Annotated in this window: 50 protein-coding genes and 3 pseudogenes (1 of these 53 only partly in view); 20 read left to right on the top strand and 33 right to left on the bottom strand. The window is 72.4% G+C overall.

Annotated elements, in window-relative coordinates; translation table 11 throughout:
- Window positions 1-477 precede the first annotated feature (477 nt).
- The 5 genes from ACZ597_RS30985 to ACZ597_RS30965 form a co-directional block, all read right to left on the bottom strand.
- Complete coding sequence (locus ACZ597_RS30985) at window positions 478-897, bottom strand: hypothetical protein (RefSeq protein WP_471337149.1); 420 nt, start codon at window positions 895-897, stop codon at window positions 478-480.
- A gap of 430 nt (window positions 898-1,327) precedes the next feature.
- On the bottom strand, window positions 1,328-2,419 hold the full coding sequence (locus ACZ597_RS30980) for a polyprenyl synthetase family protein (RefSeq protein WP_471337146.1): 1,092 nt from the start codon (window positions 2,417-2,419) through the stop codon (window positions 1,328-1,330).
- Between the two features lie 331 nt (window positions 2,420-2,750).
- Window positions 2,751-3,164: a hypothetical protein gene (locus ACZ597_RS30975; protein ID WP_471337143.1), complete on the bottom strand. Its 414-nt coding sequence runs from the start codon at window positions 3,162-3,164 to the stop codon at window positions 2,751-2,753.
- 326 nt (window positions 3,165-3,490) lie between these two features.
- Complete coding sequence (locus ACZ597_RS30970) at window positions 3,491-4,606, bottom strand: AI-2E family transporter (protein ID WP_471337140.1); 1,116 nt, start codon at window positions 4,604-4,606, stop codon at window positions 3,491-3,493.
- A 92-nt stretch (window positions 4,607-4,698) separates the two neighbouring features.
- Window positions 4,699-4,845, bottom strand: coding sequence for a WCX domain-containing protein (locus tag ACZ597_RS30965; RefSeq protein WP_471337273.1), 147 nt, complete (start codon window positions 4,843-4,845; stop codon window positions 4,699-4,701).
- A gap of 90 nt (window positions 4,846-4,935) precedes the next feature.
- On the opposite strand from ACZ597_RS30965, the gene ACZ597_RS30960 reads away from it, so the two are divergent.
- Window positions 4,936-5,781 (top strand): NAD(P)H-binding protein, encoded by an 846-nt coding sequence (locus ACZ597_RS30960; protein WP_471337137.1) that lies wholly within the window; start codon window positions 4,936-4,938, stop codon window positions 5,779-5,781.
- Between the two features lie 13 nt (window positions 5,782-5,794).
- Here ACZ597_RS30960 and ACZ597_RS30955 read toward each other — a convergent pair whose 3' ends face one another.
- The 5 genes and pseudogenes from ACZ597_RS30955 to ACZ597_RS30935 all read right to left on the bottom strand — a co-directional run bounded on the left by ACZ597_RS30955 (window position 5,795) and on the right by ACZ597_RS30935 (window position 10,758).
- A complete protein-coding gene (locus tag ACZ597_RS30955; RefSeq protein WP_471337135.1) occupies window positions 5,795-7,081 on the bottom strand; it encodes an MFS transporter in 1,287 nt (428 codons plus the stop codon).
- Between the two features lie 328 nt (window positions 7,082-7,409).
- Window positions 7,410-8,077 (bottom strand): annotated as a pseudogene (locus ACZ597_RS30950) (response regulator transcription factor).
- Window positions 8,074-9,285 (bottom strand): sensor histidine kinase, encoded by a 1,212-nt coding sequence (locus tag ACZ597_RS30945; protein ID WP_471337132.1) that lies wholly within the window; start codon window positions 9,283-9,285, stop codon window positions 8,074-8,076. The pseudogene ACZ597_RS30950 and the gene ACZ597_RS30945 overlap by 4 nt, the downstream one beginning before the upstream one ends.
- Window positions 9,286-9,287: 2 nt before the next feature.
- Entirely contained in the window at window positions 9,288-9,818 is a 531-nt protein-coding gene (locus ACZ597_RS30940; protein ID WP_471337130.1) for a hypothetical protein, read from the bottom strand.
- A gap of 361 nt (window positions 9,819-10,179) precedes the next feature.
- Complete coding sequence (locus ACZ597_RS30935) at window positions 10,180-10,758, bottom strand: maleylpyruvate isomerase N-terminal domain-containing protein (RefSeq protein ID WP_471337127.1); 579 nt, start codon at window positions 10,756-10,758, stop codon at window positions 10,180-10,182.
- 326 nt (window positions 10,759-11,084) lie between these two features.
- On the opposite strand from ACZ597_RS30935, the gene ACZ597_RS30930 reads away from it, so the two are divergent.
- On the top strand, window positions 11,085-11,600 hold the full coding sequence (locus tag ACZ597_RS30930; protein WP_471337124.1) for an RICIN domain-containing protein: 516 nt from the start codon (window positions 11,085-11,087) through the stop codon (window positions 11,598-11,600).
- Between the two features lie 170 nt (window positions 11,601-11,770).
- Here ACZ597_RS30930 and ACZ597_RS30925 read toward each other — a convergent pair whose 3' ends face one another.
- From ACZ597_RS30925 to ACZ597_RS30905, 5 genes are all read right to left on the bottom strand, one after another.
- Window positions 11,771-12,517, bottom strand: a complete 747-nt coding sequence (locus ACZ597_RS30925; RefSeq protein WP_471337121.1) for an SAM-dependent methyltransferase — start codon at window positions 12,515-12,517, stop codon at window positions 11,771-11,773.
- The gene (locus ACZ597_RS30920) at window positions 12,514-13,749 is read right to left on the bottom strand and encodes a glycosyltransferase (protein ID WP_471337116.1); all 1,236 of its coding nucleotides are present in this window, start codon (window positions 13,747-13,749) and stop codon (window positions 12,514-12,516) included. Before ACZ597_RS30920 ends, ACZ597_RS30925 begins: the two co-directional genes overlap by 4 nt.
- Before the next feature lie 73 nt (window positions 13,750-13,822).
- Window positions 13,823-14,824, bottom strand: coding sequence for a GNAT family N-acetyltransferase (locus ACZ597_RS30915; protein ID WP_471337113.1), 1,002 nt, complete (start codon window positions 14,822-14,824; stop codon window positions 13,823-13,825).
- A 163-nt stretch (window positions 14,825-14,987) separates the two neighbouring features.
- The gene (locus ACZ597_RS30910; protein WP_471337111.1) at window positions 14,988-15,632 is read right to left on the bottom strand and encodes a hemerythrin domain-containing protein; all 645 of its coding nucleotides are present in this window, start codon (window positions 15,630-15,632) and stop codon (window positions 14,988-14,990) included.
- Window positions 15,625-15,834: a hypothetical protein gene (locus ACZ597_RS30905; RefSeq protein WP_471337108.1), complete on the bottom strand. Its 210-nt coding sequence runs from the start codon at window positions 15,832-15,834 to the stop codon at window positions 15,625-15,627. The genes ACZ597_RS30910 and ACZ597_RS30905 overlap by 8 nt, the downstream gene beginning before the upstream one ends.
- 60 nt (window positions 15,835-15,894) lie before the next feature.
- Between ACZ597_RS30905 and ACZ597_RS30900 the strand changes: the two genes are divergently transcribed.
- Entirely contained in the window at window positions 15,895-16,782 is an 888-nt protein-coding gene (locus ACZ597_RS30900; RefSeq protein ID WP_471337105.1) for a LysR family transcriptional regulator, read from the top strand.
- Window positions 16,783-16,887: 105 nt separating this feature from the next.
- On the opposite strand, the gene ACZ597_RS30895 is transcribed toward ACZ597_RS30900, so the two are convergent.
- Window positions 16,888-17,421: an excalibur calcium-binding domain-containing protein gene (locus ACZ597_RS30895; RefSeq protein WP_471337269.1), complete on the bottom strand. Its 534-nt coding sequence runs from the start codon at window positions 17,419-17,421 to the stop codon at window positions 16,888-16,890.
- Window positions 17,422-17,849: 428 nt separating this feature from the next.
- Here ACZ597_RS30895 and ACZ597_RS30890 point away from each other — a divergent pair, with 428 nt between their 5' ends.
- The 4 genes and pseudogenes from ACZ597_RS30890 to ACZ597_RS30875 form a co-directional block, all read left to right on the top strand.
- Window positions 17,850-18,113, top strand: a complete 264-nt coding sequence (locus tag ACZ597_RS30890; protein WP_471337103.1) for a hypothetical protein — start codon at window positions 17,850-17,852, stop codon at window positions 18,111-18,113.
- Window positions 18,114-18,244: 131 nt separating this feature from the next.
- The gene (locus ACZ597_RS30885; protein WP_471337100.1) at window positions 18,245-18,700 is read left to right on the top strand and encodes a hypothetical protein; all 456 of its coding nucleotides are present in this window, start codon (window positions 18,245-18,247) and stop codon (window positions 18,698-18,700) included.
- Between the two features lie 407 nt (window positions 18,701-19,107).
- Complete coding sequence (locus ACZ597_RS30880; RefSeq protein WP_471337097.1) at window positions 19,108-20,979, top strand: hypothetical protein; 1,872 nt, start codon at window positions 19,108-19,110, stop codon at window positions 20,977-20,979.
- A 109-nt stretch (window positions 20,980-21,088) separates the two neighbouring features.
- Window positions 21,089-21,289: pseudogene (locus tag ACZ597_RS30875) on the top strand (hypothetical protein); the annotation flags it as partial.
- Between the two features lie 127 nt (window positions 21,290-21,416).
- Here ACZ597_RS30875 and rph read toward each other — a convergent pair.
- Window positions 21,417-24,080 (bottom strand): rifamycin-inactivating phosphotransferase, encoded by a 2,664-nt coding sequence (rph, locus tag ACZ597_RS30870; protein ID WP_471337094.1) that lies wholly within the window; start codon window positions 24,078-24,080, stop codon window positions 21,417-21,419.
- A 575-nt stretch (window positions 24,081-24,655) separates the two neighbouring features.
- Between rph and ACZ597_RS30865 the strand changes: the two genes are divergently transcribed.
- The gene (locus ACZ597_RS30865) at window positions 24,656-25,894 is read left to right on the top strand and encodes a GNAT family N-acetyltransferase (protein WP_471337091.1); all 1,239 of its coding nucleotides are present in this window, start codon (window positions 24,656-24,658) and stop codon (window positions 25,892-25,894) included.
- A gap of 129 nt (window positions 25,895-26,023) precedes the next feature.
- Here the strand turns inward: ACZ597_RS30865 and ACZ597_RS30860 are convergent, their stop codons facing one another.
- Window positions 26,024-26,719, bottom strand: a complete 696-nt coding sequence (locus tag ACZ597_RS30860; RefSeq protein WP_471337088.1) for a hypothetical protein — start codon at window positions 26,717-26,719, stop codon at window positions 26,024-26,026.
- Between the two features lie 444 nt (window positions 26,720-27,163).
- A complete protein-coding gene (gene zwf / locus ACZ597_RS30855; protein WP_471337085.1) occupies window positions 27,164-28,657 on the bottom strand; it encodes a glucose-6-phosphate dehydrogenase in 1,494 nt (497 codons plus the stop codon).
- 637 nt (window positions 28,658-29,294) lie between these two features.
- Between zwf and ACZ597_RS30850 the strand changes: the two genes are divergently transcribed.
- Both ACZ597_RS30850 and ACZ597_RS30845 read left to right on the top strand, forming a co-directional pair.
- Window positions 29,295-31,865, top strand: a complete 2,571-nt coding sequence (locus tag ACZ597_RS30850; RefSeq protein ID WP_471337082.1) for a molybdopterin-dependent oxidoreductase — start codon at window positions 29,295-29,297, stop codon at window positions 31,863-31,865.
- Window positions 31,862-32,821 (top strand): FAD binding domain-containing protein, encoded by a 960-nt coding sequence (locus tag ACZ597_RS30845; protein ID WP_471337079.1) that lies wholly within the window; start codon window positions 31,862-31,864, stop codon window positions 32,819-32,821. Before ACZ597_RS30850 ends, ACZ597_RS30845 begins: the two co-directional genes overlap by 4 nt.
- 78 nt (window positions 32,822-32,899) lie before the next feature.
- On the opposite strand, the gene ACZ597_RS30840 is transcribed toward ACZ597_RS30845, so the two are convergent.
- Complete coding sequence (locus ACZ597_RS30840; protein ID WP_471337076.1) at window positions 32,900-33,847, bottom strand: helix-turn-helix transcriptional regulator; 948 nt, start codon at window positions 33,845-33,847, stop codon at window positions 32,900-32,902.
- Between the two features lie 98 nt (window positions 33,848-33,945).
- Between ACZ597_RS30840 and ACZ597_RS30835 the strand changes: the two genes are divergently transcribed.
- A complete protein-coding gene (locus ACZ597_RS30835) occupies window positions 33,946-34,611 on the top strand; it encodes a TIGR03086 family metal-binding protein (RefSeq protein WP_471337073.1) in 666 nt (221 codons plus the stop codon).
- A gap of 121 nt (window positions 34,612-34,732) precedes the next feature.
- On the opposite strand, the gene ACZ597_RS30830 is transcribed toward ACZ597_RS30835, so the two are convergent.
- Together ACZ597_RS30830 and ACZ597_RS30825 are read right to left on the bottom strand one after the other, a co-directional pair.
- Window positions 34,733-35,305, bottom strand: a complete 573-nt coding sequence (locus tag ACZ597_RS30830) for a snapalysin family zinc-dependent metalloprotease (protein WP_471337070.1) — start codon at window positions 35,303-35,305, stop codon at window positions 34,733-34,735.
- Window positions 35,306-35,634: 329 nt separating this feature from the next.
- On the bottom strand, window positions 35,635-37,056 hold the full coding sequence (locus tag ACZ597_RS30825) for a hypothetical protein (protein WP_471337067.1): 1,422 nt from the start codon (window positions 37,054-37,056) through the stop codon (window positions 35,635-35,637).
- 349 nt (window positions 37,057-37,405) lie between these two features.
- On the opposite strand from ACZ597_RS30825, the gene ACZ597_RS30820 reads away from it, so the two are divergent.
- Window positions 37,406-37,939, top strand: coding sequence for a CbrC family protein (locus ACZ597_RS30820; protein WP_471337265.1), 534 nt, complete (start codon window positions 37,406-37,408; stop codon window positions 37,937-37,939).
- A 739-nt stretch (window positions 37,940-38,678) separates the two neighbouring features.
- On the opposite strand, the gene ACZ597_RS30815 is transcribed toward ACZ597_RS30820, so the two are convergent.
- The 4 genes from ACZ597_RS30815 to ACZ597_RS30800 all read right to left on the bottom strand — a co-directional run bounded on the left by ACZ597_RS30815 (window position 38,679) and on the right by ACZ597_RS30800 (window position 40,917).
- Window positions 38,679-39,143 carry a hypothetical protein gene (locus ACZ597_RS30815; RefSeq protein ID WP_471337064.1) on the bottom strand — a complete coding sequence of 155 codons (465 nt, stop codon included), beginning with the start codon at window positions 39,141-39,143 and terminating at the stop codon, window positions 38,679-38,681.
- Between the two features lie 38 nt (window positions 39,144-39,181).
- On the bottom strand, window positions 39,182-40,150 hold the full coding sequence (locus ACZ597_RS30810; protein ID WP_471337061.1) for an ATP-grasp domain-containing protein: 969 nt from the start codon (window positions 40,148-40,150) through the stop codon (window positions 39,182-39,184).
- Complete coding sequence (locus ACZ597_RS30805) at window positions 40,147-40,401, bottom strand: hypothetical protein (RefSeq protein ID WP_471337058.1); 255 nt, start codon at window positions 40,399-40,401, stop codon at window positions 40,147-40,149. Before ACZ597_RS30805 ends, ACZ597_RS30810 begins: the two co-directional genes overlap by 4 nt.
- Before the next feature lie 234 nt (window positions 40,402-40,635).
- Complete coding sequence (locus ACZ597_RS30800; RefSeq protein ID WP_471337055.1) at window positions 40,636-40,917, bottom strand: hypothetical protein; 282 nt, start codon at window positions 40,915-40,917, stop codon at window positions 40,636-40,638.
- A gap of 265 nt (window positions 40,918-41,182) precedes the next feature.
- Between ACZ597_RS30800 and ACZ597_RS30795 the strand changes: the two are divergent.
- The 3 genes and pseudogenes from ACZ597_RS30795 to ACZ597_RS30785 all read left to right on the top strand — a co-directional run.
- A pseudogene (locus ACZ597_RS30795) lies at window positions 41,183-42,498 on the top strand (FAD-dependent monooxygenase); the annotation flags it as partial.
- A gap of 313 nt (window positions 42,499-42,811) precedes the next feature.
- Entirely contained in the window at window positions 42,812-43,417 is a 606-nt protein-coding gene (locus ACZ597_RS30790) for a hypothetical protein (protein ID WP_471337052.1), read from the top strand.
- A gap of 156 nt (window positions 43,418-43,573) precedes the next feature.
- Window positions 43,574-44,848 (top strand): pyroglutamyl peptidase, encoded by a 1,275-nt coding sequence (locus ACZ597_RS30785; RefSeq protein WP_471337049.1) that lies wholly within the window; start codon window positions 43,574-43,576, stop codon window positions 44,846-44,848.
- Between the two features lie 187 nt (window positions 44,849-45,035).
- On the opposite strand, the gene ACZ597_RS30780 is transcribed toward ACZ597_RS30785, so the two are convergent.
- On the bottom strand, window positions 45,036-45,677 hold the full coding sequence (locus ACZ597_RS30780) for a hypothetical protein (protein WP_471337046.1): 642 nt from the start codon (window positions 45,675-45,677) through the stop codon (window positions 45,036-45,038).
- A 290-nt stretch (window positions 45,678-45,967) separates the two neighbouring features.
- Here ACZ597_RS30780 and ACZ597_RS30775 point away from each other — a divergent pair, with 290 nt between their 5' ends.
- Complete coding sequence (locus ACZ597_RS30775) at window positions 45,968-46,258, top strand: hypothetical protein (protein WP_471337043.1); 291 nt, start codon at window positions 45,968-45,970, stop codon at window positions 46,256-46,258.
- A 66-nt stretch (window positions 46,259-46,324) separates the two neighbouring features.
- On the opposite strand, the gene ACZ597_RS30770 is transcribed toward ACZ597_RS30775, so the two are convergent.
- Both ACZ597_RS30770 and ACZ597_RS30765 read right to left on the bottom strand, forming a co-directional pair.
- Window positions 46,325-47,125, bottom strand: coding sequence for an ATP-grasp domain-containing protein (locus ACZ597_RS30770; protein WP_471337040.1), 801 nt, complete (start codon window positions 47,123-47,125; stop codon window positions 46,325-46,327).
- A 79-nt stretch (window positions 47,126-47,204) separates the two neighbouring features.
- Window positions 47,205-47,849: a glyoxalase gene (locus ACZ597_RS30765; protein ID WP_471337037.1), complete on the bottom strand. Its 645-nt coding sequence runs from the start codon at window positions 47,847-47,849 to the stop codon at window positions 47,205-47,207.
- A 551-nt stretch (window positions 47,850-48,400) separates the two neighbouring features.
- Here ACZ597_RS30765 and ACZ597_RS30760 point away from each other — a divergent pair.
- The 3 genes from ACZ597_RS30760 to ACZ597_RS30750 all read left to right on the top strand — a co-directional run bounded on the left by ACZ597_RS30760 (window position 48,401) and on the right by ACZ597_RS30750 (window position 50,756).
- Window positions 48,401-49,474 (top strand): DUF4034 domain-containing protein, encoded by a 1,074-nt coding sequence (locus ACZ597_RS30760; protein ID WP_471337034.1) that lies wholly within the window; start codon window positions 48,401-48,403, stop codon window positions 49,472-49,474.
- Window positions 49,475-49,587: 113 nt separating this feature from the next.
- Window positions 49,588-50,634: an LLM class flavin-dependent oxidoreductase gene (locus tag ACZ597_RS30755; RefSeq protein ID WP_471337031.1), complete on the top strand. Its 1,047-nt coding sequence runs from the start codon at window positions 49,588-49,590 to the stop codon at window positions 50,632-50,634.
- Window positions 50,634-50,756: a hypothetical protein gene (locus ACZ597_RS30750; protein WP_471337029.1), complete on the top strand. Its 123-nt coding sequence runs from the start codon at window positions 50,634-50,636 to the stop codon at window positions 50,754-50,756. Before ACZ597_RS30755 ends, ACZ597_RS30750 begins: the two co-directional genes overlap by 1 nt.
- 38 nt (window positions 50,757-50,794) lie before the next feature.
- Here the strand turns inward: ACZ597_RS30750 and ACZ597_RS30745 are convergent, their stop codons facing one another.
- Window positions 50,795-51,073, bottom strand: a complete 279-nt coding sequence (locus ACZ597_RS30745) for a hypothetical protein (protein ID WP_471337026.1) — start codon at window positions 51,071-51,073, stop codon at window positions 50,795-50,797.
- 380 nt (window positions 51,074-51,453) lie between these two features.
- Between ACZ597_RS30745 and ACZ597_RS30740 the strand changes: the two genes are divergently transcribed.
- Complete coding sequence (locus ACZ597_RS30740) at window positions 51,454-54,006, top strand: discoidin domain-containing protein (RefSeq protein WP_471337023.1); 2,553 nt, start codon at window positions 51,454-51,456, stop codon at window positions 54,004-54,006.
- Between the two features lie 92 nt (window positions 54,007-54,098).
- On the opposite strand, the gene ACZ597_RS30735 is transcribed toward ACZ597_RS30740, so the two are convergent.
- From ACZ597_RS30735 to ACZ597_RS30725, 3 genes are all read right to left on the bottom strand, one after another.
- Window positions 54,099-54,398 carry a hypothetical protein gene (locus ACZ597_RS30735; RefSeq protein ID WP_471337020.1) on the bottom strand — a complete coding sequence of 100 codons (300 nt, stop codon included), beginning with the start codon at window positions 54,396-54,398 and terminating at the stop codon, window positions 54,099-54,101.
- Between the two features lie 332 nt (window positions 54,399-54,730).
- Window positions 54,731-55,684 carry a class A beta-lactamase gene (gene bla, locus ACZ597_RS30730; protein WP_471337017.1) on the bottom strand — a complete coding sequence of 318 codons (954 nt, stop codon included), beginning with the start codon at window positions 55,682-55,684 and terminating at the stop codon, window positions 54,731-54,733.
- Window positions 55,685-55,819: 135 nt separating this feature from the next.
- On the bottom strand, window positions 55,820-56,917 hold the 3' portion of the coding sequence (locus ACZ597_RS30725) for a methyltransferase (protein WP_471337015.1). Its footprint extends 657 nt past the window's final position; only the last 1,098 of its 1,755 coding nucleotides appear in the window; its start codon lies off the right edge, out of view — the gene reads right to left on this strand; the stop codon is at window positions 55,820-55,822.

The following is a 56,917-nucleotide window of genomic DNA, read 5'->3' as shown; positions in this document are numbered from 1 at the left end:
GGGGCTCAGTGAGCCCGCCGACCCGACCGCCGCTGTCAGAGGCCCGTTGGACAATCCGTTACGTGAACCTGCACCAGAGCAGTGAGACCTGCAGAGACAGGAGCGGTGCGCTCTGAAGGATCATGAGGAGGACGTATGGAAGACCAACGGGCTGCGGATGATCCCACCCTGCGCCCTGATGAGCTGGCGGCCGGACTCACGGATCGGGAGATGAGCTCGGCGGCGGGTGCGGGCCAGAGCTGGATGAGGTGCTGTTCCAGGGGATGCTCGTCGTCGGTGTGGTGTCGTGGACGTCGAAGACGCAGGCGTCACCGTCCGGGAGTTCCGGGGCTCGCTCATCGGCCCCGTCGGGCCCGCGTACGGTCCGGGATGCCGCGTGCCCTGTTCCGAAGTCGGTGCTCATCGTGGCCTGTTCGTTGGAGGCCCCCGCGATGCCGGTTGTTTCGAGCGATACGGCGACGAGCGGGAGCGGCCCCTCTACTTCGGGCAGATGAACGTCTTCACCGCGGCGTTGATGGCGACCGCTTCGGCCTGGGTGATCTCGTGCTGGCTGGTGGTGAACCGCTGTCGCGCAGAGGCGTTGGGGTCCTTGCCGGTCAAGCTGCTGCACTGATTCACGCCGTTGTCGACGGCCTTCTTCTCTTCGGTGACGAGCGAGGGGTGGACGGCCTTCAGAGCGGCCAGGTAGCCGGCGCGGGCCGAACCCTGGGGATCCTCGGGTAGCCCGGCGGCCTTCCGCCCGGAGCTGGGGCTGGGGCTCGTGCCGGGCGCCGTGGCGGAGGGGGAAGAAACCGGGCTGGTGTCCGGCTTGGGCTTGCTGGTCTCGGTGCTGGAGCAGCCGGTGAGTGCGAGGAGCCCGGCGGTGGCCAGGACGGCGATGGCGTGGTGTGTGCGCATCGGGCCATGCTCGCGGTACTGCTGATGCTGTGTGGGCGTTGTGATGGGTCCGTGACCCGCGACAACCCCGCCAGCGTGCGGGACTTCGGTGTCCGGACACGCCGGGGATGCGCCACGAGCGTGGCACGGTGGCCGCGCTTCCAACCGATCGCGCAACGGGTGGGAGGTGCTGGTCCCCCTCCAGGGCCGCTCACGCCAAGCCCGGTGGGACGGGCTGTTGTCGCCGAACGGCCGTGCACGGCGCATTCCCCGGGGACCGGCCCGGCACGGCGACGGTGTCCCTGCGCGAAGTGGCGGGTCCCGCACGACGGAGCGGCCGTCGCACTGCCCACCCCGTGCCCGCCGGCAGCCCCAGCGGTACCGGCTCGACGACCACCCGTGCCGTCCGTCAGCAGTATGCGGGCGGAGGGGCGCGGGGAGGGAGGGGCGGTCACCGGTCGCGGGTGACGCTCCAGCCCGGCATGTGCTCGAAGAATGCCACGGCCTCCGGCCGCCAGCGCTCCCGCCATGTGGCGGCCTGGGCCTCTGCCCGGCGGGCGTGTTCGTCGGCGTCGGCCCTCAGCTGCCGGTCGACCCCGTGCGCTCGCGCGATGCGGCGTATGCGGTCGAGGGTTTCGTCGTCGCAGCCCGGATCGCCCGAGGCTTGGTCCAGCAGCTTGCGCTCGGCGTCGTCGCAGACGGCAAGAAGAGCCCGCAGGGCGTAGCTGCGGCGACCCGAACGGATGTCGGAACCGACCGGTTTGCCGAGGGCTGCCGGATCGCCGAACAGGTCGAGCCAGTCGTCGTGGATCTGGTTGGCGATCCCCAATGCGGTCGCGTAGCGCCGCAGTTCAGCGTCGTACGGGGCGTGGTCGGTGCCTGCGGCGAGCAGGCCCATGCGCAGCGGGGCGAGCACGGAGTAGCGGGTGGACTTGAATTCGGTGACCGCGTGCAGGAACTCGATGTCGGGGACGGGGTGGAAGTCGCGTTCCAGATCGATCATCTGCCCGGTCATCGTGGCGGCTCCCGTGTCGGCGTGTACGGCGGCCATGGCCAGGGCGCGGTCGGCGGGCAGGCCGCTGGTGAGCAGCACCCGCAGGGACAGGAAGGCCGCGAGGTCGCCGGCGAGGAGGGCCAGCGCGAGGGCGGTGTCGGGCTGGTCGGGGAACTCGTGGCGGTAGGCGTAGTAGGTGGAGGGGCCACCGCGGCGTACGGGCGCGTCGTCGATGATGTCGTCGTGGATCAGGCCGTGGGTCTGCAGCAGCTCGATGCTGATGGCCGCTTCGTCCAGCCCTGGTACGCCCTCGTCCGCCACCAGCGCGGCGGCCTCGTGCAGGAGGACCACGCGGAGCCGTTTGCCGCCGCGCAGCGACATGTCGCGCACCAAGTCGAGTGCGCGGGCGGGGAAGGCGCCGTGCGGCGGGGTCTCGAACATGCCGCCCGCGGGGTCGGTCAGGGAATCGAAGTAGGCGGCGAAGCGGGCTTCGAAACGGCGCTGGTGGCGGGACGCGCGCTGCAGGGCGGCGGAGAGGGCTTCATTCACCAGCCCAGGTTTGCACGCCGGTGTCGGTCAGGGTCGACCGGCCGCCGGTTCAGGCGGTGGGGATCGCGTCGCGCGCTTGGACAGTGGGGTGGCCTGCCTCGTCGACGAGGCAGGATCGGTGCGGGCGGCCGGCGCATGCTCGCCGACTTCGGCATCGCCGCTCCCGAGACGGGCACGGGGCTCACCTCGACCGGCGTCGTCCTCGGCGCCGCGCCGTACATGCCCCGGAACGGACCGCCGCCAAGCCCGGCAGGGTGAGCCGCGACGTGTTCGACCGGGCGCCGGCCCTGCTCGAACGCAGCACGGAGCAGGGGCGGCCCGCACCGGCCGGTCAGTCCGGGGCACCCAGGGTGGCGAAGAAGGCGCGCACGTCCGTGACGAACGCTTCGGGCTGCTCCAGCGCGAGGAAGTCGCCCCCGCGCTCCAGCTCGCTCCAGTGGGTGATGTTGTGGTCCTCGGCGGGGTCGCCGGAGGGGAAGGTGACCAGGCCGTTGACGTGGATCCCGATGGTCGGGTCGGGTGCCCGGCGCCCCATCTCCGTGGCGATCCAGGCCCCGCCGCCGGTGCCCCGCGGGCCGTGGGCGTCGTAGCCGAGCCGCCCCATCGGTTCGAGGAGCGGGGGTGCCGCGGACAAGCCGGTGGCGGCCCGGAAGGTCATCTCCCGCTGCGGTCCGGTGGTGGTCCTCCCCGGGTGGAGGGCGAAGGCCGGGATGCCCTCTCCGCGCCCGGGGGCGTCGAAGCGCACGGCGAAGAGGGAGCTGTCTGACGGCGAGCCGGCTCTCGCAGCCGGGCCCGACGCGGCGCTCCGGGGTGGCCATGAGCAGGTCGGGCCTGGTGAGAGACTCCCTCATCCTGGTCGTGGCGCTGCTCCCGCTGTGGAGGTCCGCGAGGTGCATGGGGACGACGTCGCGGCCGTCGACGACGGGCACGGCGGCGACGTCCTGGAGTCGGCGTCGTTGTCGGCGTGCGCCGGGACAACGAGGCCGACGGTGGCCAGGACCAGCGTGGCAGCGGTGATGGCCTTCTCCCCGCCCGGTCAACGATCCCACCCGCCGGAGCGGCGGAGCGGTCCTATGAGGGGGCGGGGGTGGTGGGCAGCTCTTCGGCGGCCGCCGGATCGTGCGGAGGTTCGCCGAGCTGGTCGCGCAGGTAGTTCCAGACGACGGCGACGAGGGCGGCGGCCGGTACGGCCAGCAGGCTGCCCACGACGCCGGCCAGGCTGCCGCCCAGCGTGACAGCCAGCAGGACGACCGCCGCGTGCAGACCCAGACCGCGGCTCTGGATCATGGGCTGGAACACGTTGCCCTCCAGCTGCTGCACCACGACGATGATCGCCAGCACGATCAGCGCGTCCGTCAGGCCGTTCGACACCAGCGCGATGAGCACCGCCACCAGACCGGCGAACAGGGCGCCCACGATCGGCACGAACGCGGAGACGAAGGTCAGGACCGCCAGCGGCAGCACCAGGGGTACGCCGACGATCCACAGGCCCAGGCCGATGAACACGGCGTCCAGCAGGCCGACGAAGGCCTGGGACCGGACGAACGATCCCAGCGTCTGCCAGCCGCGCCCGGCCACCTCCGGAACGTCGGTGGCGAGCCGGCCGGGGAGCTGGCGGGTGAGCCACGGCAGGAAGCGGGGGCCGTCCTTGAGGAAGAAGAACATCAGGAAGACCGCCAGCACGGCGGTGACCAGGCCGTTGAAGACGGTGCTCACTCCCGTGGCGACGGTGGAGACCGCGCTGCCGACGCTGTTCTGGAGCCGGGCCACCGCGGCGTCGAAGGCGCCGGTGATCTGGTCGTTGCCGATGTTCAGCGGCGGGCCGGCAGCCCACTCGCGCAGCCGTTGGATGCCCTCGGCCACCCCGTCGACCAGTTCCCCCGACTGCGAGGCCACGGGAACCGCGATGAGCGCCACGATGCCGCCGGCCACCAGGAGGAAGAGCACGGTCACCACGGAGGCGGCCAGAGCGGGCGGCCATCCCCGCCGACGCAGGAAGGCGGCCAGGGGCCAGGTCAGGGTGGTGAGGAGCAGGGCCACGATGAGCGGCCAGATGACCGACCACATCCGGCCCAGAACCCACAGCACGGCCGCCGCCATGACCAGGACCACCAGCAACTCGGCGGACACCCGTGCCGAACGCCGGAGGGCGGCAGCGGCTTTCGTGGAGCTCAATGTGACAGACATGGGCTCACCCTATTCACACGGCGTTCGGCCATGGGCACCGCCGTTGACGGCCGGTAGCCCCGGCACGGAGCCCGCGGCGCCGTGAGCCGCCCTCAGCCCGGGTCGGGGTCCCCCGCGTACCGGGCGGCCGTGGCGCGTTCCCCGGCGCACAGGGCGGCACGCAGCTCCGGCGGGTCGAGGACCTCCACGTCGGGGCCGAGGGCGAGGAAGGCCTCCAGGGCCTGCTCGTCGAACTCGATGGGCCTGCGGAGGCTCCGAGGACTGGGTCCGTTGTTACCGGGGCCGGGCGGACGGGGAATAGCGCGGGCCCCGGAGGGGCTTGCCTGATCATGAACGAGATCCTCGTGACGGGCGCGACCGGCAACGTGGGCCGGCAGGTCGTCCTCCGGCTCTTGGCCGCAAACGCCTCCGTACGCGCACTGGTCCGCCGTCCGGAGCGGTCCGGGCTGCCCGAGGGGGCCCGGGCCTCGGCCGGAGACCTGTCGAGACCTGACACGCTGAAGGCGGCACTGGCCGGCAGCGAGGCCGTGTTCCTGATCTGGCCGTTCCTGACGACCGAGGGGGCCCCTGCCGTACTGGAGGCGATCGCCCCGCACGTCCGTCGCATCGTCTACCTCTCGTCGTCGGGCGTGGACGACGGCAGCGAACTCCAGAGCGACCCGATCAACCAGCTCCACGCCGACATGGAGCGCCTGATCGAGGGGTCGGGCCGGGAGTGGATCTTCCTCCGGTCGGGCACGCTCGCCTCCAACGCCCTGGGATGGGCCGGGCAGATCCGCACCGAGGGCGTCGTCCGCGGACCGGACATCGCCGCGACGGCCGTCGTGCACGAGGGCGACGTCGCGGCCGTGGCGGTGCGCGCGCTGACGGACGCCGGCCACGCGGGCGAGAAGCACGTCCTGACCGGCCCTCAGGTCCTCGGCAGGGCCGAGCAGGTGGAGGAGATCGGGGCGGCGATCGGCCGGCGGACGCGTTTCGAAGCCGTGCCGGTGGAGGTCGCCCGTCGGCAGATGCTCGCCGACGGCAGGCCGGCCGCCCTGGTCGAAGCGCTGCTGGCCACCGCCGGAACGCGACCGCGCTCGGACGTGATCACCTCCACCGTGGAAGCGGTCACCGGCGTGCCGGCCCGCACGTTCCGCTCGTGGGCACGGGAACACGCGGCCGGATTCCGCTAGAGGTCTCCGGCCGTCAGCGGTCGAGGGGCCCGTGGGCGCTCTCCGGCAGCCGCAGGTACACCACCGAGGAGCACAGGCACAGCACGGCGACGTACCAGGGGAACACCTCCGGCCTGCCCAGTTCTTGCAGCAGCGTGCCGATGTACGGGGCCGTGCCGCCGAAGAGCGCGACCGTCAGCGAGTACGGGAAGCCGATGCCGGCCGCCCGTACACGGGCCGGGAAGACCTCCGCGTTCACGGCCGCCGAGACCGAGGTGAAGCCGGTGAGCAGCACCATTCCGGCGCACTGGACGAGCAGCAGGGAGAGGAACGAGCCGTCCAGGGAGCGCAGCAGCGGTACGACGAGCAGGGCGAATCCGAGCCCGAAGAACAGCAGGGACGGCTTGCGGCCGAAGCGGTCGGACAGCAGGCCGCCGACCGGCTGGAGGAGGGCGAAGAACGCCAGGGACAGCGTCCCGGCGAGCAACGCGTCACGCTTGCCGATGCCGGTTTCGAGCTCGGCGTACGTCGGCAGGTACGAGGTCCACGTGTAGTACGCGAGGGTGCCGCCGGCCGTGATGCCGGCGATGAGCAGCGAGGCGCGGGGGTGGTGCCGGAGCGCGTCGAAGAGCCCGGGGCGGGCGGCCGCGGCGGGCTCGGCGGCGAGGGTCTCCTCGGCGCCGCGCCGGATCCAGAACCCCGCGAGGCTGAGGACGGCGCCGAGCAGGAAGGGCACGCGCCAGCCCCAGCCGTTCATGGCGTCCTCGGGGAGCAGGGCCACGAGCAGGGCGGCCAGGCCGGAGGCGGCGAGCTGGCCGATGGAGGTGGAGACGTACTGGAACGACGAGAAGAGGCCGCGGCGGCCGGGTCCGGCGGACTCCACGAGGAAGGTGGTCGACGCGGCGAACTCGCCGCCGACAGAGAGGCCTTGGAGCAGCCGCGCGGTGACGAGGACGACCGGGGAGAGCACGCCGACGGCCGCGTACGTGGGGGTGAGGCCGACCAGCAGACTGCTGCCGCCCATGAGGAGGACGGTGACGGTCAGCGCGGTGCGCCGACCCCGCCGGTCGGCGACCGCGCCCATCAGGAGCCCGCCGACCGGGCGCATGAAGAAGCCGACGGCGAAGACGGCGAAGGCGGAGAGCAGCGGGACGAGGGAGTTGCCCGCGGTGGGCGGGAAGACCTGTCGTGCGATGTGGGTGGCGAGGAAGGTGTACGCGTACCAGTCGTACCACTCCACGGCGTTGCCGACGGAGGCGGCCAGCAGCTGGCGTAAGGGGTGGCGGGGCGGGGCGGGGGTGTGCGTGGCAATTTCTGTCATGATCACGCTCTGCCCGCCGGGAGCCGCCCTTAGGCCGTGTCCTTCGGATCAGGCCGGATCGGCCTGCCGGGTCCGCGGCGGTCCCGGGACAGCCACCCCCGCACGCGCCTCCTCACCCCCCCCCGTGGCGAGGCGGATCACCCAGGCCCCCGTCCACACCGCGGAGCCCGGGCTGTTGCGGACGGTGACGACGCAGTTCTTTCCTGTCGAGGCGTTCCACGTCAGGTAGACCTTGCACAGCGAGTTGAGTAGAGGTAGGTGTATCCGGTCGCGAAGTCCAGGGTGTCGACCTTGGTCCCGGACGGACATCACCGGCTCCTGGGTGGGATCAGGCCAGGCCCGAGGCGATGGCGCTGCGGACGGCGTCCGCACGGTCGCGGATCCCGGCCTTGGCGAACAGGTTGTTGATGTGCGTCTTGACGGTGGCCTCGCTGATGAAGAGCTGTTCGGCGATGCCGCGGTTGGGCAGGCCCTGGCCGATCAGCGCGAGGACCTCGCGTTCGCGGGGGGGGTGAGGTCCTCGGGGAGGGGCCGGCCGGGCGGGGGAACCTTGGTCCTGACGGTGGCGAGGAGCCGGTCCTGGACCTCCCGGTCGAGTACGGACTGGCCGGCGGCCGCGGCCCGGATCGCGCGGGTGATGTCCTGGCGCCCGGCGTTCTTGGTCAGGTAGCCGCGGGCTCCCGCGCCGAGCGCGCCGAGGATGGAGTCGTCGTCGGCGAAGGTGGTCAGGACGACCACCGCGACCTCAGGGTGTTCTCCGGCCAGCCGGCGGGTCGTCTCGATGCCGTCCATGGCGGGCATCCTGAGGTCCATCAGCACCACGTCCACCGGCCCGGCGGCGACGGCCGCCAGCACCTCGGTGCCGTTCGCCGCGGCCGCGACGACCTCGATGCCCTCGGCCAGGGCGAGTACCGCGGCGAGGGGTTCGCGGACGGCGGCCTGGTCGTCGGCGACGACCACCCTCAACGGCTGCTGCTCTGCCACGGGTCCGGTCATTGCGGGATCACTGCCTCCACTTGCCAGTCGCCCTGGTGCGGGCCTTCGGTGACCGGGCCCGCGGTGAGCGTTCCCCCCAGCAGGGCGACGCGTTCGCGCATGCCGATCAGTCCCATCCCGCTGCCCGCGCCCGGGTCCGCCGGCCGGGTGCCGGGGCGGTTGCGGAGCCGGAGCACGGTCGACTCCGGGGCGAAATCCAGCTCCGCCCCGACGGCTCCCCCCGGAGCGTGCCGGGCCGCGTTGGTCAGGGCCTCCTGGGCGATCCTCAGCAGGTTCTGGACCGCCTGGGCGGGCACCTCGCGCACCGTCCCGGTGACGGTGAGGGCGTCGTGGTGGCCCGAGGACGCGAGCATCGAGGCGAGGGTCTCCCGCAGCGGCAGCACGTCCTCGCGCAGGGCGTGCACGGTCCACTGCGCCTGCTTCAGGCTCTCCTTGACCAGGCCGTGGGCCTTGGCGTTGGCCTCCCGGACCTTCTCCAGGTCCCCCGTGTCGATCAGCGCGTCCGCCAGCTCCAGCTGCATGTTGATCCCGGCGAGGGAATGGGCCAGGACGTCGTGCACGTCCCGGGCGATCCGGCCCCGTTCCGCCAGCACGGCGGTGCGCGCCTCGGCCCGAGCGGCGCGTCCGGCCGACTCGGCCGCCTCGATCGCCGCCTGGACGGCCTGCCGCTGGGTGCGGTTGACGATGCCGACCAGGACCGGGGCGCCGGTGGTGAGGCCGAACACCCACGGCAGCAGCTCGTGTCCCGGCCCGAGGCGCAGGTACAGCACGGCACCGCAGAGCAGGCTGCAGAGCGCGGCCAGGACGAGGGCGGGCCTGGTCTCCAGCCGGTATCCGATGTGGCCGGCGAGGAAGAAGGCGAAGAGGTAGCCCGTGCCGCTGCTGCTGAGGCCGATCAGGGCGGCCGCGGCGACGACGCCGAGCGTGAGCCAGGCGAGGGCCAGGCGCGGCGGGACCTTGTGCTCGGGCAGCCGGCGGGCCAGCAGCGCGGCGGAGTTGACCACGAACAGGACGGCCACCGCCAGGCCCCGGCCGCTCAGCCCCATGGGCCGGACCGTCAGGATTCCCACGACGACGACCGCGAGGGACACCACCCACTGCACGCGCGGGTCGTGCCCGGGGACGGGGCGCGCCCCCGCACCCCGGTCGGTGTCGTCGCCGGGGTGCGGGGCGCTCTGTTCTGCGGGCACAGGCCGAAGATACGGCACGGTCAGACCGTGGTGCCGAGCACGGGCACGGTACGGGCCGCCGCCGTCCGCACCGTCCGGCTGCGTACGTAGATCGTGGCCACCCGGGTGACGACCTCGGTGAGCGCCATCAGCACGAAGGCCGTGACCCACGCCTGCCGGCTGGTGATGTGGTGCGCGAGGCTGAACCGGGTGACGTCGTCGGCGCCGCCGCCGTGCTCCACCCACGTCTGGAATCCCATCCGGGCCCCCATGCCCGCTATCCAGAGGACCGCGGACACGGCACCCGCCTTGATCAGGAGGTCTCCGTCGAGGGCGCGGATCCGGGTGTAGGCGCCCCCGGCGATGCCCAGCGCGGCGCCCACTGCCGTCAGGGCCCCGATCAGGACGAGGTCGTTCCCGGCGGTGGGGACGGAGTCCAGGTACGAGTACGCCACGAAGGCCACGATCGCCAGCGGGAGCAGGAAGGTCTTGTGGTCGAGACGGCCTTCCCGCAGTTGCCGGAAGACGATCAGGACGAGGGCGATGTCAGTGATCCACTCGGTTGCTGTCATGCCCTCCAGACTGCTGCGACACCGGTCTCCGCACCTGGACCCGGAGGTGGAGAAGGGGGTGGAGATCCGGCTGCGCGGAATGCGGCAGGGGTCCTTGTGCCTGTGCGGAGCGGACCCGGAGCAGGTTTCTCGGATCCGGCCGTGGGTCCGGTGCCGCCGGCAGTGGCCGTACCCACTCCGCGCTGAGTGCCCGGGGCGGCGGCCCCCGTCGTCGCTCCGCCCGCCCAGGGCCGGATGCGGTGGATCACCCGCACCTCCCCGGCACCACCACAACGGGCCCATCTCCGCCGCGCCTTCACCGTCCTCCCCAGCGACACGCCGGGCTCGGGCTCGGTTCCCCTTCCGTGCCCGTCTGGCCCGATCAGCCAGGTACCGCTGCCTGCCAGGTCCATGACGTGCGGCGGGGGCGGCCGTCGAGCTCGCCCCTGCCGGTGCACCAGAGGAGGACTCGGTCCGGGTCGCCGGGCGGCGCGTCGGGGAAGAGGCGGCCGAGCACCGCCGCGCACAGCGACTCCGCGGGCCGCCACGGCACCCCGAGCCCCGTGGTGATGTCATGGGTGTGGAGCAGGATCTCGGCAACGCCCATCGCCGCGAAGCCCTCCGGGTCGCACGGCCCCCAATGCCAGGCCCGCGCCCCGGGGTCGGCCGAGGCCAGGGCACTGCTGAGCAGTCCTCCGCAGGCCATGACCACCTGGAGTACCTCGCGCGGGGAGGCATCGGGGTGGACGGTCAGGTCGAAGGGGAGGTAGGCATCCGCGGGGCGCGCCGCCACTTGCCCGGCGTAGGCCAGCAGGTCGTGAGCGACGTGTGCGGCCGTTGTCCGGCAGCTCCATTCCAGCGAACCCGCCGGCACCGTCCAGTCATCCGCTTCGTGCGGGCTCAGCACCCGGACCATCTCGGCCACGGCCGCCTCGACATCCCGGTTGTCCGCGTAGCGCATCCCGCCATGCTAATCCTGCGGCCATCCGGGCTGCGAGCCGACCGGCAGCCGGTGCGAACCGCACGCCCGCACGACAGTCCGCGCGCCATACGCCGAGGCCGCGCTGCCGACCATCCGCCGGCGGACATCTCGGCGGTGGCAGGCGTGGCACTGACCGAGCCCGGCCACCACGGGCGCACGAGTTCGGATGCCGGGCGGGACCGGCTACGGCCGTTCCTGCCGTCGGCAACGACCGAGGCATGAGACGCCTTGGTGACAGCAGCAAGATCAAGTATGGTCAGCCTCGATTTCGCGGGCCGTGACCCGCCGTATAGGGGGATTTCTTCGTGCGCCTGAACATCATCAAGTCCGTCCGCCGTACCGTGGGCGCAGCCGTCGGCGCCCTGCTCATCTCGGTCGCCCTGCCGGCCTCCCCCGCCGCCGCCGTGGACCTGTCCAAGTGGGACCTGCTGCTCAACCTCAACAGCAGGCTGTGCCTGGAGGTGAGCGGGTGGTCCACGGCCAACGGCGCCTCAGTCAACCAGTGGGACTGCCATGGCGGGGCCAACCAGCAATGGTTCGGAGCCCCCCACGGAAACGCCAGGCTCATCTACAACGCCCAAAGCGGCAAGTGCCTTGAGGTCAAGGGCTGGTCCACCGCCAACGGTGCGGCCATCGACCAGTGGGACTGCCACGGCGGCGCCAACCAGCTGTGGCAGCTGCGCGCCACGAGCGACTACACGGTGGCCCTGGTCAACGTGAACAGCGGCAAATGCCTGGAGATCGGCGGCTGGCGCGTCGACAACGGCGCCCCGGCCACCCAGTGGGACTGCCACTGGGGCGAAAACCAGCGTTGGTACTAGTCCGGCCGGCGCGCCTCGGGGAACTGCTCCGTTCCCCGGGGCTCACGCGCCGTCTTGCTCACCAGTGTCCATGCGCTGGGCACGAGGGACGGCCACCGCTCGAAGACCCTGCCCACCGCCCACGCAGGCGGGAGCGGCAAGAGGCCGAAGCGGTGGCGTGGCCGTGATGATCACGCTCTAGACGAAGGGGTCTGGCGCAGGACCAGGCAGAGGAAGCCGAAGCTGTCCCGGTACCCGTGCAGCCACCGCGAACGCTGGGTGTCGGCCGTCTCCAGAGCGTGGGTGGCGGCCGGATCGGCCGGGTTGTCCAGGGCCCATGCCGCCAGCGAGCCCCAGCAGGCCCACTCGTAGGCGTCCAGCTCGCCGCGGGTGCTGACGTGGCCGTGGACCGGGGTCCATCCGTCGGCGACGACGCGGTCCACCGTGGTCGCCAGGTCGTCGAGGTCGCCGAACATCTCGACGGCCGCCGGTGAAGGGGTGCGGTCCCAGAACGGCTCGCCGATCAGGACGCGGCCGCCGGGGGCCAGGTGCTCGCGGGCCGCCGCGAGGGTGGGCAGCAGTCCGCCGAAGGCGTGCGTGGCGCCGATGCTGATCACCAGGTCGAACGGCTGTGTGGAGACGAAGTCGGCGGCTTCGTGGTGGTGGAGGACCAGGCGCTCGCCGACCCCGCGTTCGCTCGCGGCCCGGCGGGCCCGCTTCAGGGCGACTTCGGAGACGTCGACGCCCTCGGCGTACAGGTGCGGGTGCGCCGCGAGGGCGCGCAGCAGCCATTCCGCCGTGCCGCAGCCGAGGTCGAGCACGCGCTCGTTGCCCCGCGGGAGGGCGCGTTCGAGCAGGGCGTTGACCGAGTCGTCGTCGAGCGGGGACTTGACCGGGTGGTCGGCGTGCGCGATGCCGGAGATCTGTTCGCGGTTCACCGACGCGGCTCGCTCGTGCCGAGGAGCAGCTTCGCGGCCACTGACGTCCCGTCGGTGCGGATCTCGCTGGCGACGGCCTTCGCACGGGCCGCGGTCTCGGGGTCGAGTGCCGTCCTGAGTGCGGCCGACAGGGACTCGGACGTCGGGACCGGGCCGTCGTGAGCCGCTCCGATGCCCAGTTCGGCCACCCGGCCGGCCCAGTACGGCTGGTCCGCGAACTGGGGTACCACCACCTGGGGCGTGCCCGCCCGGGCTGCTGTCGTCGTGGTGCCGGCGCCGCCGTGGTGCACGACCGCGGCCACCCGGGGGAACAGGGCGTGATGGTTGGCCTCGCCGATGGCGAAGCAGTCGTCCTGGTCGCCGGTCAGGGCCAGGTCGGCCCAGCCGCTCCCGAGGAGTACCCGGCGGCCTTGCGCGCGGACTGCGTCGACGGCCGCCCTGGCGATGCCTTCGGGGTCGCGCATGGGGATGCTGCCGAATCCGACGTATACCGGGGGTGTGCCGGCCTCCAGGAACGCGTTCAGATCGGAGGGGAGCGGACGCTCGCCCTGCGGCCGGAACCACGTGCCGGTCTGTACCACGTCGAGGTCCGCGGGCTCCGGCCATGGGCTCAGGACCGGGTCCGAGGCAAGCCACGGCCGGTCGGTGAGGACGTAGTCGCGGGCGTTGTCGACCGGGGGCAGGCCGATCGACGCCCGGTGGCCGTTGATCCCCTGGCCGAACACTTCGTTCATGTGCTCGGTGTTCAGGTCCCACAGCGCCCGGTTGCCGGTCACCTCCGGCGGGACGGAGCGGCCCGGCCACACCAGTGGCGGGTGGTGCGGCGACGGCAGGTACGTCGGGAAACAGGCCACGAACACGTAGGGGATGCCCAGCTTCTCGGCCACGGTCCGCGCGGCCGCCGCGGCCGGTATCAAGCCGGTCGCCACGATCAGGTCATGGCCCTCGGCCGCCGGGGCGAGCGCGTCGTAGGTCGTGGCGACCATCTCGGCCGCACGCTGGGGCAGGCTCGACGGGGGCTGCGGGGAAGCGCCGGGCACCGCCCCCTTCACCATCGGGCGCAGGGGCGGGCCGATGGGCGTCAGGGGGACGCCGGCTTCGTCCAGCAGCTCCGTGAAGTCGGGAGGTGCGCACATCCGCACTTCCGCGCCCTGTGCCCGCAACTGCACCGCGAGGCCGATCATCGGTTCGACGTCCCCGCGCGACCCGTACGTCATCAACAACACGCGCATGGTCGTATCTCTCGTTTCTTGGATTCCGCCATGGGCGGCGGCTTCGGTGGGGAGGTGAGCACGGGTACGGAGGTCAGCTCGCGTGCAGGTCGAGCTGGAACTCGCGCGTGCGCCGGTAGGAGCGGAATCCCAGGGCGTGGTTGACCGCGAGCATGTGGACGTTCTCCTCGGCGCAGTCCGTCTCGATCTCGACGACGCCGGGGTGTTCGGCGAGGAGTCGGCGCACCATGGCTGACTTGACCCACAGGCCGAGGCCGTGGCCGCGGTGGGCGGGCACGACGGCGGTGTCGTACTGCTGCGCCCGGGGCGGCAGGCCCTGCGGGAGGAGGATCTCGGTGTATCCGGCCATGGTGCCGTCGTCGTGGACGGCGGCGAGGGTCAGCAGGGTGTCGCCGCGGTCGGCGACCACCTCGGCCATGGTCCGTACGCGGTCGGCGTCCCACTCCTCGGTGCCGTAGTCCATGTCTCCGACGGGCATGTCGTTCATCGCGTTCTTGGCTGCGGCGAAGGCGGCCGCGAGGTCGTCGGGAACCGTGCCGGTCCAGCCCGTCAGCCGGTAGCCGGGGTGCACGGCATCGGCGGTGCGGCGTACGGCGTCCTCCTCCAGCTCTTCCAGGCGCAGCAGGAGGTGGTCGAGAGCCAGCACCTGGCGGAACTTCCGCTGCTCGCAGAAGGCCTGCCCCGGGCTGTCGGCCGCCGTTTCGACGATCAGGCTGCGCCGGTTCTCGGCGCGGCAGGCCGCCACGACCGCCGACAGCAGGAGGGACCCGGCACCCAGGCGCCGGTGCGCGGGATCGACGTGGAGTTCCAGCTCGGCCAGGTGATCGCGCCCCGGGGAGGTGAACAGCCGCAGGCCCGCGACTCCGACCGGATCGCCGTCCGGCCCGGTGGCCAGCCAGGTCAGCCGGTGGCTGTTCCGGGTGGGATTGGTGAGCTGGGCGTGGATCTGCTCGGGGCCGGGCGTCGGTACGTCCGGCAGGTCGTGGGCCATGGAGGCGGCGACGACCTGGTACCAGGCGAAGGCGTCGCCGGCCGAGATGTCGTGGAGCGGGGTGAGGCGGATGTGCTCGGGCAAGGCGATGTCTCCAAGGGTCTTCTGCGGGAACGTAAGTCCGGGATTCCGGACGGTGCGTACATGCCGTACGCACGACTGCGGGGGCTGTGGCCACCCTGACGGGGTGGCGTCGGGCCCTGCGACACCGGCCGACGCGACGCTCTGCGGGGCGCGGTCACCGGTGTCAGTGCGTGGGGGCGCTGCCGGGACTCCAGCGGTCCAGGGTCGTGTAGGCCGGGGCCCACTCGGCGGTGTAGGCGGCGCGAACGGATGGCGGCAGGGCAGCGAGCAGTTTCTCCACCGTCGGCTCGTCGGCGCCGTCCAGGAGCCACGGCAGCAAGAGCGGCGTGTCCGGGCCGAGCAACTGGGCTTGGACCCGGACGAAGTGGCTCCCCCGCTCGGCTGTCAGCACCCGCCCGATCAGCGGCAGGGCCGCGTCCTCCTCGTGCTTGAGGTGCCCGGCCAGGCCGGTGACCAGCGCGTCGGCCAGAACGCCCAACCGCAGCTGGTCGGCCTCGGGGTCGGCGAGCGCCGCGTCGATGGCCTTGATCAGCGAGTCGATGGCGGCGTGCTCGGCCTCCATCGCCTCCAGAAGGACCAGGTCCTTCGGGCGGCCGCGGAGACGGCTGCGCAGCGCGGGCCACAGCACTTCGTCCTCGGCCCTGTGGTGGGCGCGGAGAGCCTTCTTGAACAGTGCCCATCCGGCAGTCGCCGGTAACTGCCGGGCGTCACGGTCCGTGCCGGTGGTCATCCGGTCCAGATGGGCCAGCTCCCGGCGCAGGGCGTCGTGCATCGCGTACGTCGCCGTGAGGTCGATGTCATCACTCATGGCCGGCGGCGCCTCCAGCTCGTTGCGGCGGTTCAAGGACCCCTGTGGCGCGGCAGGTGAACATGTCGGTCACGCCGATCGACAGGATCAGCGCGGACGGCCGCTCCCACAGTCCGTCAGGGACGCCGCGCGCCACCGCGTCAGGTGGGGCAACAGGTGATCGCATGCCCTCAACCTTCGTGCCGGCCGCAATCGTGATCAAGGTACCTTCCGCGCGGTTCGTTAACCACCGGGTTATCGACTGAGAGGGGATGGGGAGCCGGTGGAGCTGCGGGACATCGAGATCTTCCTGGTACTGGCGGAGGAGCTGCACTTCGGACGGACGGCTCATCGGCTGCACGTCTCCCAGGCGCGTGTCAGCCAGGCCATCAAGAAGCAGGAACGGCGCATCGGCGCCGAGCTGTTCACCCGCACCAGCCGCACCGTGTCCCTGACGGAGGTCGGCCGGCAGCTCCGAGACGATCTGCAGCCGGTCTATACGGGCCTGCACGAATCGTTGGAGCGCGCCCGGCTGGCCGCCCGCGGCATCACGGCACAGCTCCGGGTCAGCATGATGCCCTTCAACGTCGTTGATCTGCACCCCTACTGGAAGGCGTTCCGCGCACGCTACCCGCAATGGGGACTTCAGATCCGTCCGGCGCCCTTCAGCGATCTGTTCGGTCGGCTCCGCGCCGGTGACATGGACGTCGTCGTCGCCTGGCTGCCGGTGGAAGAGCCGGACTTTACCGTCGGGCCGACCCTGTGCACCGACTCACGGGTTCTTGCCGTGTCCGCCGACCACGGGCTCGCAGGACGGGCCTCCGTGCCGCTGGAGATGTTCGCCGACTTCCCTCACGCCACCGCTCCCCACATGCCGGACTACTGGGAGGACAGCTACCTGCCCTTCCACACCCCGAGAGGCCGGACGATCGAGCGCACCCAGCTCGTGACCAACGCCGATGAACTGATCAACCTGGTCGGAACGGGCGAGATCATCCACGGCTTCCCCAGCCACGTCACCGAGTACTGGGGCATGCCGAACGTCCGATGGCTTCCCATCCCCGACCTGTCGGCCATGTCCTTCGCCCTGGTCTGGCGGACCGGAGCCGAGAACGACCTCATCCGCGCCCTGGCCGACACGGTCCAAGACCTCGGCGTGTTCCACTTCTGACGCGGCCTGCGGCGCGAGGAACGGCCGGCGACGAGCCCTGACCGAGGGCTCGGCCCCGCTGCGCGGGGCCGCCCCCCGTCCAGGCGTCCGGGCAGCGGCAGACCCTCACTCGCAGGCGACACCATCGCCATCGCGGTCCAGGTGGCGGCCGTAGCCAGGATCTCCGCGCCGGATCGGAGCAGCCCCGGCCTCCCGCACAGCGGTGCAGTTCCGGTAAGAGACAGCGACACCGTTTTCCTGGCCGGAACCGCCGCCGGAGGAAGAAGAGCCTGCGGGGGCATCGTCGAACTCCTGGACGCTGTTGTTCACGCCCGCCGGCGGGCGCGGTGGTGGCTGGGGCAGACGCGGCCGGGCGGCAGGAGGCACCGTCCCGGAGGGGGTGGAAGGGGAAGCGGCTGCCGGTGGGGGTGGCGTCGGCGAAGCCGTCACGGTCGCCGACGGGGACGCCGCCGCCGGGGCCGTGGGGGGTGGGGCCGTGGCTGTGGCCGTGACCGTGGCAGTCGTCGTGACGACCGGCGTCGGGCGTGGCTTGGCGTCCTCAGGCGCTCGCGCGTCGGGGTCAGCCGCGACCAGGACCACGAACCAGATGGAAGCCAGGACCACGGTGAGGGTTTTGCCCGTCTTTCCCCAGCGGGCCATGAACGCCAGTGCGGCCCCGAGCGGAGGGACGACCAGCGTGGCGACGATGACGGCCGGGACGGCCAGCACGGGATGCCAGCGGCCCGCCGCGGGCGGCGAAGGGGGAACGGGACCAGGATGTGAATACACGGATTCTCCAGACGGAACGAGACGGCAGGCCCGACCCCGCGCATACGGCATGCCCCGGGGGCCGGCCGGGCAGATTCGGCCCCCGGAGACGGCCGCACAGCCCGGGCACTGCCGCCGGCACCCCACACCACGGCCGGCAGCGGCGTCAGACACGAACACAGGAGACCAACGCCCCGACCAGGCATGTGGTCACCGCTGCCGGCAGACCAGTTGCCGGCCCCAGGTCGAGCGAGGGGCGGAAGGCGGCGTGGGGGGCGGCCCACCGCGTCCCCGTGCGCCGGGGCGAGGACGGGAACCCGGTGACCGCGTACGTCGAGGTCGGCGAGAAGCCCCATCCGCGCAAGCTCGTCGTGGACGTAGCCGCGTTCGCCCCGACGCCGGTCGAGTTCCGGCTCGGCGCCTACGGCGAACCGGTCACCGCGGAACCCTCGCAGACCGTCCGTCCTGCAGCCATCGAGGCCCTGGCGGAGAAGAACCTCGCGGCCGGCCTGCCCGGCAGCCAGCTTCCGGCGTTTCGGTCAGCGTCGGGTCCTGGGCTTGTTCCTGTTGGCGGACAGGTTTGAGTCCGGGGGCACCGCGATTCCGGCCATTCCCGGGAGGGCTTCTTTGGGATCTTGCCGGTGCAGCGGAACCGAAGATCGTCTAGCCGCGTCATTGAACATGTTCAAGTGCATTTGACCAGGAGGTTCCATCCATGTCCGGACGACGCCAGCGCATCGCGATATGGCTCGCGGCCACCGTCGCAGCAGCCGGACTGGGGGGTGGCGGCTGGTACGTGTCCCAGGTGGTATCAGCCGTCACGGGCAGTCTGAGGGTGTCCTGCGACGAGGCTGCCCGTTTCCTCCGGGCCGCCCGACTGCCCGACGGGACGCACGACCGACGCTGCACCACGGGCCAGTGGCTGAGCATTTCGTACGAGTTGGACTTCCGCGCGCCCCGGGACGCCACCGAAGCGTGGCTGCGGGCCTCCTATCCGGGCCTTGAGCTTCGCCCGGGTTGCGCAAACGCCGACGTCTGCGCCGCCCTGCAGCCGACCCCCGTACCGTTCACGGACGAGGACGGCCACCGGCTCACGGACTCGGTGTGGGTCGAACTCGACTACGAGGACGGAGGCATCGCGCACGCTCGGATGTCCGGAGCGACCATCTGACAGCGGGCTGCGGCCCTGATCGCGGTGAAGCCGATGCAGGCGTCGAGGACGGCGAAGCCGGGACGCCCCGGACTCCCCCGCTGTCAGGACGGCCAGTCCGTCGACATCCTCCGGGGCGCCGCAGATCCGTGAGGTCGCCTCGATGCCGTCGGTGCCGGGCCAGGACCGCGGCCGCGGCCGCGGCGACGGTGACGGTGAGCACCGCGGCGAGAACCGGTACCGCGCGCCGCGCGGGCGTGGTGAGGGCGACCGTGCAGGTGGCAGACCGCATGCAGGGGCCAGGACCCCTCGCAGCCGACGCGGGCAGAAGGAGGGAGCACGGACAACATGCAGATCTGCACATGCCCGGCTTCCCCAGAGCATCCGCACACCGACCTGATCCAATGAGCTGGTCTAGGATCCGCGGCATGGACGAACGGGGGGCCGGGGCGGTGGCCTGGCACGTGCTGGAAGAGGTGCCGGCGGGCGGGGAGGAGATGCCGGGTCTGCTGCGCGGGCTGGTGACTCTCGGGCAACGCCGGGAGTCGTGGCTGCGGTTGGAGGACAGACTCGGCTGGAGGACGGACACCCCGCTCTTCGCCCACGCCGTCGCGCACCTCCTCGTCCTGCTCCCGCAGCTCGACGAGCGTCGGCTGGTGCAGGTTCTCGACTTCCTGGCGCGGCGCGGCCATGGCGCCTGCCGCAGCTCCGTCGGTGTGCACCGCAGGGCGTACGAGCTGTTCACGAACGCCTGGCCCCACGTGGTGCCCCTGATCCCGCATCGGGCGGAGGGCGTGCGGACCGGTGCGGCCTGGGTCCTGCGCTCGATCCGCTGCAAGGAGACGGCCGCGGTCGACGCCCTGCGGCAGCGGGCCGCCGTGGAGGACGATCCGACAGCGCTCGTGTCCCAGCTACTGGCGGTCGGGGAGCTGTCGGAGGACCGGGAGTGGTTCCTGCCCTGGCTGGACCACGGGCATCCGCTGGTCGCCCTGGCTGCCGCGCGGGGCGTGCTGGCATCCGGTGGCGCGGACACTGCGGACGGCGCCGCGGGCCGGGCGGTCGCCCGCGGGCTGGCGGCCGCCGGAAAGGAGCGCCTCCCTGACGTACCGTGGTGGCCCCTCGGCTACCAGCCGGTGCAACGCTTCGCGGAGCTGTCGGCGCCTCACCCGTCCGAATCCGCGGCACTGATCGAAGCGGTGGCCGGCCACCGGCACGCGGAGCTCCGCCGCGCGTCCGTGCTCGCCGCGGGCGCGCGGCTGGGGTACTGGCGCGGCGGGGCGCCGGAACTCTGGGCGGCGGTCGCAGCCGGACTCGACGACGAGCCGGCCGTGGCCTCCGTATCGGCCAAGGTCCTCGCTGACGGTGGCGCGGCGGCGGCCCCGTACGCGGACCTGCTGGTCCGCCACGTCGAGCGGTCCGGGGGCGTCGCATGCGCGGGCGATGCCGACCTGGTGTTGCGGGCCTTGGTCGGCATGGGCGACGACCGGGCCGCCGGCTGGTACGCCGCACGCCTCGGAAGCCACTGGCTCGATGTCGCCCCGCTGCCCGCTCGTTGGGCCCCGCAGCTGCTGCCGGTCTTCCGCCGACGGCTCGCCGGCGGCGGGCAGGGCCACGCGGTCCCCAGGATCCTGCGCACCCTCGCCGAGTGGGGTCCGGTGGCGGCGCCGGCGGTGCCCGAGCTGGTCGGGCTGCTGGACACCCCCGTGGCCCGTGCGGCGGCCGAGGCGTTGGGGGCGATCGGCCCGGCCGCCGCGACCGGGCAGGCGGCCGGTCCGCTCGCCGCACTCGTCACCGCCGGTCCCGGGCCGGGTCGGCACCCGTGGCACGGCGGTGCGCAGACGGCTGCCTGGGCGTACTGGCGCGTCACGGGAGACCCGGAACCCGCCCTGCGGGTGTGCGGGGCAGCGGTCCGGGCCGGTCTCGGACAACCAGTGCTGCGCCATCTGGCCGGTCTGGGCCCGCGGGCGGCCCGGCATGCCGACGCGGTACGGCCGTTGCTGACGTGCCCCGGACAGTGGAGCCGGGTCGGCGCCGCCGAGGCCTGGTGGCGGATCACAGGCGACGCGCCACCGGCCGTGGAGGCCTTGCTGCCGGAGCTGGAACCGCTGGTCCGGCATTCGGTGACCCCACTGGTGCTGCGGACCGTGCGGGTTCTGGGCGCGATCGGCCGTCCGGCGGCGGCAGCCCTGCCCGTACTCCACGACGTCGCCTCCTCGCCCCGCCGCTACGGCGGCATCCCGGCGGACGAGGAACTGCTCCTTGCCGTCCGGGAGGCGCTGACCGCCATCGAGGCGAACTAGTCGTGGGCGACCCGGCTTCCGGGGGATGGCCGGACGCCGGCGGGATTCCCGAGCGTGAGCGGTGTCGGGGCTGGCCGTGCCAGTCCTCTCGCTCCTCTTCCTGGTCGCGATGCTGCCGACGCCTACGACCGCGAACGCGGCCTCGGCCTCGGCGTCGGACAGCAAGTACGGCAACGCCCGCCTGGACCAGTGGACGTGGACGACCACCCACAACTCCTACGCCTACGACCCGGTGAAGCTGTTGCCGCCTCGCAACCAGTCGCGCAGCATCGCAAAGCAGCTCGACGACGGCGTGCGCGGGCTGATGCTCGACACCTACGACAAGACCGTCTCCCCGCCGTACCCGGGGGACGCGGTCAGCCGGGCCCGGGCGCCGCGAGGGCACGACGGCCACCGCCCGGCACCCCGGGGGTCGCGTGGGGCTTCGCGGGGGGGGGTCAGTCCAGGAGCTCGACGTACCCGTCGGTTCCGTGCACGCGGATCCGCTGACCGTCCCGGATCAGCCGGGTGGCCTGGGCGACGCCCACGACGGCCGGCAGGCCGTACTCCCGGGCGATCACCGCGCCGTGGGTCATGAGCCCGCCCACCTCGGTCACCATGCCCGTGATGCCGACGAACAGCGGCGACCAGCTGGGGTCCGTGAAGACCGTGACCAGGATGTCGCCGGCTTCGAGGTCGGCGTCGGCCATGTGGAGGATGACGCGGGCCCGTCCCTCGACGGTCCCGGCGGAGACGGGCAGGCCGGCGAGTGCGCCTGCCGGTACGTCGTCGCGCCGGTACGACCCGGTGAGGGCCTCGCCGTCCGATGTGAGAACACGGGGAGGTGTGAGCGCCTGGTACGTCCGGAACGCGACCTTGCGCTGCTGGATGAGCCGGTCGTCCACCTGCTGCGAGCGTACGACGTCGCGCAGCTCCTGGAACGTGAGGTGGAAGGCGTCCTCCTTCTCGGCGAGCACGCCGGCCCGCACGAGCCGCTCGGCCTCCCCCACCAGGGCCTGCTTGTAGATGAAGGAGCGGCTGACGATGCCGTACTTCGGGTACTCCCGGTACCCGATGAAGGTTCTGACCCGGTCGATCATCCGCTTGGTCTCGTCGGCCTTCCGGTCCCCGTCCGGCAGTGCCCGCAATCGCGACAGCACCTCCTGCTCCTTCTCCCGCGCCGTCCGCAGCCCCTGCTCGAAGCGCCGTTCGGCGGCGCCCGGCCGGAAGTTCCTGACGTTGTCGAGGATCACGGGTACGAGCGTGGCGGGGCGTTCGCGCCAACGCGGCCGCGTGATGTCGATCTCGCCGACGCAGCGCATGCCGTAACGGCTGAGGTAGTCCTCGATGGCGTCGCGTGCTTCGGACCCGCCCGGCAGCTTCGCCAGCGCGTCCAGGAAGGCGTCGTCCTCGACGCCCTGCAGGAACGCCACCACCTCAGGCCACGGACGGATCACGTCCGCGACGTCGAGCAGCGCCAGTCCCATCTCCGACGTGACGTTGCCGGGGGCGGACAGCGTCAGCGTGTCGGCCGCGTTCTTCTCGCCCAGCCACGCCCGCAGGTTGTCGTTGAGCCACCAGGTGGCCTCCATCCCCGCCATGATGACCTGAAGGCTCCGCGGATCACCGACAAGCCGCTTGTGCTCCTGGAAGGCGTCCGACAGGAAGTCGAACAACTCCGGTCCGGTCTTCGTCCGGATGTCCCGCTCCAGGCCGGCGAGGGAATGACGGCTGCGCTCGACCAGCTCGGTGACGACGGCCGGATCGGTTTCGAGCGGGGCGGGCGCGCGGTCGGCCGGCGGCCCGCCGGGAGCCGGGGTGGGGGGCTCGGGTGGCGAGGGGAGGAAGCCGTCGCGGTCGAGGACGGTCTCCAGAGCATCCCTGACCAGCGGATCGCCTCGCCCGATCATGTCCAGGAGCCCGGCCCGACTCGCGGGCGAGGCCAGCCGCCGGGTGACGTCGACGAACAGCCGGCCGCCGGCCTCGTGCATCGGCACCATGGCCGTGAGCTGCCACACGGAAAGTCCGAGGGGCTTCATGGGGTCGGTCATCATCTGCTGGTGGCCGACGGAGACGTAGACGCGGTTCTCGTGGTCGCTGGTCTCCGAGGTGGTCCCGGCAGCGGGGGCGATGTCGCCGCGGACGGGGACGGGCACGGGCACGGGCACGGGGAAGAGCGTCGTGATCGGCCGGCTCTGGACGATGTGGAAGTCGCCGTCGGCCAGGCACCATTCGATGTCCTGCGGCCGTCCGAAGTGTGCTTCGATCCGTCGTCCGAGCCGGACGAGCCGCACGGCCTGCGCGTCCGTCAGCGTCGGCTGCTCCTGCCGCTGCGCGTCGATCGCCACCTCCTGCGTACCGCCGGCAGCCAGGGCGCGGACGGCACGCTCCTTGGCGCCGATCGCCTTGGCCACGACTTCGCCGTGCCGCACCTGGAAGACGTCCGGGTTCACCAGGCCGGACACCAGGGCCTCGCCGAGCCCGAAGCCCGCCTCCACGGTGGCGGCCTTCCGATCGCCCGTGACGGGGTCGGCCGTGAACAGGACACCGGCCGACTGCGGAAAGACCATCTGCTGCACGACCACGGCCATGTGGACCGTACGGTGGTCGATGTCGTTGCTCTGGCGGTACGTCACCGCGCGCTCGGTGAACAGCGAGGCCCAGCACCTGCTGATGTGCCGGAGGACGGCCGTCGGCCCCACGATGTTCAGATACGTGTCCTGCTGGCCGGCGAAGGAAGCAGACGGCAGGTCCTCCGCCGTCGCGCTGGACCGCACGGCGTAGGCCGCCCGCTCGCCGAACCGGGCGAGGGCGTCGGTGATCCGCGTCACGATGTCTTCCGGGACGGGGATCCCTTCGATGGCCCGGCGAACCTCCCCGCTGAGCGTGCGGATGCCTTCCCTGTCGCCCGGGTGCACGCGCCGCAACCGGTCGATCCCGTCCTCGACGGCCGGTGCTTCCGCCAGGATCCGCCGGAATGCGTCCGTCGTCACGCAGAAACCCTCCGGGACGCGGACACCCCCGATCCGCGACAGCTCGCCCAGGTGCGCGGCCTTGCCGCCGATGAGGGCGACCTGCGCCGCATCGCCCTCTCGAAGATCCCACACGTACTGTTCGGTCATCGCGACGCCTCCGGGGCGATCGTGCTCGTACGGTGCGCCGAGGCGCCCGCTCCACGCGCCGGCGCCGCCCAGGCGGTCGACGCCGTCGTCGAGCGCGCCCCGGCCCCTGGCCGCGTTCCTGCGGGCGATTCGCCCGGCCGCTCCGCGCCGAGCGCCCATCGCCGCAACTGCGCTGCCGGTCTTGCGACCGGCCTGACGGCCCCGCCTGCCCCGTACGTCGACAACGACAGCACTCGCACTCGTTGGCCCCATTCTTCGCGATTCGTGGCTTCGAGCGACGATTCTGCGCTGGGACAGGGGTCTTGCCACAAGCCCCCCAGTGCGCTATAGCTTGGAAGTGGCAGGGAGAGCGCTCTCCCTGCCTTTGCTTTTTGCCGCCCGCCGTCATGGGCTGCGCAGCTGGGATCAGGACGGCCTCACAGTCCAGGGCTCACCACCCCGCCGCACCGGGCAGAGCCCCCTGCATGCCGGCCTGGCCAGGCCGTAATTCGGTTGCCCCGGCTGCGGGTCGGCGTTGCACTGTGGCGGGGGCACCCGAGCGGTGGTGCCGGCATCCGGGGAAGGCAGCGGCACACGTGGAGATCCGTAATACGACCGACCAGGACTACGACGTCTTCGTCGGCACGATGCTCGCCGCGTTCGGGTTCCACCCGGAACCTCCGGTCGACGGTGGCGGGCAGTGGTGGTCGGCGCTCGAAATGGAGCGGTGCCTGTTCGCCGTGACGGCGGACGGGAGGCCCGTCGGCACCGCCGGTGCGCACTCCTTCGAACTCACCCTGCCCGGTGAGGTCCTCGTCCCCGTCTCCGGGGTGACCGCCGTCGGCGTCCTGCCCTCCCACCGGCGCCAGGGCGCGCTCAGTGCGCTGATGCGGCACCAGCTCGCCGAGCTGCGCGCCCGCGGGGAGTTCCTCTCCGTGCTGCTGGCCTCCGAGGCCCTGATCTACCGCAGGTTCGGCTACGCGCCGGCGACGCACAGGGCCGGGCTGACGGTGCCGCGCCACCGGGCGGCACTCGCCGTTCCCCGGGCGCGCGGGGGGACCGACGAACCGGCCACGGGCACGGCGAGCGGTTCGATCGAGGTGGTGCGGAGCAGCGACTGCCGAGAAGTCCTGGAAGAGGTCTACGACCGGTACCGCCGCTCACAGCCCGGCGCGCTGTCCCGCCCGCACCGCTGGTGGTCCCTGCGCGCGGGACAGCCCCCGATATCTCCCGCGCCGCGGTACGTCGCCGTCCACCGGGACGCCGACGGCGTCCCGGACGGGTACGCGAGCTACACGATCGAGCCCGGAGGCTCGCGGACCATGAAGGTCGACGAGATCATCACCGCCGACGACGCCGTCCACACGGCCCTGGCCCGGTTCCTGTTCGACCACGACCTCGTCGACCAGGTCTCCATCAAGCACGTCCCGATCGACCACCCGCTGCGCTGGCAGTTCGAGGACTTCCGCGCCGGCGAGGTGACGGGAGTCGACGACTGGCTCTGGGTGCGGCTGCTGGACGTCCCGGGGGCGCTGACCGCGCGCGGCTGGTTCGCGGACGGCGAGATCGTCCTCGACGTCGAGGACCGGTTCCTCGGCGAGCACGGCCGCCACCTGCTGACCGTCCGGGACGGCAAGGCCGACTGCGTCCCGACGGACCGGGAGCCCGACCTGTCCCTGGACGTGGGCGACCTGGGCTCGGTCTACCTCGGCGGCACCGCCCCGAGCACCCTGGTGCGGGCCGGGCACATCAGGGCCCACCACCCGGGCGCGGCCGCCCTCGCCGACGCCCTGTTCCGGACCGAGCGCTCCCCGCACTGCCTGCACTGGTTCTGACCTGGCGGTGCACCGTCGCCGGGGTCAGTCGAAGGCGAGGCGGCGACGGATGGGCCTGGCCGGATTCGGGGAACGGCGCGCTCGGCTCGCGGCGCGCCGTCGTGCTGATCCTGACGGACAGGGGGCCGGTCAGCCTGTGGGCCGGCGGCGGTCCGCCTTCGTGCGGGCGGCCTCGCGCCTCCTGCGCTCCTGCTCCGCCCAGGCGTCCGAGTCGATGCGCTTGCGGTAGACCTGCGATGGTTCCGCCGCGCCCAGGTGGACCGTCCACACCCACATGACGGCCGACAGGACGAAGAGGATGCACGCCGCCACCAGGTACGAACCGATCTCCTCGGACTCGTCGAGGCCCTCCTCGTGCATGAAGCCCGGTACGCCGGAGACGAGTGCGTTCACCCACCACGCGAGCGCCACGTTGAACAGGGCCAGCGAGATCCAGTACACGACCCGCATGCCCTTCGCGGGGCCGCTCAGTTCCCCCAGCAGGAGCAGGCGCCGCAGCGATACCGGCCCCGTCCGGTTGCGGGCCCCCGTATCCGTTTGGGCGCGGCGCACCGACGCGTAGCAGTCGTCCAGCCAGCGGCCCGGCTCCCAGGCCGGGTCGGGGCCCGGGTCCGGGCCGCCGGTTCCCGCTTGCTCCCTGGCCTGGATCCAGCCGGTGATGAACTGGACCTCCAGCTGTGCCTTCTCCAGCTGCCGACGGTAGTGGTGGTCGGCGCTCCGCGCCTCGCGCCGGTCCCGGATGAGGAGGCTGACCCCACCCACCAGGCCGCTGACCACGGGCACGAAGAACGGGGCGAACAGCACCAGGGAGTCCATGACAGCCACCGCACCCGCCTCCTCACCCCCAGCGTCCCATCACCGCCGCCCGCACCCCCGCCCTGCGGGGCCGATCGGGCGACGACCGCTGTCCGGGCCTCGGTCTGCCGGCCGGAGGACCCGTACGTCCCGTCGGCGAACGCGGGGTGTGGCTGATCGTCGAACATCCGCGCCTTCCACGTCAGCCCGAGACCGTAGCTCCCCAGCCGGACCAGAAGCTCGGCCAGGGTGAGCTAGCGCCGATGCCCTGGGCTGCCACGTCGAGATGACCACCACGGCGGGCGAGGACTACGCCCGCGGCACCGTGCACCAGCCGGACGAACCGCCGCTCCAGCTCACCGTGGACCATCTGCGCACCCTGCGCAGGGGCCTTCGACGAGACCGCGGACGGCCACGGCACCCACCCGTACGGGGAGTTCGTCCTCGTGTACCGGCTGACCGGCCGCCAACGCGCTACGAGGGCGTGGCGTCGCCACGTTCGGGCAGGTGCCAGCGGTAGGGGGCGACGAGGGCTTCGATGCCGTCCGGGCCCCAGCTGCCGGGGGCGTACGGTTCGACCGGCGGGGGCGCGTCGAGCAGCGGGGCGGCGACCTCCCAGAGGCGTTCGACGCCGTCGGACCGGGTGAACAGGGCCTGGTTGCCCCGCATGGCCTCCAGGAGGAGGTGTTCGTATCCCTCCAGGGAGTTCTGCGCGGCGAACGAGGTGCGGTAGTCGAACACCATGGCGGCGTCGGCGAGCCACATCGACGGGCCGGGTTCCTTGACGAGGAAGCGGGCGGTGATGGTGCCGGGGTCTCCGAAGTCGATGACAAGCTCGTTGCTCCGGCCGTCGGCGGTGGCCCGGACGTCCAGCGGGAACATCCGCAGGACCGGCTCTCGCAGGCCGAGCGTCACCACGTGCCGGCCTTCGGCGAGGGCCTTGCCCGTGCGGAGGTGGAACGGGACCCCCGCCCACCGCCAGTTGTCGATGCCGACGCGCAGCGCCGCGAAGGTCTCGGTGTCGGAGGCCGGGTCGACGCCCTGCTCCTCGCGGTAGCCGGTGTACTGGCCCCGGACGACATGGGCGGGATCCAGCGGGCGCATGCTGTGGAAGACCTTGACCTGTTCGTCGCGCAGCGCGTCCCCTTCCAGGGCGACGGGGGGTTCCATGGCAATGAACCCGAGCAGTTGGAACAGGTGGGTGACGACCATGTCGCGGAAGGTTCCGGTGCCCTCGAAGAAGCGCGCGCGGCCCTGGATGTCGATGTGCTCGGGTACGTCGATCTGTACGTGGCTGATGTGCTCGCGGTTCCACAGCGGTTCGAAGAGGCCGTTGGCGAAGCGGAGCGCGAGGACGTTGTCGACGGCCTCCTTTCCGAGGAAGTGGTCGATCCGGAACACCCGTGACTCGTCGAAGACGGCGTGGATGGCGGCGTTGAGCGCGCGGGCGGAGGCGAGGTCGGTGCCGAAGGGCTTCTCGACGATGACCCGGCCTCCTTCGGCGAGCCCCGTGTCGCCCAGCAGGGCGATGACCGAGCCGAACGCGACGGGGGGCACGGCGAGGTGGAAGAGCCGGCGCGGGCGGCCCCCCAGGGCGGTTTCGGCCTCCCGCACCGCCGCCATCAGGGGTTCCGCGGCTCCCGTGTCGGCCGTGCCGAAGGACAGGGCGGCTTCGAACGCGTCCCACTCCGGGCCCTCGGGCCGCGAGCGGCCGAATTCCGCGACGGCCTGCCGCGCGTGGGCGCGGAACTCCTCGCCGGTGGGGGCCCCGGCGGCCGGGGCGGTGCCGATGATCCGGTAGCGCGGGGGCATCAGCCCGGCCCGTGCCAGGTGGAACAGCCCGGGCAGCAGTTTGCGCCGCGCGAGGTCTCCGGTGGCGCCGAACAGGATGATGACGTGGTCCGCGGGAGGCTGGTCGGAACCGGTCGGCTCGCCGTCGGAGGGGAGGGACTGGGCGGGCTGGGTCATAGGGGGTCCTCACTCGTCCCGTTGGCGCCCGGGTGCTGCGATGTGCCGGCGCGATCCCGGCCCCTTGGCGTTCCCGCCCCGGGCGGCGGCCGTGCGTCCTCAGGGCCCACTCTGCGGACTTCCGGCCGGTCCGGCACTCCGGCCCGTCCGAAACGGTGGCGTCCCCGGGGCCGCCGTCGCCCGTACGGACGAGCCGGGAGGAGGGACGCGAGGTGTTCCGGATGCGGCGCCGCCGGGGTGGGCCTGCGGGGGCCGCGCCCCGGTCGGGGCCGTGGACGGACGGCGTTCGGAACGGTCCGCTCGGCGGGTCAGGCCGGTACGACCTCGACGGGGAGCCCGGCGGCGCGTGCTGCGGCGACCGTGTCCGCGGTTCCGCCCGGGCGGCCCGGCAGGCCGCCCGCTCGACAAGGGCTAGATCGACGTCACCTGGCGCTTCGCCAAGTAGCGCGCCGGGCGGGGGCGGTCCCGACGCACGACGACGGGCCCGCCCCCGCGGGTCTGCGAACACCGCCGGCCGCCGTCCCGCACCCCGTGCTCGCGCGCCGAACTGCGCCGGGCCCGTAAGCGGGATATCAAGGAGCGTGAAGGTGAGCGTGAGAGCCCACGGTCGCCCCCTCACAGCCGAGGAGTACGTCTCGTGGAGTTCGAGGTCAATGGAGCCCGGCGCGTGGTGGACGTGGACGATGACCCGGCAGCCGTGGAGGTGGTGCGCGACCGGCTCGGGATGACCGGCACCAAGCTGGTCTGCGGGGGCGGGGTGTGCGGGGCGTGCACGATCCAGGTCGACGGTGACCCCCGGGTGTCCTGCGTGACGCCGGCGGTCCTGCTGGCCGGTCGGCGGGTGACGACGGTGGAGGGCCTGTCCGACCACCCGGTGGCCCGCGCCTTCGCCGGCGGGGACGCCCTCCAGTGCGGCTACTGCACCCCGGGGTTCGTCGTCGAGGCGGCGGCGTTCTTCGAACGGTGGCGGGCGGCGCACGGACCCGTCCGCCCGGGCCGGGAGCGGATCTGCGAGGCGCTGGCGGGCCACCTGTGCCGGTGCGGCGCGTACGAGGCGATCATCGGCGCGGTGGCCGCGGCGTGCGCGGGTGACTACGACGCGGCGCCGGCCGGCGGGCCGGAGCCTGCGGTCCCGCGCGTCGAGGCCCCGGAGAAGGTCGACGGGTCGGCCCGCTACACCACGGACCAGCGCCCCGGGGGACTGCTGCACGGGATGATCATCCGGTCCCCGCACGCGCACGCGCACGTGCGCTCCCTGGAGGCCGGAGACGTGCCGCTGGTGTCGCTGCTGCCTCCCGACGGTGTCGTGCGCTACGTCGGTCAGCCGGTGGCCGCGGTCGCCGCGCCGGACCGGGCCGGCGCGCTGGCGGCGGCCGCGCGGGTGCGGGTGGACTACGAGGTGCTGCCCGCGGCCCTGGACGCCCGGCAGGCCCGGACCGGCGAGGGGCCGCTCGTCTACGAGGACAAGGCGGCGCGCGGTCGGGCCCCGGGATCGGGTGAGACCCCCCAGCTGGTGCCCGCGCGCTGGCGGGGCAACCTGCGGGGCCCGTCCGCCATGAGCAGGCGTCCCGCCACGGCCGTACGCCGCATCCTGGAGGCCCGCACCCGCAGCCCCGAGCGGCTGGTGGAGGCCGTGTTCACGACCGCCGCGCAGACGCACACCCCGCTGGAACCGCACGCCTGCCTGGCCCGGTGGGTGGACGGGACCCTCCATCTGGAGGTGTCCACGCAGGCGGTGAAGCAGGTGGCCGTGCTGGCGGCCGAGCGGTTCGGGGTGCCCGCCGACCGGGTGGTGGCGAAGGCCGTCCACGTGGGTGGTGGCTTCGGCTGCAAGATGGGTCTGACTTCCGACGTCGTCGCCGCGGTCGAGTTGGCCCGGCTGCACGACGCGCCCGTACGGGTGGTGCTGGACAGGGACGAGGAGCTGGTCGACGGCGGGTACCGGCCCGGCACCCGGATCCGGCTGGCGATGACCGCGGACGCCGACGGCGGGCTGAGCGCACTGGCCATGGACGTCGACACCGACGGCGGGATCGCGGTCGGCGGCACCGTCGCCGCCCTGGCCCGGTTCGTGTACGGCAAGGCCCCGCGCCGGCTGCGCGACTTCGACACGGTCACCCACCGGCCCCCGGGCGCCCCGTTCCGCGGCCCGGGCGGACCCACCATGTGCTGGGCCCTGGAACAGGCCGTCGACGAGATGGCCCACCGGCTCGGCCAGGACCCGATCGCCCTGCGCCGGCGCTGGGACGGCAACCCCAGACGGCACGCCCTGTACGACTGGGCCGCCGCCCTGCCGGTCTGGTCGGGCACCCGCGGCGGCACCGGACGCTTCCGCAGGGGGGTGGGCGTCGCGGCGGCCAACTGGCTCTACTTCCTCGATCCCGTCACCGAGGTCGAGCTCACCGTCGAGGACGGGGTCGTCGTCGCCCGTTGCGCGGTGCAGGACATGGGCACGGGAGCGCGGACCGTGCTGCACCGGGCCGTCGCCGAGGGCCTCGGTGTTCCGGAGGCCCGGGTGCGCGCGGAGGTCGGCCACAGTGACGCCGTCCACGGCCCGACCTCCGGCGGCAGCCGTACGACGCCTTCCCTCGTGCCGGCCGCCGCGGACGCCGCCCGGCGACTGCGCGAGGCGCTCGGCGGCGGTGACGTCACCGCCCGCCTGGACACGGCGCACGGCCTACGGGTGACCGGCCGCCGCCCCCGCGACCGCCGGGGCTTCGTGACCCCCTTCGGCCTCACCATGGGCGGGGTGGCGATCGGCCGTGGTTTCACCGGATCGGTGCAGGTCGCCGAGGTCGAGGTGGACACGCGCCTCGGCCGTGTCCGTCCGTTGCGGGTGTGGAGCGGCATCGCCGCGGGACGCATCCACGAAGAGCGGCTGGCCCGCAGCCAGTGTGAGGGCGCCGTCGTCCAGGGCATCGGTTACGCCCTGTACGAGGAACGGCGCACCGACCCGGTCACCGGCCGGGTGCTGACGGAGAACCTGGAGGACTACCGCATCCCCGGTATCGGCGACACCCCCGAGATCACCGTCCACTTCCACCAGGAGGGCTTCGGCCACGTCCCCGGCGGCGGTGTCGGTCTCGGCGAGATCGCGACCCTGCCCACCGCGGCGTGCCTGGCCAACGCGGTGCACGACGCGACCGGCCGGCGCCCGTACGACATGCCCATCCGGCCCGACCGGATCCTGGAAGGACCGCTCGCATGAGCAACGAGTCCGCCCTGGCCGACCTTTCGGCCGCCGTCCTGGCACGCGGCGGGGAGCTGCGCGCCGGCGGGACCGACACCACCGCCCGGCAGCGCACCGGCATCTCCCCCGGACCGTTCACCGACCTCGGCGGTTCCGGCGAGATGCACGGCATCACGCCGCTGCCCGGCGGCGGGCTGCGGATCGGCGCCCTGACCACCCTCGCCGAGCTGGCCACCGACCCGCGCGTGCGCGACGGCTGGCCGGCGCTGGCGCCGGCGGCCGGGACCGCGGCCACCCCGCAGATCCGCGCAGCCGGAACGCTGGGGGGCAACCTCCTCCAGCGCAACCGCTGCTGGTACTACCGCAATCCGCACGTCTCCTGCTTCCAGAAGGGCGGGAACGACTGCCCCGCGCGCCAGGGCGACCACCATTTCGGAGTGGTGTGCGGCGACGGCCCGTGCGTGACCCCGCACCCGTCGACCCTGGCGGTGGCCATGCTCACCTACGACGCGCAGGCCGAGGTCCACGGCGAATCCCCGCGCGGCGTGGCCGCGCTGTACGGGGACGGCGACGGCCTCTTCCGCGCCGACCACCTGCTCGCCCCGGGGCAGATCGTCACGGCGGTCCGCCTGCCGGCCCCGTGGCCCGGCGAACGCGCCGGCTACCACAGGGCCATCAGCCGGGCCCACGCCGAGTGGCCCCTGGTCGAGGCCTCGGTACGACTGGTGCTCGACGACACCACGGTCACGCACGCCGCCGTCGCGGCGGGCGGGGTGGCACGCGTACCGCTGCGGCTGCCGGAGGTGGAGTCCTCCCTGATCGGCCGGGAGGCCCGCCCGGAGGTCCTCTCCGCGGCTGCCGCGACGGTGCTCGCCCGTTGCAGGCCCCTGCCGCAGACCGGCTACAAGACCACCCTGTTCCGGGACACGGTCCTCGAAGCCCTGGAACGGGCCGCCGCGCCTGCGGGCGTCTGACCGCGCGAGGGCCGAGGTGGCTTCCGCGCCCGGAGAGCGGTGCGGGACCGGCCGGTGACCGGGCGGGGCGTGCGGCGGCTACTCCCCCGCGTACATCCCCGTGAGTTCGGCGCCGATCCGGGCCAGCCACTGCCGTACCTCCGGCGGCTCCAGTACCTCGACCCGCGTGCCCAGCCCGGCCAGATGCCCTGCCAGGGCCTTGGCGGCCGGGCCGTCGACCCACACCTCGGTCCAGCCGTCGGGCAGCGGACCGCCGACGCGCACGCGGCCGCCCAGGAACCGTTGCAGCAGGGCCAGCGTGTCGGAGCGTACGCGGGCACGGGCGGTCACCGCGTGCATGCCGTCCTGGAAGGCCCCGGAGAGCTCCCGCCAAGCCGTGGCGAGGTCGAAGTCGGGCGGCCGCACCACCGGTTCGCCGGTCGGCTCGACGGAGGTGACCCGGCTGAGCCGGAAGGTGCGCAGGCCCTTGTCCGTACCGGCGACGAGGTAGTCCACCCCGGCCTTGGCCACGAGCCCGAGGGGGTCGACGGTGCGCTCGCCGGCCGGTTTTCCGACGCCCGCGTACCCGAGGCGGATACGGATTCCGTCCACGACCGCTTCCTGGAGCGCGGAGCGGTGGGCGGCATCGGCGGTGACGGAGTTGCGGGACCAGTCCGTGGCGTCGACGACCCCCGCGCGGGTCGCGGCCTGGGCCTGCGCACGCAGGGGCGGCGGCAGGGCCCGGACCAGCTTGCGCAGGGTGGTGCGCAGCTCGGGGGTGGCCGCCAGGGGGCCCGTGGCGAGGAACAACGCCCGGATCTCGTCGGCGGTCAGCCCGGTGAGGTTCGTGCGGGCCCCGCCGACGAGGGACCAGCCGCCGCCGCGGCCGCGCTGCGCGTAGACGGGGATGCCGGACGCGGCCAGCGCCTCCAGGTCCCGGCGCGCGGTGCGCTCGGACACCTCGAGTTCGGCGGCCACTTCGGGGACGGTGACGCGGCCTCGCTCTTGGAGGAAGAGCAGGGTCGCCACCAGCCGGTCGGCTCTCACGTGCCTCGTTCCTCCTGTGTGGGCGTCCTCGTCGTCGCCTTCCATTCTCCTCGGAGAACTGGCCAGAGGGTGGCCACTTTTGCTTCCAGGATGAATGCATGAACAACACCGAGCAGCTCCCCGAGGCCCCGTTCGACTCCGCCGGTGCCGCCGATGCCGTCGCTGCCCCCGCCTCCTCTTCCTCTTCTTCTTCCTCTTTCGATCCGCGGACCGACCTCGCCGCCGCCGTCGAGCTGGCGGGCCGTACGCTGGCCGCCGTCCGGCCCGAGCAGTACGACGCCCCGACTCCTTGCGAGGATTTCGACGTACGGCGGCTGTCGAGCCACCTCGTCGCCGTCGTGCGCCGGATCTCGGTGATCGGGCGCGGCGAGGATCCGTTCAGCGTCCCGTCCTTCGCCGACGAGGTCGCCGACGGCGCATGGGCGGCGGCCTGGGAGCCGGGCGCCCGCGAGGTCGCGGAGGTGTGGGCGGACCCGGGCATCCTCGGTCGGGAGCTGCGCCTGCCGATGGGCGTCCTGCCGGGCGCGGCCGCCGCGGCCGTCTACACCCACGAACTCACGGTGCACACGTGGGACTTGGCGAGGGCGACCGGACAGGACCCGGACTGGGACCCTGCCCTCATCGAGCGGGTGATCGGCGTCGTCCGTAACGCGCTGCCGGCCGAAAGCCGCGGCGGGCGGGTCCCCTTCGCCGAAGTGGTGGCCGTGGGCCCCGGAGCGCGGGCCATCGACCGCCTGGTGGCCTGGGCCGGACGCCGGCCCTGAGGAACCCGGTGCGGGGGGGCTCTCGCCGCACCGGCGGGGGCCGCGGCGCTCGCCCCCGCCGAGCACTGCCGGCCACGACCCCGGTCAGGCTCCGCACCGCTCCACCCGCCGGCCCCTCCGGTCAAGGGGCGTCGATGAGGACCCGGCCGTCGGTCGGTACGGATGCCGCGAGCCCGTTCGCGTACGCGTTCTGCACGCGGGACCGCTCGGTCGCGTTGGGAACGGCGTTGGTGCAGGCCGTCCCCGCGCTGGACCCCGACATCAGCTGGGAGCACGGCCCCGGCTTGGTGTCCGGGAGGCCCAGGCTGTGGCCCAGCTCGTGGGCGGCGATGCGCGTCTTGTCGTACCCCTGGCTCACGGCCTGCGCGCCGAGTTCGACTCGGACCTGGCGCCCTGGACGGACCGGGCCGAGGGTGGCCTGCGGCCAGCCGGTGGTGGCCACGATGACTATCTCGGCCCGGACCCCGGGCGCGGCCTCCACCAGCCGTACGTTACCGACGTTCGCGTTCCAGGAAGCGACCCCGGCCGCGATGGCCGCTTCCCAGCCGCCGGCCCGGCTGTCGTCGTATCGGAGCGTCACTACCGCTGTGCCGGCGTCCGGTAGGGGCGCGGGTGCAGCAGTCGCGGCGGTCGCCGCCACGAGGACCAGCGCGGCGGCGGAGGTGCCGGCTTTCAGCCAGGTGCCCAGAGACATGGTCGTCTGCCTTCACGTGTGGGGGACCCGGCCCCTCGGCGGAGCCGGGGCGCTGGAGACGCCGCCACCGCCCGCCTGTGGCCCAGACGTTCGGACAGCCGCCCCTCCCGAGCCCTAAGAAGGTAGCCCCGCACTCGGTCATTTCGTCATGCACCTGCCAGCCAATTCCGCCGGGCGCCTCAGCCGGTGCCCGGTCAGCGGGCGGCACTTCACCGATCCGCTCCTGCTGCGGGACGCCGGCGGCAAGCCGGCCGAGTAGTGCGCCGGCGACGCGACGGCCTTCCAGCCGCCCGGTACGGCGGGAAGGCCGGCACGCGGTGGCCCGCGGTTCAGGCGGTGGTGCGGCGGCGCCGTCCGGTTCCGGCCACGAAAGCGGCCCCCATCGAGAGGGCGATGCCCCCGCCGACCAGTGCCCAGGTGGTGGCGGCGTCCGTGCCGGTTTCGGCGAGTTCGCCACCGGTGCCGGTGGTGTTGCCGGAGCCGCTGCCGTTCGCGTCGCCAACCGGCTTGGCGCCGCCGTCGGGCTTGGGCTGGTTGCCGGTGCCGGGGTCGGGCTTGTCGCCGGTGTCCGGCTTCGGGGTGTTGCCGTCAGGCCCGGGAGTCTGGCCGGAGCCCGCGGCGGTGACCTTGGACGCGTGGCTGACGTCCTCGGAGTGCACCGAGCCGTCATCCCAGCCGTTCTGCCCGCTCGTGCGAAGGGAGATGTCGTGCGGGGAGGTCTTCGCGTCGAACTTCAGCCGGAGCTTGAGGTCGAAGGATTCGTCCTCCTCGATGTCCACGGTGGCCAGTTCGTGGACCCAGACCTCCTCCGATCCGTCGGACTGGACCGGGTGCCAGCCCCAGGCTCCCTTGCCGTCCGGCGCGTAGATCTCGAGCTGGATGTCGCCTTCCCTGAAGGCACCGTTCTTCACCCAGAGAACCAGGTCGAGCTGGTAGTCGTCGATCGCGGGACGCCCGGAGTTGTCGACCTGCAGCGAGAACTCGCTCCAGCCCGCGCCGGCCTTGAAGCCGGCCTGGGGCAGTCCCGTCAGACCGAGCTTCGGACCGGCGAACACGGGCAGCTCCTCGCCGCCGTTCTCGTCGGGCTTCGCTTCGCCGACACGGCTGTCGAAGAAGGAGTAGCGCGAGACGACCTGGCCGCCCTCGTCCTTCCCCTCGCCTCCGACGGAAAGTTCCAGCGGTGCGGCCGGAGTGTCGGCGGTGAAGCGGATCCGGATGTCCACGGAGTAGACCTGGCCCGGGGCGACGGAACGCTTGCCGGACTCCACCTCGTAGATGTTCTCGCCGCGGTCGAGCCGCAGGGCGGCCGCCTTCCACGTGCCGTCCGCTTGGCGAACCTCGGCCTGGAGGTGCTTGGCCTTGACGATGCTGTCGTACTGGGAGACACCGACAGCGGCCACGAAGTCGTCGACGGGGAGTCCGCCTCGGTTGTCGACGTTGACCGTCAGGTTCGTCCAGTCCCCACCAGGGGTGAAGCTCTTGGGGACCCCCGTCATGGACACCGTCGGCCCGTTGTTGCGGTACCGCGGGCTCGCGACGCTCTGGCCGGCGGCTGCTGTCTGCGGCGCCGCGGTGTTCGCCTCCGGAGTGCCGTGCCGCGGACCGGACTGCGGAGTGTCCTGCGGCTCGGCCTGCGGCGCCGTGTCCGGAACGGACACGGCGGGCTTGTCCTGGGCCATGGCAGGTGCGGCCATGGCCGTCGGCCCGACCACTGCGGCAGCGGCCACGATGGCCATGCGCTTGAGCTTCACGTCTTCGATCCCCTCGATGATTCCCGAATGCGATGACGCGTCCGGCCCACCCCGACATCTTTTTGAACCTGATCAGGTTAAGCGGTGAGGCCCCGTTGCGGTCGGGGATGAAGTCACGAACCGGCATCGATCCGCTCCAGGGCATGGACATCCACCGCACCCCTCAAGGGTCGTCGGATCCCGCGCGACCAGGCGGCCATTCCCGGAGAAATCCTGTCCAACTCGGGCCGTCGAGGCATACGGCTCGTTCCCTTGCCGGTCGATGCAGATGACGCGGACGACCGGCCAAGGGCCCGTCCGCGCGGATACCGGCCGGTAGCCCTGTGGCTCACGCCCCGCCCGGCACGGGCTGGAAACGGAGGCCGATCCCAGGAATCGAGCAGCACACACAACTGGTCGACCAGATAGGCGAGTTGCAGAAGCAAGGTATGCGGCCGCGTCCACGGGGTGTCCATGTGGCGGCGGTGTAGCCGTCTTCGGACGGCGCCTGCTGAGGCCTTCAGCGAACCGGAGCCGTTCTGCGGCAAACCGCAGGACGGGGTGGATCTACACCGCCACCTTCTACACGGCCGGGGATGTCCGGGGGAGCTTCTGCCCCTGGTGCATCGCCAACGGCGGTGCCGCTGAACGATTCGAAGGTGCATTCACCGACGCATACGGGCTCGACGGCGTCAGCGAGGAGACCGTGGAGGAGGTCACCCACCGCACCCCCGGCTTCCACGCCTGGCAGAATCCGCACTGGCTCGTCCACTGCAACGACGCGGCCGCCTTCATCGGCGAGTTCGGATACACCGAACCGGCAGCCCACCCCGAGGCACTCGACCAGCTTCGACTCGACCTTCGGATGGATGGTTGGCACGACCCGTCCCAGCTGCCTGGCTAGGGGCTGACGAGGTAGCGGGCGAGGCAGACGTCCCGGCCGGTGGCCGGTTGGCCGCACTCGCCGGCTGCTACCAGTCGGCTCGGCGTCTGCAGTGCGATGTCGAAGGTCTAGTCGTCCGCCTCGCCCGGCGCAACCTGCCGCGACGGTCTTTCCGTCCTGCTGCACGGCCAGCCGCCAGATGTGCTCGTCATCACCGCCCACGCCGGACATCGGGTGAGGACGATGCCGCCGGATCCGAAGGAGCGGTCCAGCCGCCCGTCCGGGGTGTAGCGCGCGATCCGCCGCTGGAAGCCGCCGGCGGCTTCGCCATGTCCGACGAGCCAGACAGAAGGGTGCGGCGCCGGTCGTCGATCGCCAGCCCGTTCTGGTAGTCCGTGTTCCCGTCGGGCGCGACCGCGGTCCGGACGATCCCGCCCCGCCCGAACCCCGGGTCCAGTGCACCGTCGGCGCGTCGGTCGCCCGCGAACGCCGTCGGGGCCGACAGCATGGCGGCCGCGACCACCGCGGCCAGGATGCCCCGCGCTGGAACACGGCGGAGCAGATGCGGTGTGCGCAACAGGGAGGCTTCCTCTTACTCGAAGCACCGGCCCCCCCGACGGGCGATCCTCACACGGCTTCCCGTAGCCACACAGCACCAAGCCGTGGCCGCGGCGTGCGGGAACCGGTTCGGCCCTGGCCACCCGCATTCCTGTCTGCATCGACCACGAGCACGAGCACCGACTCGGTGTCGTGCAGCTGCTCAACGGCGGCCGCACCTGCTCGGCCGCCACCGGAACCAGTAGTCGGGGCCCTCGACCCGGTAACGAGCTCCAGCATCGAACCGCAGCTCGCCCACGAGCCGACGGGCGTCGTCCGGCACCAGGCGGTGCGGCGCCAACAGCAGTTCCAGCTCGTCATGACGGGCGTCGATCCCGCCGTGGTCCGGATGGCTCTCCGCTCCGACCTCGCCGGCCTTGCGGCACTCGTTCCACCTGGCGAAGATCGCCCACTGCTCGCGTTCCAGCTCCACCGCGGCGTCGCTCGCGGGCCAGACCTGGTACTCGTCGGCTTCGTCGGCGTGGTCGTAGTCGCGGCTCTGGAAGTAGTGAGGCCTCCCGTCGACGTCAGCGAGGCCGGCGCGAGGTCCGTCGTACCACTCCAACTCGGTGTACACGCGCTCGAAGCCGTCCGCGACCAACTGCTCTTCGTGCCAGGTCTCAGCCACGCAGGCAGGCTACCGGCGAGCGGCTTCCGCATCCGTGATCACGGTCTACGGCTGGAGTACTGAGCCGCCGCGGACAGCAGAAAATCGGCGAAGAGTTCGGTCAGTGGCTGACCGGTTAGTGGTTCCAGGAACAGGAACTGGCCCTGCGGGTTCACTTCAAGCCATACCGGCTCGCCGTCCGGTGTGAGTTTCAGATCCACCACACCCATGCGAAGCCCCAGGCGGCGCAGCACTTCTTCGATCTTCCTGCTCACGTACTCGGGAACGGGCCAAGCCGAAATGGGCACATTGAGGTCGGGGCGCCAGTCAAGCGCTTCGGTCGCGATGAGCGCCCCGTACATGTGGTCACCGAAGCAGTTGAGCCTGACGTGTCGGTTGCCCTCGATGTACTCCTGGTAGGTGGCGGGGCAGACCTCGAACGAGCCTTCAGGGATCGACTCCGGTACGTCAATCCAGCTTGTGTAGAGCGAAGGTCCACGGGCGCCGACCACTGGTTTGACGATGGCTCGTCCGACTTTCCGGGTAAAGGCGATGACATCCTCACGTGACTGCGAAACCAGGGTCCGCGGAACCCGGAACCCTGCCTCCCTCGCTACCGCCAGTTGATACACCTTGTCCGCGGACCGGTCGGTTGCTTCAGGGGATGAAATCCAATCCCCGTGGAAGGCGGTGGCGAGGACGCCCGCGAGCGCGCCGCGGCAGTCGTTGTTGATCAGACTGCGCTGGTGGGCACTGCTCACCCTCTCGCTGATCTCCTGATCGGCCCTGGCTCGCCGCCACCACAAACAGCTCGCCTCCTCCGGATCCACGGTCACGCCCTCGGACGTCACCAGGGTTGCCCGTCCCGGGGCATGGCTCTTTCCGGTCCCGTGCGAATGCCAGGAGAGCGCCGCTCGTCCACCGATGGTGTCGCACTCCACGATGTGAAAGTCCTGACCTCGACTGCGCACCGCGTGCTGTACCGCGACCGCATGCAAGTCCTCGCGGTAGGAGACGGCCAGAATCATGCCAAGTCACACATATCACTGCGAGATGTAAGGTTGACTTCGCAACCAGATTCGCAGACGTGGCCTGCGAGGCTGTCGGCGACTATCTCAAGGCCCGTGGTCAGGCGCACTGCCTCTTCCCACGCCCGGAGTTCCTCGGGGCTCTTCAGCCGAACGTAACCGGTCGGCTGGGTCTTGAAGACCACAGGGGGTGGAGTGTTGACGAATTCCGCGCTCTCATCGATTCGATCGCCCAGCCTGAAATCAGACATCGCCCGACCTCCTCGGCTTGCGGTAGTGGATACACGTTTCCCCTGATTCCACTAAACCACCGATACGCCGTTGGTGCAGACGAGCCGCGGCGATGGAGACGTAAGGCCGGCCGCGTCTACCCAGGGAGCGACCGGCGGAACCGAACAGACTCACCCTCCCCGAATCCGCCGAGGGTTCAGGAACCCGCACACGAAATCGGCACGCCAGCCCGTGCACCGAAACCGGGATGCCGTTCAGAGACTGCGGATGGCCTCGGCCAGGTCTGATCCGTAGGAGGCCCAGCAGATCACTGAACCGTCGCCGTCGAGCTGACCCATGAACCACTCACCGTCGTGTCTCACGAGGCACAGTTCATGGAAAGCAAGAATCGCATCGGGCCGAAGCGGCTCGTAGTCTTCCTGACCGGCGGCCTCGACGACTACGAGCCGATCGAATGAGAGCGGGGCGGCGCTTGGGTCTCCGGAAAGAGCGCGCACGCGTTCGATCGTCCATCCGGCGGGGAGTCCTGAGTTCACCGGCGCATGGTCTCAACAGCGTGCCCCCCACGGCCACTCGTTAAGGACTGCCACCAGCACGGCCGCTTCGTGGCGGACGGCGAGCTTGAGGGTGCGCGAAGGGCGTGGCCTCGTGGGCGCGGGGAGCCCACGAGGCGCGTGTCGGTGGCTTGTCGGGGTTGTCGGTGCGATGCCGGTCGGGGCTGACACCTTTCGAGAGGTCCTGCCGGGTACCCCGGCGGGGATTTTCGAGGAGGGGATCTCTGGTGCATGACGTCGTGACCGCTTCGCCGGCATGCTGCTCGACGGCGCCCAGATCGATGTCGCCGCCCTGCCGTTCCGGCTTCCCGGCCCGGCGCTCGAGTCCGTGATGACGGACCTCGAAGCGGTAGAGACGGTGCTGGCCGAGCAGGCGTCCAAGCTCGGCGTGGAGATCAGGCGCGGCGTCGCGGTCTCGGCCGTCTCCCAGAACGGGGAGAGCGTGGTCGCACAAGCCGGCGCGGACGCGTACGAGGCGCGCTGGCTCGTCGGCTGCGACGGCGGACGCAGTACGGTGCGCAGGCTCACGGGCTTCGAATTCGTCGGTACCGAGCCGCAGTTCACCGGCTACGCCCTGCAGGCCACGCTCGCCGATCCCGAGAAGCTGCGCCCCGGCTTCCACCTGACGCCGACGGGCATGTACGTCCGGATGCCCACCGACGGGCACATCGCGATGATGGACTTCGACGGCGGTGCGTTCGATCGCTCGCAGGCGCCGACCCGCGACCATCTGCAGGCGGTTCTGCGCCGCGTGTCCGGTGCCGCGTGTCCGGTGCCGACGTGACCATCGGCGAGGTCCACATCGCCTCGAGCTTCACCGATCGGGCGATGCAGACGACGGCCTACCGGCGAGGACGCGTCCTGCTCGCGGGCGACGCCGCCCACATCCACTCCCCCCTGGGAGGCCAGGGGTTGAACACCGGCATCGGCGACGCCGTGAACCTGGGGTGGAAGCTCGCGGCGACCGTGCGCGGGTATGCCCCGGACGGGCTGCTCGACACCTACACCGACGAGCGCCATCCGATCGGTGCGGCGGTGCTCGACTGGTCGCGCGCCCAGGTCGCGACCATGCGGCCGGACCCGTACGCCCAGGCGATCCAGGCAGTGGTCCGCGACCTCATCGGGACCCGTGACGGAGCGACCTACGTGTTCGAGCGGCTGTCGGGAGCGTGGATCCGGTACGACCTCGGCGGCGGGCATCCGCTGGTCGGCCGCGGCGCCCCGGACTTCTGTCTTGAGGACGGGCCTCGCCTCGGTGACCTCATGGCGGACGGACGCGGTGTCCTGCTCGACTTCAGCATCGGCCGAGGCCTGCACGCTTCGGCGGCTGGCTGGGAGGGCCGGATACGGTATGCGGCCGGGGCGGCGAGGAACGACCTCGGGGCGGGTGCCGTGCTGGTGCGGCCCGACGGCGTGGTCGCCTGGGCAGGCGGTCGTCACCCTGACAGGGAGGCGTTCGAGCAGGCCGCGAGCCGTTGGTTCGGTGCACCGGCCGCAGCCGGACTCACCGGCCGTGCCCACCTCGAACCGGCGGCCAGGGGGGCGGGTTCCGGACGGCAGTGAGCGCCTCGGCCCACCGGTGGCGGTGCGCGAGCGGTTCTGGCCGAGGGCCGCGCTGCCGCCCGCGGAACGCCGCTGCCCGGCCGGGACACAGCACACCGTCCCCGGGCGGACGCGGCCCACCCCCGGCCGCCGCTGCTGCGCCGACCCGGCAACGAGGTGCGGACGTGTAACCGTGAACACCGGTGGAAGGGCCGGGGCCGACGTACGGTCGACCAACCGGGCCGAGCCCGGCGGCCGGCACCGCACCCCCCCTGGTGCCTGCCGCCGGGGCCGGCCTCTCGACGCCATGACCGGAACAGGAGCGGAGCAGCCGATGCTTCTCTACGCCCAGACCCCAGCGCGGCGGAACCGCCAGATCCTCGCGGACCTGATCGCCGTGGTCGCGATCGCCGGCGCGGTGTGGTTCGCGCTGGCCGTCCACGACACGATCATGCTGCTGGCCGAGCCGGGACGAAAGGTCGAGAGCGCGGGCGAAGGCTTCGCCAGCGCCCTCGACGAGGCCGGCGAAACGGCCTCGGACGTGCCGCTGGTCGGCGGCCTCCTGAAGAAGCCGTTCCGGTCCGCCGCCGACGCCGGCAGCGGGCTCGCCGACGCCGGACAGTCGCTGCAGGACGCCATCAGCCAGTTGGCCACCCTGGCCGCAGTCGTCCTGATCGTCGTCCCCGTGGCCTTCGTCCTCCTGCTGTGGCTTCCCCTGCGCCTGCGCTGGATCCGTCGCAGCGCCACCGTCCGCAGCATTCGCGACGCACCCGGAGGTGCCGACCTCCTCGCGCTGCGCGCCCTCACGGGACCGCTGGGCGAGCTCCGCGCGGTCCCCGCCCCGCCGGGCGGGCTCGCGGACGCGTGGCGCCGCGGCGACCGGCAAGTCGTCGCCGCCCTGTCGGAGCTCGCACTCAGGCAGGCGGGCCTGCGGCCCTGACAGGCGCGACGACGGCTCACATCACGGGCGTCGGGCCGGCCCGGCCCGAGCCTGGAACTGCTGGTCTCGTCCAGCGGCGGCGGAGCCGAGCCGGTCCGGGCAGTTGTCGCGGGTGCACCTGGTGGGGGTGACGGGCTGTATGTAATGTCACATCGCATGATGCGCTTACGTCGTGCGGCATCGGCCGCCGCCCTCCTCGTCACCGTCCTCCCCGTCACCCTCGCCTCGCCCGCGCACGCGGCCGACGCCACCCCCGCATGCCGCCCCCCGGCTTCCGTACCGCTCGACGCCGAACAGGCACGCCTCACGGACACCCGCACCACCGCCCTGGTCGAGCGAGCCGGGTTCGGGGACTTCGTACGACGCTTCCCCGCCGCCCTGTGCACGACACGCACCCCCGCCGAGGCCGACCGGCTCCTCGACTCCTGGGGCCAGGCCCTCTGGCAGGCCTCCGTACGGCGCGCGCAGGGACAGCGGCCCGGCGGCGACCTGGCCCTTGGCGACGACCGCCCCCTGTACTGGGCGCGGCTCTCCATGACCGCCGCACTCGCCCGCTGGCAGCCGGAGTTCACCGTCGACCGGGCAGCGCTCCGCGCCCGCTTCGAAGACGCCTCCCGCGGTCTCACCGACAACGCCTTCCGGACCACGCCCGGCGTACGACGCGTCTTCATCAGCGGCTTCGACCCCTTCGGGCTCGACGCGGAGATCCGCCGCGCCAACCCCTCCGGATCGGCCGCCCTCCAGCTCAACGGACGGCACGTGACCCTCGCCGACGGCAGCCGGGCCGAGATCCGCGCCGTCGTCCTGCCCGTGCGGTACGCCGACTTCGACGCCGGGATCACGGAACGGGCGTTCGCCCCCCGCCTGGCCGGCGGGCCCGCCCCGGCCGACATCATCACCACCGTCAGCCAGGGCTACCCCGGCATCTTCACCCTGGAGGACTGGGCGGGGCGGGCGCGGTCCGCCGACCCGTACCCCGACAACGCGCGCGCCCTCTCCGGCGGCACCCGCGAGCACCCGGTGACCGCCCCCGGCCTCGGCCCGGGCCCGGAGTTCATCCGCACCACGCTGCCCGCCGACGCCGTGACCGCCGCCGTCCAGACCCCGTACCCGGTCCTCCTCAACACCGACGTGACCGAGATACCGGCAGGCGGTACCATCCCCGTCGACCGGACCGACGGTCCGACGCCCGGCTCGCGCGCCGTGGCCGGCGGCGGTGGCGGCTACCTGTCCAACGAGGTCGCCTACCGCTCCAACCGGCTGCGCGCCGAGCTCGCCCCGCACCTGCCCGGCGGCCACCTCCACACCCCCGTCCTCACCGGCCTGCCCGCCGACCCCCGACTGCTGACCGGCCCCGAGTTCGAACGCAACGAGAGCGCGATCACCGCCGAGGTCCGCACGATCCTCGAACACGCCGCCGTACGCCGCTAGGGGGTGTCCGCACAGTCCCGCCCGTCCTCCGGGCGGACGGCGCCGCTTTGCGGACACCCCCTAGGTCATCGACGTCCACCCGGGCGGCCCGTGCGTCACCACCGTGTGCCGGAGCTCGCGCTGGAGACGGCGCCGCGGCCCGCGCGGACGCCGAGCGCCGGTGGGCCGCGGCGTTTCCCGGCGATCGTCAGGGGGCGTTCACCCCCAGCTGCTGGCGGCTGGAGTTCGTGGCACCGGGGCTGGCGATGTTGTTGTTGGTGGTGATGTTGTTGAACAGCGTGACGACGCCGCTGAGGTTGACCGGGAGGATGGAGCCACCGTCTTCTCCGCCGCCGCATTCGCCGCCGGTGATGGTGGTGCGGTCGCTCGCCGAATCGCTGCCGCCGATGAGGAGCCCGTCGACCGTGGCGGTGTTGGTGACCGTGCAGGGAGCATCGGCCGCGACACTGACCCTCGCCTGAACCGTGTAGGCGGCACCTGCCGGCAGGGCCGAGGACTCGCAGCCGAGGGACTGAGGTGAGAAGACAACGCACTCGACGGACACGCCGGGTGGGGCCTCCGTGGTGATCCCGTTCTCGAAGAAGGTCAGCCCCGCGGGAAGATCGTCGGTCATGTTCATCTTGCCCGTTGCCTCATTGCCGACATTGGTGACCGTGATCGTGTAGACACCTTGCCCGCCGCGGGCGAAATTCCCCGCATGCGTCTTGGTGACCTCTGGCTGCCCCACGGCGTATGCGGGCGTGGCTCCCGGCACCAGAGTCAGCGCCATGCCCGTCCCGAGCACCGCGCAGGCCGTGGACATGCGCCGCCTGAACGACTTCCTTGCCATGTGTTTCTCCTGTCGTGGAGGACCCCGTCGCGACGGGCTCCGCACCATCGGGCGCGAACGCGCTGCGCGCGAGACACCTGCACGACTGCAACGCCCTGGTGGCGATCGGATCACGGGAGCGCGGGGGCGTTTCACCCGATCACCGACGGCGAGCCGGAACGCTCGCCCGAACGGCGTCTCGCCGATGCCGGGCCGCTCCCGCCTTGAGCCCGTTTCGAAGCTCCGCAACGGGGCTTCCGGCGTTCGGGGCCGGCACGGCGGCACGGACCCCCGGCCTCTAGGATCCGGGGATGGACATCGAACTGTCGGACGCGCTGGACGAACTGATCGAGCTGCAGGAAGCGACCGACGAAGCACACGCCGAGTTGAAGCGCCTGCAGGCGGAACTCGGCGACTCGGGGCGATGGACCGACGAGCAGCACGTGACGTGGCGGGACGCCTGGGAAGACGCGCGCGAGCCCTGGTGGCTGCTGGACACCGCCCTGGACAACTACGCGGAGACCCTCGGTATGGACCGCGAAGAGCTGGAGGCCACCGTGCGGAAGGCGGCGGGCCGCGTCCCGCCATCGGAGGAGGACTGACGGCCCGCCGCGGTCGAGTCGGCCTGACGTGCGTCCTCCCCGCAAGCAGTCTGGGCGGGAACTCGGCTACACGGCGGTCGGAGTCGGCTCCTGGCCGGGGCGCCGAGCGGCTGACGTGCTCAGGTACGGCCGGTCCCGCTTCGCGACCGCGGCGATCGGGCCGGCGGCGCGGAGCACGGTGTCGAGGACGCGTTCCGGCTCGGCGGCGTAACAGTTGGCGAACCATGCCATGTTCGCCTCGACCACCGCCCAGCCGCCGCCGGCGAGCCGGCCGATGTCCAGGCACACCGCGCTGGGCAGGCCGGCGGCCGTGGCGTCGAGGACCGTACGGCCGAAGGCGCGGCTCTCGGCGTCCAACGGCGCCGGGTCGAGGCGCCCGCAGACGGCGTAGCGGCTCCCGGTGACGACTTCGCCGTCGATGACGAACAGCCGGTACTCCGCGATGAACTCCACGACGCCGCTCACCAGGACCGGCGTGGAACCGTCAAGTGCGCCGGGCAGGCCGGTCCCGTCGTCGTGAACGGCGGCGGGCAGCAGGTCGATCTTGGCCGATGGCGGTTTCACGAAGGCCCGTTCCCGCAGCCCACGGGCCTCGCCGAGGGTGGTGAGCCGTACGCGGCGCCGCAGGAGGGGGCCCGGTACGCGCGTCAGCCAGTCATCGGCCGGTTCGAGGAGCCCAAGGCCCAGCGGGCCGGCAAGCCGTGCGGCCGCACGGGGGCCGCCGTACCAGTGCACCCTGCGCCCTTCGGCCCTCGCCGCCCGGTCGGTCACCTCGTGGCCGCGCCAGGCCGCTGCACGGGCGAGGAGTTCGCCAGTGGAGGTTCGGGGTGCGGACAGGAGAAGGACAGGCGGGGTACGGACTTCCATGCCGGCGAGCCTAACGAAGCCAGCCGGCATTCGGACGTCCGGTAGGACGGGATCGGGAGTCGGGGCGGCGTGGGGCCGGCTACGCGGCAGCCTCCCAGGCGAAGCCGTCCGGGTCGGTGAACGTGCCGGCGGTGCTGCCGAGGGTGATGCGGTGCGAGCCGGTGCCGTCGACGGGGACGCCGAGGTCCTTGGCCAGGGCGCGGCGCTTGTACAGGGCGAGCTTGACGGGGCCGGCGGTGCCGGGGGCGAACTCGGTGTACTTGCCACCGAAGCTCTTGGCCACGGTCAGGCCCCGGTCGACGTAGAACTGCCTGGTGGCCTTCACGGCCTCGACGCCGAGCAGCAGGACGATGTCGTCGATCTCGCGGGTGTCGGGGCCGCTGTCCTTCTTCGCCCCGGTCGCGATCTTCCAGATCGTCCCGTCCGGGGCCTGGACGACGCCGCTGTAGCCCCACAGCGACTTCGCGGTGGGCTTGAGGACCGTGGCGCCGGCGTCCACGGCGGCGGCGAAGAAGCCGTCGACGGTGGCCGGGTTGGACACCGTGAGCCCCAGGGTGAAGCCGCGGAATCCGGTCGAGTGCGCCTCGGACGCCCGCAGACGGATGTAGGTGTCCACGCCGAAGGCGGTGTAGAAGCGGTGTGCGGCCTCGGGGTCGGCCACCTCGAGGGTGACGGAGGCGAGGGACGTGTGGGCTGCGGTGGAAGCGGTGGTTGCCATGACCATCACGCTAGGGGCCGGAGGGCGGCCGGGGCTTCTCGATTCCTGACCGGTCGCGCGAGCGGTGGCGGACCGGCGACGGTGGTCACCGAGGTCACCGACAGCGCGTGGGGCGACCGGGGAGGGAGGGTGCGAGACCCGTTCGGCAACATCTGGTGGGTGACGAGCCGGAACGAGGACATCGCACCGGACCAGGCCTGGCAGCGGTTGTCCCAGCCGAAGTACGCGCAGTCGATGCGCATCGCCCAGGAAACCCTGGACGCCGAACTCGGCGGACGGGAATCCGGAGTGGCCAGCGCCCCGCAACAGCCGGCCCCCCGACCCCCCGGACGGGCCCGCGGTAGGGGAGCCGGCGGGCGGGGTGGGAGACGCCGAACGTCCCGGCGCTCCGGCAGCGCCTCTGAGGACCCTTCGGCGTCGTCCTCCTCCCGCCCTTACAGGAGGAGGACGACCCGCCCTTCTGGCAGGGGCGGACGGGGAACCCGAGACCGAAACGAGTCCGCTACTTTGCCGCAGCGTTCGCTTATCGTGACCCTGACCAGGCATGATCACGCTTTGTGCTCACGAACGTCATCACCGCCGTCGGTCTGGCCGTCCTCCTCTGGGCGATCGTCCACACCACCCGCCTCGCCATTCGCAACCGAAAGGCGCGGCACTTCGACGCCTCCGCCTACGGCCTCGTCCCCCGCGAGCAGCTCGACAGCCGGCGCTCCGGCCCGCCTCGGGAAGACCCCGCGCTGCGCCTCGCCGTCGACGCCGCCTCCCTCAACGGCGACTGGGAACCCGCTGCCGCACTCCTCGCGGACACCGCGGAGCGCCAGGACTGGACGGAGCGCTGGCGGCTCGTCGAGGTGTTCGCGGACCTGGCCGCGGAGGACGAGCGCTGGCTGCGGATCTGGCGCGCCAGGCGGCCGCAGGACGCGGACGCCGTCGTCGTACACGCGCATGCCCTGCTGCTCCGCGCTTGGGCCGCGCGCGGTGAGAAGTACATCGAGCAGACCTCCGACGAGCAGGTGGCGATGTTCGGCGAACTGCTGCCGACCGCCGTGTACGCCGCCCAGGAGGCGGCCCGGCTGGCACCGGCCGATCCGTCACCGTGGGTCACCATGGTCGCCGCCGCGCGTGGTCTCGGGCTCCCCCACGACGAGTTCCGCCGCCTGTGGAGCGAGGTCACGGCCCGGGCGCCGCAGCACTACGACGCCCACTGGCACGCCCTCCAGTACTGGTGCGCGAAATGGCACGGCTCCCACCAGCTGATGTTCAAGTTCGCCAAGCAGGCGGCGGGGGCCGCTCCGGCCGGAAGCCTGATCTCGGGCATCTACCTGCACGCCGTGTACGAAGCCACCCTCCGGGACGGCGAGGCGGCCTACCGCACATGGGCCACCCGGCCCGTGCTCGCCCGTGTTCAGGCCGACCTGGCGCAGGCCGATCCGGCCGACCGCCGGCTTCCCGCGATACGGCACCTGTACGCCGCCGTACTCGTGAAGACGGGGCGCTACGCGGAGGCCCTGGCGCAGTTCCGGCTCATCGGCGGCTGGTGCGGAGCCGCGCCCTGGACCGACACCCGGGATGCCGCAGCGGCGTTCGACCACGCCCGCGGCCTGGCGGCCCTCCACTCCGGCCGCCCCTGAGGCGTCACTTCCCGATTCGCCCCTGTCCGAACGGGGCGCGATCACAGCCGCCGCCGGAGAAGGCCGTAACCTGAGTCGTCCAGGCATGGAACCCGGCGGCGAGAGGGACCAGCATGCGGACCGGCATCGTGATGGCCGCACGCCCGGGTGTGGAGCGCCTGGCCGCCCGTGCGGAGGAACTCGGCTTCAGCAGTTTCTGGGTGTACGACACGCCGATGGTCCATGGTGATCCGTTCGTCAGCCTCGCGCTCTGCGCCAAGTCCACCAGCCGGATCAAACTCGGTATCGGGGTCACCTCACCGGCACTGCGTTCCGCGCCCGCCGCGGCGGCGGCGGTCAGCAGTCTCAACGCCCTCGCCCCCGGCCGCATCGTCTGCGGGGTCGGCACCGGCAACACCGCACGCCGCACGCTGGGCATGCGGCCTGCGAAGGTGGTGGAGCTGGAGTCGTTCACGGCCGCCCTGCGGGACCTCACCGCCGGCCGCGAGACGACCTACCGCGAGGGGACCCTGACCGGCAGGGTGCGCTTCCTGCACGGCGGCGGCTACGTCAACACCGAGGACCCGGTGGAGTTCGTCGTGGCCGCGTTCGGCCCGAAGGTCGCCGCCATCGCCGGCCGCCTCGGTACAGGGATGATCTCCTTCGCGCTGCACGCCCCCGCGGCCTGGTCCGCGCTCGGCCGGGCCCGCCGGGCGGCGGCGCAGGCCGCGGGCAACAGCGGGGAGACGCATTCGTACCTCATCTCCTCCCTGTACGTCCTCGCCGACGGCGAGGACCGGTACGGCGATGCCGTCAAGGACGCGATGGGGCACATCGCGGTGAGCGCCCTGATCCTCGCGGTGGAGAACCCGGCCTTCCGGGCTGCCCTGCCCCCGGACGAGGCCGCGGCGGTCGACCGCCTGCTCCGCCTGCGCGGTACCACCGCCACGGACCCCGACCGCCACCGCACGCTCTACCGCAACTACCTCGGGCGGCTGTCGGCCGAGGACCGCGATCTCGTCGTGCCGTCGCTGGTGGACAAGTTCGGTCTGGTCGGTACCGGGGACGAGATCGGACAGCAGATCGACGCTCCGGAGAAGGCGGGGGTCGACGAGCTCGTGCTCCAGCCCGTGGTGGACCCCGAGGCGGAAATGGCCGAGCTCGCCCGGCTCCTGCCCTGATGCACCTGGCCGAGCTGATCACCGAGCACGTCATGCACCGGAGCCATTCCTGTGCCGACGAGTTCGCGTACGGGCTCGACCTCATCCTCGGCAGCCTCGAACCACGCCTCGCAGGCCGGTGAGGCGAACCGGCTCAAACACTCCCGCGGCGGGACCGGCCTCAGGCGCAGACCCTGGCCGCGGTGGCCGCCGGGGTGCGGCGTGCGATCCGCATCCGGGCCCCGACGTACTCCACCGTCTCGCCCGGCAGGATCAGCAGCCCGGCCTCCCCGTCCGGCCCGGACCCGATCCGCCGGACCTGGACCGCCGGGCCCAGTCCGCCGGCCATGAACACCATGGGGTCGATCTCCCAGCCGTGCCCGGCCAGCCAGCGCTCCAGCGCCTCGCCGTCCGCCGCCTCCGCCCAGCGCGGCCATGCGTACTTGGTCGTGCTCTCCATGCCTACCCCCTGTAGCTGATGGGACCACCGGCCCAGATGGTGCCACCCGCCTCCGACAACGGCCTCATGGATTCCGCGCCCGGCGACGCGTACGGACACGCCTCTCCTTGAGGCCTCAAGGCAGACATCCCGTTTCGTCCTGGGGATCGAAGTACCGCCCGGCTACCGCGCCTTCGAAACCGCATATGCCGGGTGTGGGCGACACCACTCGAAGGTGGCGAGCCGCACCGCCACCGGGTCCGTGGAGGAATCGGCTCCGCGTGCGGCGGCGCAGGTTCACGCCAACTCCTCTGTTCCACGGTCGAGTTGATCTGCGCTGGCCTATCTTCTAGGGGCCCACAGCGGTTCCCGGTTTTCCACGGTTCGCCCAGGAGGTCCGATTGCAGCCCAGACGAATCCGCGCCCTCGCCCGAGCGTTACGCCGCTCCCCCCTGCTCATCGCCTTCGCCCTCGGCTCACTGCTCGTCGGGCTCACCCCATGGCTGGGAGTGGCGAGCACGGGGCCGGGCGGACAGGGTCCGGCACCCCGGCCGGCGCCGGGTGCCCTTGACCAGCAGACGGCAAAGCAGTCGCCGCACCACGGCGTGGCCCCGGCGAACGCCATGGAGCCGACGGCTCCCGTCCTCGACCGGACCGGATGGACCGCCACGGCGAGCGACGAGGAGACCGTCGGCGAGAACGGCCGCGCGGCCAACGTCCTCGACGGCGACACGGCCACCATCTGGCACAGCAAGTGGACGGGCACCCCCGCCCGGCTGCCGCACACCATCACCGTCGACATGCACCGCACGGCGGTGGTCTCGGCGCTCGTCTACCAGCCCCGCACCAACGGGGCCAACGGGCGCGTCGGCGAGTACAGCATCAGCGTGAGCGCCGACGGCCAGAACTGGGGCGGTGCGGTCGCCACGGGCACCCTCTCGGACGATGCCGGCGCCAAGACCCTCGGATTCGCCCCGCAGGGCGCCAGGTTCGTCCGTCTCTCCGCGGTCACCGAGGCCGGCAACCGCGGCCCGTGGACCTCCGCCGCGGAGCTCAACCTGCTCGGCGACCCCGGGACCCCGGCCGCCACCGTCGACCTGCCCCGGACCGGATGGACGGCCACGGCCAGCGACGAGGAGAGCACCGGGGAGAGCGGCCGCGCGGCCAACGTCCTCGACGGAGACGCCGCCACCATCTGGCACAGCAAGTGGTCCGGGACCCCGGCCCCGCTGCCGCACAGCATCACCGTCGACATGCACCGCACGACGGCCGTATCCGCCCTGGTCTACCAGCCCCGCAACGACGGCCCCAACGGTCGCGCGGGCGCGTACACCATCACCACCAGCACCGACGGCACCACCTTCGGCGCACCGGTCTCCGCAGGAACCTGGCGCGACGACGACACCGTCAAGACCGCCACCTTCACCCGCGCCGAGAGCGCCCGCTACATACGCCTCACCGTGACGGGCGAGGCCGGCAACCGCGGGCCCTGGACCTCCGCCGCGGAGATACGCCTGAGCGGACCGGCCGACCCGGCCGCCCACGGCTCCTGGGACCGGATCACCGGCTTCCCCCTGGTCCCGGTGGCCACCGCCGTCCTGCCGGGCGACAAGCTCCTGGCCTGGTCGGCGTACGGGGTCGACCGGTTCGGCGGCAGCAACGGCTACACCCAGACCGCGATCCTGGACCTGAAGACGGGCAGGGTCACCCAGCGCCGCATCGACAACACCGGTCACGACATGTTCTGCCCGGGCATAGCGATGCTCGCCGACGGCCGGGTCCTGGTCACCGGCGGCAGCAACGCGGAGAAGGCCAGCGTCTACGACCCGGCCACCGACAGCTGGTCCGCGACCGCCGCCATGAACATCGCCCGCGGCTACCAGGCCATGACCCTGCTCTCCACCGGCGAGGCCTTCGTCCTCGGCGGGTCCTGGAGCGGAGCCGCGGGCGACAAGGCCGGCGAGGTCTGGTCCCCGGACACCCGCACCTGGCGCAGGCTCCCCGGTGTCCCCGCCGCCCCGGCGCTGACGGCCGACCCGGCAGGCGCCTACCGCGCCGACAACCACATGTGGCTGCACGCGACCTCGGGCGGCAAGGTGCTCCAGCTGGGTCCGAGCAAGCAGATGAACTGGATCACGACCGGCGGGAACGGGAACATCACCTCCGCCGGCACCCGGGCCGACAGCCAGGACGCCATGACCGGCAACGCCGTCGCGTACGACATCGGCAAGCTGCTCACCCTGGGCGGCTCGCCCGCGTACGAGAAGACGCCCGCCACCCGGCGCGCGTACACCGTGAACATCGACGGCGATCAGGTCCGGGCCGCGCGGACGGGCGACATGGGCCACGCCCGCGCCTTCGGCAACAGCGTCGTCCTGCCCGACGGCAAGGTCGCCGTGTTCGGCGGGCAGGCGTACCCGTTGCCGTTCAGCGACGCCACGTCCGTGCTGGCGCCCGAGCTGTGGGACCCGGCGACCGGAAGCTTCACCCCGCTCGCCACCATGGCCATCCCGCGCAACTACCACAGCGTGGCGAACCTGCTGCCCGACGGGCGGATCTTCTCGGGCGGCGGCGGCCTGTGCGGCGACTGCGCCACCAACCACGCCGACGGGGCCGTGTTCACACCGCCGTACCTGCTCAATCCGGACGGCTCGCCCAAGCCGCGTCCCGTCATCACCGGCGGCGTGCCGCCCCGGGCCGCGGCCGGCACCTCGCTCACCGTCGCCGCCGAGGGGCCGGTGGCCTCCTTCGTCCTGATGCGGGCCGCGGCCGCGACCCACTCCACGGACAACGACCAGCGGCGGGTCCCGCTGGCCTCCACGGCCGCGGGGACCGGCACGTACACGGTGTCCATCCCGGCCGACAAGGGCGTGGTGCTGCCGGGCACCTACATGCTCTTCGCCCTGGACGCCCAAGGGGTGCCGAGCACCGCCCGGTTCATCACCGTCTCCTGACGGGAGGGCGGCAAGTCCACGAAGGCGTCGGCCCCCGAGACCGGACCGGGTCTCGGGGGCCGACGTCACGCCGAGCGGTCCGACGCGGAGGTTCAGCTCCGGGTGCTGTACGTGCCGGAGCTGGAGTCCACGCCGTAGGGACATTCGGCCTTGGCGTACTCCCACCGCCACGCGCTGGACGAGACACTGCCGTTGGCGCACCGGACGGTGGCCTTCACGTACTTGCCCGATCCCGCGCACTTGGCGTGGTAGCGGCCCGCGCCGCCGGGGCCCGCGTTGTCGTGCCAGGTCTGGCAGGCCGCCGCCTTGCTCTCCGTGCTCTCCGTGCTCGTCGTACTCGCGACGGCAGGTGCCGCCACCAGGACCGACGACAGCAACGCAGCAGCGGCCATGCCCGAAAGAATCCGCTTCCTCACACTTCCCCCTACAGGACAGGAACGAGTGGTCTGTGGTGGAACAGGGTCGAAGCGATCCTTCAGCCTCCTGCCGACGTTGTCACGAAATGTTCTGGCCACATCCCCCGCCCGACGTGCTCGGCTCGCGGCCGTGACCGGTTCCTCGCCGTCAGGTACGCGGCGCGGACGGCCCGCTGAGGACTCCGCATCCGCGGCGTCCGGGGGCCTCCGCGCACGTCCGGTGCGTGCCGGGAGAGGGGCGGGCTCCGCCGCACGGGCGACTGGTGCGGGACGGGCGAGCCGATCGGCCGGACGGCCGATGGCCGGTGTCAGCTGCCCCCGCCGCCTCGCGGGGCGGAGAACGCCTCGGCCAGGATCCTGGCCGTCCGGGAGACCAGCGCGTTGTCCGACTCCGCGTCCTGGTCGGGCTTGGTCGTCAGAACCGCCAGGACCAGCGGCGCCCCGTGCGGCCGCCACGCGATGCCGACGTCGTTGTTCGTACCGTAGGAGCCGCCGCCCGTCTTGTCGCCCAGTCGCCACTCGGCGGGCAGGCCCTCGCGGAAGCGTGCGCCGCTCGTCGTGTTGGCGCACAGCCAGTCGGTCAGCAGCCCGCGGTCCGCGCGGCCGAGCGCGTCGCCCAGGACCAGCCGGGCGTACGTGCGGCCGATCGCCCGCGGGGTGGTGACGTCGGTGACACGGTCCGGTTCGGCGCTGTTCAGCTCGGGCTCCCACCGGTCCAGGCGGGTCACCGGGTCGCCGAGGGAGCGGGCGAAGCGGGTGACGGCGGCCGGGCCGCCGAGTTCGCGCAGCAGCAGGTTGGCCGCCGTGTTGTCGCTGTAGGTGATGCTCACCTCGCACAGTTCGCCGATCGTCAGGCCGTTCGCGAGGTGCTCCGGCCGCTTGGTCCACTCGGAGTAGCCGGACCGGGTGATGTCGGCCTGGGTGTAGTGGATCCGGCGGGCGAGGACCGAGCCGTCGTGGTCGAGATCGCGCAGTACGGCCGCGGCGGCGAGGGTCTTGAACACCGAGCACATGGGGAAGAGCTCGTCCGCCCGGTGGGTGACGGCCCGTCCGGTGCCGGTCTCCAAGGCGTACACCCCGAGTCGTGCGCCGTGCTCGCGTTCGAGCCCGGCCAGGGCCCGGGCGACCCGGGGACCGGCCCATGCCGCCGCCCGCCCTGCCTGCCCGGACGAGGCCGATGCGGTGGGGGCGAAGCCCGTGGTGAGCACGGTGCCGGCGCCGAGGGCCGCCAGTACGGTACGGCGGGCAGGAGGCATGGGCATGTGGACCTCATCCTTCTTCGGAGAACCTTGACGATCATGACGCGGGCAAGGGATACGACGGTTCCACCCCGATTTGCACCCCTCCCCCGTCGGACCGTCGGACCATCGGGGGTTCCCCGTCGTCCTGTGCGGTGGTCAGGAGCGCGGCGGGGTCTTGCGGGCGTGCAGGACGTGCGCGTCCAGGGGCAGGCTGTTGTGGCCGTGGAGGTGGAGGCCGGCGTCCGCGAGGAGGCGGGCGTAGTGGCCGGCGTCGCGTTCGCGGCCTCCGACGTTGCAGAGCATGTGCAGGTTCCAGGCGGTGGCCAGCGAGGGAGATCCGTCGGCGGGCAGGAGGCGTTCGACGATCAGCAGGTCGGCGTGGGCGGGCATCGCGCGGGCGCAGTGGCGCAGGATCTCCCGGCAGCGGTCGTCGTCCCAGTCGTGCAGGACGCGGGAGAGGAGGTACACGTCCCCTCCGGGCGGTACGTCGGCGAAGTCGCCCACGCGGTAGGCGCAGCGCGCGCCGCAGCCCGCGGCGTCGAGGAGCCGGCGGGCCGCCTCGACGGCGTGCGGGCGTTCGAGGAGGACGCCGCGCAGGCTCGGGTGGGCGGTGAGGATCTGTCCGAGCAGCTCTCCGTTGCCGCCCGCGACGTCGACGACGGTGGCGGACGCGGGCGCCTGGGCCGCGGCGGTGACGGCCGGGTGGGCGGGCAGCGGCTGGAACATGCGCGCGCTCGCGGCCATGGACCGGTCGAACAGGTCGGCGAGGTCGGGGTCTCGCGCGAAGTGGTCGAAGTGGTTCTCGCCGAAGAGGTGGTCGAAGGCCGGCTGCCCGGTCCTCACCGCGTGGTCGAGGCCGCCGAAGGAGCGGTAGAACGGGCCGCCGTACATCATTGCCAGGGGGCGCATCGACGCGGGCTCGTCCGTGCGGAGCAGGGCTCCGACCCCGGTGAGGCGGAATCCTTCCGGCCTGCCCGGAACGGTGTCCTGGGTGACGGCGCCCAGCATCGCGAGGTACCGCAGGAGCGTGCCGAGGCTGCGGGGGTGGGTGCCGGTGAGGCGGGCGAGGTCCTCGGTACGGGACGGGGTGCGGGTGTCCATCGCGTCCGGCAGGCGCAGCCGGGCGAAGGAGGCCAGGGCCTGTGTGGTCCACGCACCGGTGAGGAGGTGGAGGAGCGTTTCGGCCGGCTGCCGTTCGCCGTGGTCGTCGAAGTGGGCGGCGAGGGCGTCGCGGTGGTCGCCGTGGGCGTAGAG

The sequence above is a fragment of the Streptomyces sp. NPDC040718 genome (genome assembly GCF_055593565.1).
This window is presented reverse-complemented; position numbering and strand designations above follow the sequence as displayed.

Coding starts and splice junctions, on each gene's coding strand:
- ACZ597_RS30750 (WP_471337029.1), top strand. CDS start 50,634: ATGCACCTGGCCGAGCTGATCACCGAGCACGTCATGCACCGGAGCCAT.
- ACZ597_RS30845 (WP_471337079.1), top strand. CDS start 31,862: ATGAGCAACGAGTCCGCCCTGGCCGACCTTTCGGCCGCCGTCCTGGCA.
- ACZ597_RS30790 (WP_471337052.1), top strand. CDS start 42,812: ATGCTTCTCTACGCCCAGACCCCAGCGCGGCGGAACCGCCAGATCCTC.
- ACZ597_RS30985 (WP_471337149.1), bottom strand. CDS start 897: ATGCGCACACACCACGCCATCGCCGTCCTGGCCACCGCCGGGCTCCTC.
- ACZ597_RS30885 (WP_471337100.1), top strand. CDS start 18,245: ATGTCCGGACGACGCCAGCGCATCGCGATATGGCTCGCGGCCACCGTC.
- zwf (WP_471337085.1), bottom strand. CDS start 28,657: ATGACCCAGCCCGCCCAGTCCCTCCCCTCCGACGGCGAGCCGACCGGT.
- rph (WP_471337094.1), bottom strand. CDS start 24,080: ATGACCGAACAGTACGTGTGGGATCTTCGAGAGGGCGATGCGGCGCAG.
- ACZ597_RS30805 (WP_471337058.1), bottom strand. CDS start 40,401: ATGTCTGATTTCAGGCTGGGCGATCGAATCGATGAGAGCGCGGAATTC.
- ACZ597_RS30810 (WP_471337061.1), bottom strand. CDS start 40,150: ATGATTCTGGCCGTCTCCTACCGCGAGGACTTGCATGCGGTCGCGGTA.
- ACZ597_RS30920 (WP_471337116.1), bottom strand. CDS start 13,749: ATGCGCGTGTTGTTGATGACGTACGGGTCGCGCGGGGACGTCGAACCG.
- ACZ597_RS30780 (WP_471337046.1), bottom strand. CDS start 45,677: ATGGCAAGGAAGTCGTTCAGGCGGCGCATGTCCACGGCCTGCGCGGTG.
- ACZ597_RS30880 (WP_471337097.1), top strand. CDS start 19,108: ATGGACGAACGGGGGGCCGGGGCGGTGGCCTGGCACGTGCTGGAAGAG.
- ACZ597_RS30970 (WP_471337140.1), bottom strand. CDS start 4,606: ATGTCTGTCACATTGAGCTCCACGAAAGCCGCTGCCGCCCTCCGGCGT.
- ACZ597_RS30770 (WP_471337040.1), bottom strand. CDS start 47,125: ATGGAAGTCCGTACCCCGCCTGTCCTTCTCCTGTCCGCACCCCGAACC.
- ACZ597_RS30940 (WP_471337130.1), bottom strand. CDS start 9,818: ATGACAGCAACCGAGTGGATCACTGACATCGCCCTCGTCCTGATCGTC.
- ACZ597_RS30910 (WP_471337111.1), bottom strand. CDS start 15,632: ATGAGTGATGACATCGACCTCACGGCGACGTACGCGATGCACGACGCC.
- ACZ597_RS30765 (WP_471337037.1), bottom strand. CDS start 47,849: ATGGTCATGGCAACCACCGCTTCCACCGCAGCCCACACGTCCCTCGCC.
- ACZ597_RS30830 (WP_471337070.1), bottom strand. CDS start 35,305: ATGTCTCTGGGCACCTGGCTGAAAGCCGGCACCTCCGCCGCCGCGCTG.
- ACZ597_RS30775 (WP_471337043.1), top strand. CDS start 45,968: ATGGACATCGAACTGTCGGACGCGCTGGACGAACTGATCGAGCTGCAG.
- bla (WP_471337017.1), bottom strand. CDS start 55,684: ATGCCCATGCCTCCTGCCCGCCGTACCGTACTGGCGGCCCTCGGCGCC.
- ACZ597_RS30960 (WP_471337137.1), top strand. CDS start 4,936: ATGAACGAGATCCTCGTGACGGGCGCGACCGGCAACGTGGGCCGGCAG.
- ACZ597_RS30835 (WP_471337073.1), top strand. CDS start 33,946: ATGAACAACACCGAGCAGCTCCCCGAGGCCCCGTTCGACTCCGCCGGT.
- ACZ597_RS30955 (WP_471337135.1), bottom strand. CDS start 7,081: ATGACAGAAATTGCCACGCACACCCCCGCCCCGCCCCGCCACCCCTTA.
- ACZ597_RS30785 (WP_471337049.1), top strand. CDS start 43,574: ATGATGCGCTTACGTCGTGCGGCATCGGCCGCCGCCCTCCTCGTCACC.
- ACZ597_RS30755 (WP_471337031.1), top strand. CDS start 49,588: ATGCGGACCGGCATCGTGATGGCCGCACGCCCGGGTGTGGAGCGCCTG.
- ACZ597_RS30735 (WP_471337020.1), bottom strand. CDS start 54,398: ATGGCCGCTGCTGCGTTGCTGTCGTCGGTCCTGGTGGCGGCACCTGCC.
- ACZ597_RS30935 (WP_471337127.1), bottom strand. CDS start 10,758: ATGCGCTACGCGGACAACCGGGATGTCGAGGCGGCCGTGGCCGAGATG.
- ACZ597_RS30745 (WP_471337026.1), bottom strand. CDS start 51,073: ATGGAGAGCACGACCAAGTACGCATGGCCGCGCTGGGCGGAGGCGGCG.
- ACZ597_RS30895 (WP_471337269.1), bottom strand. CDS start 17,421: ATGGCCCGCTGGGGAAAGACGGGCAAAACCCTCACCGTGGTCCTGGCT.